Consider the following 51,981-nt stretch of genomic DNA (forward strand, 5'->3'; position numbering starts at 1 on the left):
GACACCAACCTGGACGACAGCTTCGACCTGGCCGCGCGCCTGTTCGCGCATCCGTTCCGGGCCACGAAGCTCAAGCAGCTCTCCGGCTTGGGGCTGGGCATCGCCGCGTCGCGCGGACAGCAGTTCGGCTCGGCGTCCACCACGGGCGAGGCGCCGCTGCGCACCATGGGGCAGCAGACGTTCTTCATCTTCCGGACGGGCACGGGAGCGGGGGAGACGGTGATTGCGCACGGTGAACACGTGCGGCTGTCGCCCCAGGGGTATCTCTACCTGGGCCCCGTCGGCGCGATGGCCGAGTACGTGTCGTCCACGCAGGAGGTGAACCTGGGAGCGCGGCACGCGCGGCTGCGCTTCGAGTCGTGGCAGGCCAGCGCGTCATACGTCCTCTTCGGGGGCAAGGCGTCCTATGACGGCGTCAAGCCCACGGACCCGCTGGGCGCGGAGGCGGGCGGCTGGGGCGCGGTGGAGTTGGGCGCGCGCTACGCCTCGCTCCATGTGGACCCGGATGCCTTCTCCATCTACGCGGACCCCACGCGCTCGGCCCGCAACGCGCGAGGGTGGGGCGCGGTCGCCAACTGGTACCTCAACAGCAACGTCCGTGTGGCCACGTCCTTCGACCACACGAGCTTCGATGGCGGCGCCGTGGACGGCGACCGCATCCCCGAGGATGTCGTCATGTCCCGCTTCCAGGTGAGCTGGTGAAAGGCCCCGCAATGCGCTTCCCTCTCCGGCTGTCCCTGCTCGTCCTGTTCGCCCTGGGTGGTTGTTCGAAGTCCGGGAGCGAGTCCGCTGCCCCGAGCACCGTCACGCTGCTCAACGTCTCGTATGACCCGACGCGGGAGCTGTACGCGGACGTCAACGCCGCCTTCGCGAAGCATTGGGAGACGACTCACGGACAGAAGGTCTCCATCAAGCAATCCCATGGCGGCTCCGGCAAGCAGGCGCGGGCCGTCATCGACGGGCTCGACGCGGACGTCGTCACGCTGGCGCTGGCCTACGACGTGGACATGCTCCACGACAAGGCGTCGCTCATCCCGGAGGGCTGGCAGACGCGGCTGGCGAACAACAGCGCGCCGTACACGTCCACCATCGTCTTCGTGGTGCGCAAGGGAAACCCCAAGGGCATCAAGGACTGGGACGACCTGGTCCGAGAGGGCGTCGCCGTCATCACCCCCAATCCGAAGACGTCCGGCGGCGCGCGCTGGAACTACCTGGCCGCGTGGGGCCATGCCCTGCGCAAGCCCGGTGGCACCGAGGAGTCCGCGCGGGCCTTCGTGGCCGCGCTGTTCCGCAACGTGCCCGTGTTGGACTCGGGAGCCCGGGGCGCCACCACGACCTTCGCGGAGCGTGGACTGGGCGACGTGCTCATCGCCTGGGAGAACGAGGCCTTCCTGCTGACGGACGAGGTGGGCAAGGAGCGCTTCGAAATCATCGTCCCGTCGACGAGCATCCTCGCCGAGCCTCCCGTGGCGGTGGTCGACCGCAACGTGGACAAGCGCGGCACCCGCGCGGTGGCGGAGGCGTATCTCCAGTTCCTCTACTCGGAAGAGGGGCAGCGGCTCGCGGCGAAGCACCACTACCGTCCCCGCTCGGAGGAGGTGGCGTTGAAGCAGGGGGCGCGGTTCCCCAAGGTGACGCTCTTCACCATCGACGAGGTCTTCGGTGGCTGGCGCAAGGCGCAGGCGGCCCACTTCGATGACGGGGGCGTGTTCGACCGCATCTACGTCCCCCAGGCGCATTGAGCCATGGGCTCGCTCACTCGCCGCCATGTCCTGCCCGGCTTCAAGCTGTCGCTGGGCTTCACCTGGGCCTATGTCGGGCTGCTCGTCCTCATTCCGCTGTCCAGCCTGTTCCTCAAGACCTTCTCGCTGACGTGGCTCCAGTTCTGGGAGACGGTGACGGCGCCCCGGGCGCTCGCCGCATACCGGCTCAGCTTCGGCGCGTCGCTGTCGGCGGCGCTGGCGAACGTCGTCTTCGGGCTCCTGGTGGCCTGGGTGCTCGTGCGCTACCGCTTCCCGGGCCGCTCGCTGGTGGAGTCGCTGGTGGACCTTCCCTTCGCGCTGCCCACCGCGGTGGCGGGGCTGACGCTCACCACGCTGTTCTCCGCGAAGGGCTGGTACGGCCAGTACCTGGAGGCGTGGGGCTTCAAGGTGGCCTACACCTCCGTGGGCGTGGCCGTGGCGCTGACCTTCATCGGCCTGCCCTTCGTGGTGCGCACGGTGCAACCCGTGCTGGAGGACATCGACGTGGATGTGGAGGAGGCGGCGGCCACCCTGGGCGCGACGCCGTGGCAGACCTTCGCGCGGGTGTTGTTCCCGGCCATCTTCCCCGCGCTGCTCAGCGGCTTCACGCTGGCCTTCGCGCGGGCGCTGGGGGAGTACGGCTCCGTCGTGTTCATCTCCGGCAACATGCCGCTGCGCACGGAGATTGTTCCGTTGCTCATCGTCACCAAGCTGGAGCAGTACGACTACGCGGGCGCCACGGCCATCGCCGTCGTCATGCTGATGGCGTCGTTCCTCCTGCTGCTCGTCGTCAACGTGCTCCAGCGCTGGAGTCATCGCCGGCTGGAAGCCAGGGCGGGGGCGTGACGGACATGTTCGCTCCGACGATACATCTGCCCCGACGCAAGACGCGGACGCTGGAGGGCTCACCGTGGGTCCGGTGGACGCTCATCACCGTGGCGCTGGGCTTCCTGGCCGTCTTCCTCGTCGTTCCCCTGGTCGCCGTCTTCACCTTCGCGTTCCAGAAGGGATGGGAGGCGTACCTGGCCGCCATCACCGAGCCGGAGGCGCGCTCCGCCATCGTCCTGACGTTGACGGCGGCGGCCATCGCGGTGCCGCTCAACCTCGTCTTCGGCCTGGCGGCGGCGTGGCTCCTGGCGCGGTTCCGCTTCCGGGGGCGCGCGTTGCTGCTGACGCTCATCGACCTGCCGTTCAGTGTGTCCCCCGTCATCGCCGGGCTCATCTTCGTGCTGCTCTTCGGACGACAGGGCTGGCTGGGCCCGTTCCTGTCCGAGCATGACTTGCACGTCATCTTCGCCGTGCCGGGAATCGTGCTGGCCACGGTGTTCATCACCTTGCCCTTCGTCGTGCGGGAGGTGCTGCCGGTGATGCAGACGCAGGGCAGCGACGAGGAGGAGGCGGCGCTCACGCTGGGGGCGAGCGGCTGGCGCACCTTCCTTCGCGTCACGCTGCCGAAGGTGAAGTGGGGTGTGCTCTACGGCGTCATCCTCTGCAACGCGCGGGCGATGGGGGAGTTCGGAGCCGTGTCGGTGGTGTCCGGGCACGTGCGCGGCGTCACCACCACGCTGCCGCTGCACGCGGAGATTCTCTACAACGAGTACGACTTCGCGGGAGCGTTCGCCGTGGCGTCGTTGCTCACGCTGCTCGCGCTCGTGACGCTGGTGCTGAAGAAGTACGTGGAGTGGAGGAGTGAGGCGTCATGAGCATCATCGTCGAGCAGCTCACCCGGCGGTTCTCCCCGGGCGGCAGTCCCGCCGTCTCGGACGTCTCGTTCCACGCGCCCGCGGGCGCAATCACTTCCCTGCTGGGGCCGTCCGGCGCCGGCAAGTCCACGCTCCTGCGCCTCATCTGCGGGCTGGAAATCCCGGACGTCGGTCGCGTCCTCATCGACGGCGTGGACTGTACGTCGCTGCCCGTGCAGCAGCGCAACGTCGGTGTCGTCTTCCAGAGCTACGCCCTGTTCCGGCACATGACGGTGCGCGAGAACATCGCCTTCGGACTCAACGTGCGGAAGCTTCCTCGCGCGGAGGTGGAGGCGCGCGTGGACGAGATGCTGCGCCTGGTCCAGTTGGAGGCGCTCGGCGAGCGCCATCCAGGGCAGCTCTCCGGCGGTCAGCGCCAGCGGGTGGCCTTCGCGCGCGCGCTGGCCATCCGCCCCCGGGTGTTGCTGCTGGACGAGCCCTTCGGCGCGCTCGACACGCGGGTACGCGAGGAGCTGCGCGAGTGGCTCCATCAACTCCATACGCGCACCGGTCTGACGACGCTGCTGGTGACGCATGACCAGCAGGAGGCCTTGGAGATTTCGCAGCACGTGGTGGTGATGAGTGATGGGCGCGTGGCGCAGGCGGGCTCGCCGGAGGACATCTATGACCGGCCCGCGTCACCCTTCGTCGCGTCGTTCATCGGCGGGGCGAGCGTCCTGCGCGGTCGCGTCCTGGAGGGCAGGGCATCGCTGGGCTCGCTGGCGCTGACCGTGCCCGCCGCCGCGCGTGAAGGGGAGGCGGTGCACGCCTTCGTCCGGCCCCACGACATCAAGCTGGCCCGCTCCGTCTCCACGGAGGGCGTCACGCCCTTCACGGGCAGGGTGCAGCGCTTCAAGCCCGTGGGCGGCTTCGTGAAGGTGCTCCTGCGCATGCCCTCCGGGGACGAGGTCACCGTGCAGGTGCCTCGCTCGGAGTTCGACGCGCTCGGCGTCGTGGAAGGGGACGCGGTGCGCGCCGATGTGCTCACCGCCTCCGTGTTCGTGGGGGACTACGCCATCTGAACAAGGAGGCCTTGCCTCAGTGGGCCTCGATGACAGGTCGCGCGTAGGGGCTGTGCGCGGCGAGCCCCTCCGGAATCACCACGGGCTCGCGGGGGCCCACCTTCCACGGAGGCCGCGCCTCGCCCCGGCGCTGGGCGCGGATGCAGCGCCACAGCTCGTTGGCGTAGGGCAGGACGATGGTGGCGCCGATGCCGAGCAGGATGTTGCGCAGGTAGCCCGCCGGCAGTCGCTGTTTCTTCAGCGCGAAGCGCCACCGCCCCTTGCGTCCGCCGATGCCCCAGATGGCCAGGAACTGGTCCCAGTGCAGGCAGACGATGGAGGACACGGCCATGAAGGGCAGCACCTCCAGGAAGCTGTGCGTGTGCTGCTCGCGCGGCTCCACGTCCCGCTGGTGGTTGATGGCGTAGGCCACGTCCGCGAAGGCCGTCGCCTCGTGCACCAGCGAGTGCCCCAGCATGACGGAGAGGGTGAGCGGGTTGATCTCCATCAACAGCCCCATCATCACCGGCACGCCCACCTCGGTCATCATCAGGCAGTGGATGAGCGACTCGCCCGCGCCGCTGGTGTGCTCGATGTCCGTGCGCTTGTGCCACACCCAGTCCACCACGCCTGGCACCAGCCACGCGGGAAGCATGAAGTACAGCAGCACCCGTTGCGTCGCTGACGCCGCGTCGGTGGCTCCGGAGGGAATGCGCAGCCGGGGCCTGCGCAGATAGCCGCGCGCGGCCTTGGCCAGCTTGAACCGCCAGCTCCGGTGCCCCCAGGGCGTGGTGATTTCCCGGAACATCGCCGCCGTGCCGCGCATGACGCCTCCCGCTTCGGCGCCCCTCGGGGCGCCACTGGATGGACGTGTCAGAAGCTAGGCACCGCCCGCGCGCCCACCACCGAGCAACGGCCGGACAGGAGGGCGCCAGCAGGCCATGGCGAATCCATCGAGACAATGCGGAAATGCTAGGATTTCGTGAAATAGAGGTCTCAACCCATTCCAGGAGGAATGCATGGCAGGACGGACCGAGGCGTGGTGGGTGGTTGCGGGGCTGGTGCTGGCGGGCTGTGGCAGCGAGGTGGCGGTGGAGCCCGAGGCGGTACCGCTGGAGAGTCAGGCGCAGAAGGAGCAGGCGTACGACCCGGGGCCGGGTTGGAGCCTGGCGTGGCAGGACGACTTCGGCGGCACGGGCCTGAACGCGGCCAACTGGAACGTGCTGACGAGCAACCACGACCCCGTCACGAACAACTGCAACTTCGGCACGGGAGAGCTGGAGTTCCCGCGCGCGCAGAACGTCACGGTGAGCGGGGGCAAGCTCATCCTCACCGCGGAGCGGACGTCGGATGGGCCGTATGATTCGCGCTGCGCGGGCTACGGGCCGCGCTCGTTCTACTCGGGGCGCATCCACACCAAGGGCAAGGTGGAGCGGCGCTACGGCAAGCTCGTCGCGAGCATCAAGGTGCCGTCCGGGTACGGCATGTGGCCGGCGTTCTGGACGCTGGGCGCGAACATCTCCAACGTCGGTTGGCCGGCGAGCGGTGAAATCGACATCCTGGAGTGGCACTCCAACGAGCCGTCGTGGATGAAGGTGGCCACGCACTCGTCCAACGGGGTGCAGCACTGGGGCTCCGGAGCGAACCGGGGCTACAGCGTCGCGGACGCCTTCCACGTCTACGAGGTGGAGTGGACGGCGGACCGGATGATCTTCCGTCTGGACAACCAGGTCCGTGCGAACGCGGACTTCTTCCACAACGACCCGGCGTTCCAGCAGAACCACTACGTCCTGCTGAACCTGGCGCTGGGCGGGAACTGGTATGGCAACACCTCGCCGGCTTCCATCGACCTGCCCTCCGGGCAGCGCAAGACGATGGAGGTGGAGTGGGTGCGCTGGTACCAGGCGGGCGGCTCCAGTGGCCCCTCGCTGGCCAATCCCAGCTTCGAGGCGAACATGAGCGGCTGGTCGACCTGGAGCCCCAACGGCACCGAGGCCGCGGACTTCAGCGAGACGCACAACGGTGGCCGCACGGGCAGCTACCACCTGACGCACTGGACCAACGCGACGCCCTTCGAGGTGTGGACGTACCAGTCCGTGTCGGGGCTCGCGTCGGGCAACTACAAGGTCCGCGCGTGGGTGAGGAAGGCCGGTGGGTTCGACCTGGCGCGCATCCAGGCGAAGACGTGCGCCTCCTGCGGACCGGTCTTCACGGACCTGGGCACGTATGGCGCGTGGACGCTGGTGGAGACGCCCGCCATCAACGTCACGGGGGGCTACCTGGAGCTGGGCTTCCACACCCGGGCGACCACGGGCAACGGCGCCAACTTCATCCACATGGATGACGTGGAGCTGGTGCGCCTCTAGCGGAACGGGCCCCCGGTGGTGGAGCGCGAGTCTGGCTCCACCACCGAGGGTGTTTCCGGGACCGAGCATTTTCGAGTCCGCTTTCGGAAGGGAAACATGAGGCGTGAAGAGACGATGCCGGGCGGCCCGAGGGCATGCGTGTTCGCGGTCCTGATGTGCGGGTTGTGGGTCCTGGGCTGTAAGGAGCCTCTTTCGCGAGAGGTCACCGTGCCCGGGGTGGGCACGGTGAAGGCCGCGGAGGGGCTTCCCCGGAATCAAACCGTCTCCGCGGGACGTCTCCATTCGCTGGTGCTGCGGCCGGATGGAACGGCGTGGAGCTGGGGCTCGAATACCTTCGGACAGCTTGGTGACGGCACCCTGCGGACCCGAGCCGTGCCCGCGCGCGTCTGGGGATTGTCCTCGGTGAGCATCGTCTCGGCGGGAGACCTGCATTCGCTCGCGCTGAAGGCGGACGGCACGGTGTGGGCGTGGGGAAACAACGAGCGGGGGCAGTTGGGGCTCGGTGACACCGTGGCGCGACGGGCTCCCGTGCGCGTGCCGGGGCTCACGGACGTGGTCCGGATTGTCGCGGGCTTCTCCCACTCGCTCGCGCTGAAGGCGGACGGCACCGTGTGGGCCTGGGGCAACAACGCGACGGGACAGCTCGGTGACGGCACCACCACGCAGCGGTTGCTGCCCGTGCCCGTGTCGGGACTGCTCGGGGTGTCCGAGATTGGCGCGGGCAACTCGCACTCACTGGCACTCAAGGCGAACGGGACGGCCTGGACCTGGGGCGCGAACTCGGACGGGCAACTGGGCGATGGTGGCTCCGCCCAGCGGCTTGTTCCCGGCCTCGTCTCCTCCCTGGCGTCGGTGGTGGCCGTCGTGGGCGGGGGCTCGCATTCACTGGCGCTGAAGGTCGATGGGACGGTGTGGGCCTGGGGGCAGAACACCTTCGGCCAGCTCGGCGATGGGAGCACGACACGGCGCTCCTTGCCCGTGCGCGTCCCCAGTCTCACGAACGTGACGGCGGTGGCGGGCGGCGGACAGCACTCGCTGGTGTTGAAGGCCGACGGCACGGCGTGGGGTTGGGGCGGCAATGGCCGGGGGCAGGTGGGGGATTTGTCGATGACGCAGCGGCTGTCGCCAGTGCGGGTGCATTCGCTGACGGGTGTGCTCGGCGTTGCCGCCGGAGGAGGGCAGCACTCCGTGGCGATGCTGGTCGATGGCACTGTCAGCACCTGGGGCAACAACATCGATGGTCAGTTGGGGGATGGCTCACGAATCCTCAGCACGGCGCCCGCCTGGACGGCTGGAATGGTCACTCGCGTGGAGCTCGCAGCGGGGAGGAGTCACTCGTTGGCGCTGAAGCCGGATGGCACCCTGTGGGTCTGGGGCGCCAATGCCTTGGGGCAACTGGGTGACGACACGCTGACCGCCCAGGCCGCACCGGTCCAGGTGTATGTGCATGGCGGGGTTCAGTCGGTCGCGGCGGGAGGGGATTTCTCCCTCTGCTTGAGTCTCTGGGGCGGTGTCTTTGCCTGGGGCGACAACGCCCACGGGCAAGCGGCGAATGGGCGGAGCTCCCCGCAAGTCTATCCTCAAGAGGTGATGGGGCTGTGGGACGTCGTGAGCATCTCAGCGGGTGACTCGCATGCGCTCGTGGTGAAGGCGGATGGGACGGTGTGGTCCTGGGGCTCCAATGCGTCCGGGCAACTGGGCGATGGCGGCACGACTTCTCGCTTTGAGCCTGTCCAGGTCCCAGGGCTCACCGGTGTCGTCGCGGTGTCCGGTGGCAAGGCCCATTCCCTGGCGCTCAAGCGGGACGGCACCGTGTGGGCATGGGGGAGCAACACGCAGGGACAGCTCGGCGATGGCACGACGACGCAGCGCCTGCTCCCCGTGGCCGTGCAGGGACTGACGGGGGTGGTCTCCCTCTCCTCCAAATCCATGCACTCGCTGGCCCTGCGGATGGATGGCACCGTCTGGGCCTGGGGCTCGAACGAGGTGGGGCAACTCGGAGATGGCACCACCACCTCTCGCCTGGTGCCCACGCGCGTCACGGGTCTCTCGGATGTGGTCGCCATCAGCGCGGGCGTCGCGCAGTCCGCCGCGACACAGGTGGACGGCACCGTCTGGACGTGGGGCTCCAATGTCGCCGGCCAGCTCGGGAATGGCTCGACGACGCAACGTCTGGTGCCCGGGCTCGTCGTGGGCCTGTCGAACGTCACGTCACTCGCCTCGGGAGAGGCTCACTTCCTCGCGGTCAGGGACGACAACACCTTGTGGGCCTGGGGTTCGGCCTCCTCGGGGCAGGTGGGCGACGGCGTCTCCGCCATGCATCCGACGCCCACGCGAACGGTGTTCGGTCCGACGAAGGTCGCCATCGCGAGCCGGCGGCACTCGCTGGCGATGAGCGGCGACGGCAAGGTGTGGAGTTGGGGCGCCAATACGCCCTCTGGACTCCTGGGAGATGGCACGACGGTTTCGAGCGTGTGGCCTGTCGCCGTCAGCGGACTTTCGAATGTGCTGAGCCTGGATGTGGGGCTCCAGCACTCGCTGGCGCTCCGCGCGGGTGGCACCGTCTGGGCTTGGGGCAACAACGGTTCGGGACAACTGGGGCAGGGGCCGGGTGGTGCGCCCGTGCACCTCACACCCGTCGCGATTCCTGGGCTGGCGGGCGTGGTGGCTGTCGCCGCGGGGGAGGCCCACTCCTTCGCATTGAAGGTGGATGGCACTGTCTGGGCATGGGGGGACAACACGAACGGATGGCTTGGCGATGGGACGTCCTTGAACGTGCGGCACTCGCCCGTGTTGGTGGCCAACCTCTCCGACGTCGTGGCCATCTCCGCCCGGAAGAACCATGCCCTGGCGCTCGAGGCGGACGGCACCGTCTGGAGTTGGGGCGTCAATTCCCACGGACAGTTGGGAGATGGCACGACCACGAACCGCCGGACTCCCGTGCAGGTGGCCGGCCTGACGGATGTGATTGCCATCGACACCGGAGATGACTTCTCGCTGGCCAGGACCATGAATGGCGTGGTGTGGGCGTGGGGAAGGAACGATGAGGGGCAACTGGGAGATACCGGGGGGGATGACCCGCTTCCCTCCTCGGTGTCCTGGACAAGAGGCTCCATCGCCATGGCGGCGGGGGCTCGCCATGTCCTCGCCCTGAGCGTGACGGGTTCCGTGCTGGCCTGGGGTGGCAATGATGCGGGGCAGGTGGGTGATGGGACGAATGTCTCGCGGCGCTGGCCGGAGGTCGTGCAAGGACTCACTCCGGCGGTGTCAGTGATTGCGGGAGACCGCCACTCCCTGGTGGTGCTGGAGGACCGCCAGCTCTGGGGCTGGGGGAGCGACGCCGACGGACAACTGGGCACTGGAGCGGTGTCGTACCGGAGCTTGCCCGTGAACGTCTGGTGATGCCGTCGTGATGAAGGTGGCCGGGGGCGCCGTGCGCTCCCGGCCATCTGTCGGGAATCGTATGGTTCAATCGCCTTGCGATGCAATCAATGTCATACACGACAGAGGCATGATGGTGTTGACATGTCGCGATATGCCCCGCATAAGGTTGGCTGCAATTGCAGCCCTACCCAGTGGAGCGGCCCATGGGTGCGACATATGCGAATCCCCTGGAGTTGGACGGACGAGAGCTTCGCCCCACGCGGCTCCTCCTCACCGGGGGAACGGGCTTCCTGGGAAGCCACTTCCTCCTCTGGCGGTTGAGGACAGGCGGGCGGCTCTTCGTACTGGTTCGTGGCACGTCGCCGGAGCACGCGCGCGAACGACTCCTGGAGTCACTTTCAGAGGCCGCGGCTTCGTATGACGTCCCCGTTCCGCTCGAGGCCGTCGAAAAGAATGTCATCTGCCTGGTCGGTGACATCACCCTCCCGCTGTGTGGCCTCTCTCCCGAGGACCTGGAGCGGCTGGAGGAGGCGCGACTGGAGGAGGTGTGGCATTCCGCGGCCAGCCTCGCGTATGAGAACCGCCACCGCGACAAAATCCATGCACACAATTGCATTGGGACCAGAAACATCCTGGAGGTCGCGCGGAAGGTAGGGGCCGGGAGGTTTGTCTATGTCTCCACCGCCTACACCGCGGGCACCCGGCGTGGAGTGATTCCCGAGCAACTGCATCCGGAACCCACGGGTGGTGCCTCGGATTTCAACAACTACTACGAGGAGAGCAAGGCGCAGGCGGAGCGCGAGGTGTCTCGTGCCTGTGAGGCCGCCGGTCGCGCCTACAGCATCGTCCGCCCCTCGGTCATCATCGGCCCCAGCGCGAGCCGACGCAGCGGGGGGACGCGGTTCGGAATCTATGGTTTCGTGCGGGAGCTTTACCGGCTGCGCCGGGAGCTGGCGCAAGTCACGGACCCGTTGCGGCTGCTGGGGCATGAGGGCGCGGGCGTCAACATGGTGCCCGTGGACCATGTGGTGCTGGACATGCTCCGGCTGAGCGCCACCGGGTTCGAGGGCGGGCCGGTGCATCACCTGGTGGGCCCGGTGGAGCTTCCGGCGGTGGGAATGGTCGACCGGATGTCCCATGCGCTCCGGCTTTCCATCCTCAGCTTCACCACCCACCGTGAGACGGAGGCATCGCCCATTGAGCAGCTCTTCGATTTGCGTGGGGCCTTCTACGCCAGCTACGGGCTGAACCCGAAGCGGTTCGCCCGCGCCCTTCCTCCACATCCGCCGCTCACCCTCGCCGACCTGGATGTCTACCTGTCGAGCTACCTCGCGGAGCTGGCGCGGGAGAGAGAGGGGCAGGTGTTCACACCGGTGCAGGTGCGTGCGCCGGATGGGGCGGAGGTGTGTGCCTTCACGCGAGGCGACCCCACGCACCCCGTGCTGGTCCTCTGCAACGCCTATGCGATGCCCGAGGAGTTCCTGGCGCCGCTCGCACAGCGGCTGGCCGAGAAATGGCGGGTGGTGACGTGGAACACCCGCTGGCTGCCCACTCCGACGCCGGACTTCAATCCCTCCCGCTGTGACTCCAGCGTCCATGTGGCGGACCTGGTCGCCGTGCTGGACAGGCTGGGAATCTCCCGGGTGGAGACGGTGGTGGGCTGGAGCAGTGGCGCGCAGGTGGCGCTCCGCGCGCTGGCCGAGCACCCCGAGCGCTTCGCGAGCGGCGTGCTGCTCAACGGGACGGTGTCGCTTCCGGCGACTCCGGACCACCCGATGACGTCCTTCGAGAAGAACCTCCGCCAGCTCTTCCCCCAGATTGCCGTCAACCCTCGGGTGGCGGAGCGCTACTGCAAGCTGATTTTCGGAGGCGCCCCCGGAGCCGAGGCACCGCACAGCGAGGACCGGAAGGTGGTGGCCAGCGTCCTCACCTCCACGGACCCCCACCTGCTCTACATGACCAGCGTGCCGTTCCGCACGCCGTCCAGTCTGTTCCGGTACGCGAACATGGTCTGCGCGCTCTTCCGCGAGCGGGAGGACGCCTGGACGTCCTCCGTGAAGCAGCCCGTGCTCGTCTTTGGAGGTGGCGCGGATGCCATCTCGCACCCGGACCAGGTGGCGCTCCTGGCCTCCCGGCTCGTCGGCGCGAGGACGGTGCTCCAGCCGGACGCGGACCACTTCTCCCATTTCTATGACGAAGGGATCGCCGCCATGATTGAGGACTTCGCCCAGCACGCGCCCTCCGCGGCGCTTCCCGTGCAGCCCGCCGAGGATGGTTTCGCGCGCACCCTGGAGCGGCTCATCCACCTCTCCAATGCGGACACCTCCAATCCCTTTCGGGAGCTGGTCTGGGAGAAGTCGCTGCCCGAGGACCAGCCCTGGATGAGTCCGGAGCTGCTCTCCGTCCATGGCACGCCCTGGGCCGAGAAGCTGACGCCCGAACAGCTCCTGCGGCTCAGCAAATGGGAGTGCATCAACTTCTTCAGCCTGAACGTGACGGGCATCCGCGAGCTGCTCACGGAGATGATCAGCCGGATCCACACCCCGGGCTACGAGGTGTCCTCCGAATACCTCCACCACCTGGTGCTCGAGGAGAATGAGCACATGTGGTACTTCTCGCGGTTCTGCCTGACGTACGGCGGAAAGATATACAAGGACCGCCGCATCCGTTACGACACCTTCCCCGAGACGGACATCAAGGAGTTCCTGGCCTTCGCCACGGTGCTGGTGTTCGAGGAGATTGTCGACGGCTACAACAGCCACATGGCGAAGGACGCGCGTCTGCCTCCCTTCGTGCGTGAAATCAACCGGCTGCACCACTCGGATGAGACACGCCACATCAGCTACGGGCGGTTGAACATCGAGCGGCTCCACCAGGGGCTGCGGGCGAAGCATGGGGTCGAGCGGCTTCGGGACGTGGAGCGCGCGCTCAAGCGCTTCATGCTCACGTCGATGCAGAAGCTCTACAATCCGGACATCTACAAGGACGTGGGCCTGCCCGAGCCGCTGAAGGTTCGCAACGAGCTTTTGGCCCATCCCGAGCGCGTGGCCTTCAACGAGCGCATCCTCTCGAAGACCACGAGGTTCATGGTGAAGAAGGAGATCTTCACCGACGACCGTCTGTCCTGACCTGTCTGGGAGAGACACGCATGACGCCCCGTCACCTCTGCGGTTTGCTGGAAGAAGCCGAGCGCCATCATGGCGACCGCCTGTTCTTGTCCGACGAACGGGTCTCCTTCACCTATGCGCAGCTCGGCACGGCCACCCGGCGCCTGGGTGGCTGGCTTTCGCGCCAGGGCTTCCGGCGTGGAGACAGGGCCGTCATCCTCACCCGCAACCGCGCGGAGGTGGCCCTGGCCGCGTTCGCGACGGCGCGGCTGGGAGGCATCTTCGCGGTGCTGCATGGTGCGATTCGCGAGCCGGGCTTGCGGAGGATCCTGGAGCAGGTGACGCCCGCGGTGGCCTTCCTGGATGAGTCCACCGCGCACCTCGCGCCAGCCTTCGCCGACGTGCCCATCGTCTGGGTGGGAGAGGGCTCGGGGCCCGTCTCGGCACCTCGGTTGTCGCGAATCGTGGACAGCGAGCCGGTGGAGTGTCCGCCCTTCGCGGGTGTGGACGTGGATCCAGTCTGCCTCATCTACACGTCCGGCTCCACGGGAGCGCCGCGAGGCGTGACGCTCAGCCACGACAACATCCTCTTCGTGGTGGACGCCATCCAGGCGCGGCTCCAGTACCGCACCGAGGACGTGGTGGGCGTCTTCCTGCCGCTCTCCTTCGACTACGGCCTGTATCAGGTGTTCCTCGCCGCGCAGGTGGGGGCGGGCGTGTTCGTCGGGAGCGCGGAGCTGGCCGGGCCGGCGCTGGTCACCACGCTGGAGCGACAGCGAGTCACGGTGCTGCCCGGTGTGCCCACGTTGTTCGCCGCGTTGCTCAAGCTGCTCGGTCGGAGTGGGGCGGGCGCGCTCCGCTTGAGGGCGCTCACCAACACGGGGGCGCATCTGCCGGCCAGCCACGTGGAGCAGCTCCGGCGTCAGCTGCCCGGGGTCTCGGTGTTCCCCATGTATGGGCTGACCGAGTGCAAGCGCGTCTCCATCCTGCTGCCCGAGGAGCTGGAGGCGCACCCGGGCTCGGTGGGACGCGCGTTGCCCGGCACGGAGGCGATGATTCTGGACGAGCGGGGCCAGGTGCTGCCGCCAGGAGAAGTGGGAGAGCTGGTCATCCAGGGGCGCCACGTCGCGCTCGGGTACTGGCGGGCGCCGGAGGAGACCGCGCTGCGCTATCGCACGCACCCGCGTGGACTGGGCCGCGTGCTGTACTCAGGTGACCTCTTCCGGATGGACGCGGAGGGCTTCCTCCAGTTCGTGGGGCGCCGGGACTTCCTCCTCAAGCGCCGCGGCTTCCGGATGCACCCGCTGGAAATCGAGGAGGTGGCCTGCGGGCTGCCCGGTGTCGCCGAGGCGGGCGTGGTGCAGGAGGCCCAGGCCGACCGGCTGCACCTGTTCGTCACGTCCACTCCTGGCGCGCCGCCACCGCGCGAGGCCGGGCTGCTCGACGCGCTCTCCAGTCGACTGGAGTCCTACAAAGTCCCGGACCAGGTGCACTGGGTGCCGGAGCTGCCGAGGACGGCCAACGGCAAGCTGGACCGGGCAGCCCTCGCGAGCTGGATTGTGGCGGGAGGACAGTCATGAGCGCGCCGATGAGTCCTCCGCTGCTGGCCCGGGCCGCGGCCTGGTTGGAGGCCTACGGCTCGCCGCTCTATGTCTATGATTTGGGGGACGTGGAGCGGCGCACGCGCGAGCTCTTGTCCGTCCTGCCCGAGGGCAGCCGGTTGTTGTTCTCGCTCAAGGCCAATCCGCTTCCGGTGATGGCGGAGGCGCTCTGCCGGCTCGGCTGCGACGCGGAGGTGTCTTCGCCCGGAGAGCTGGCGGTGGCGATGGCCGCCGGCTTTCCACCGGAGCGGGTGCTCTACTCCGGCCCGGGCAAGAGCACCGAGGAGGTGCGCGGGGCGCTCAGCGCTGGCGTGACGCGCTTCTCCGCCGAGTCGTGGACGGACCTGGAGCGCATCGACCGGGCCGCGCGCGCCGCTCGGCTTCGCGCCCGGGTCCTCCTGCGCGTCAACCCGGAGGCGCCTCCCGTGGCGCGGCTGGCGATGAGTGGCGTGAGCAGCCAGTTCGGGCTCGACGAGGCGGAGTGGCGCGAGGGTCGCGCGCGTGTGGCGGCGCTCGGCGGCGTCGAGCTGCTGGGCGTGCACGTCTACCAGGGAACTCAGCTCGCGGACGTGCCGGCGCTGCTCTCCGCGCTGCGGGTGGCGCTCGAGGTGGGAGAGTCGCTCTCCCATGCGTTCGAGCTTCCCTTCCAGGTGTTGGACCTGGGCGGAGGTTTCCCCTGGCCCTTCGCCACGTCCGGCGTGGGGCCCGAACTGGAGTCCCTGCGCGAGCCGCTCGCCCGGCTGGCCTCGGAGCGGAAGAGGACCGCGTCGGCCGCGCTGTGGTTCGAGTCGGGCCGCAGGCTCTGCGGCTCCTCGGGCACGCTGTGGTCCACGGTGATGGATGTGAAGCGCTCGAAGGGCAAGCAGTACGTCGTCCTCGACAGCGGCATCCACCACCTGGGGGGCATGTCGGGCCTGGGGCGGGTTCCGCTGGTCGGCATCGGCGTCGTCCAGGCCGGAGCGGAGGCCGGGTCTGGGGTGCTCGAGGAGGTCAACGTGGTGGGGCCGTTGTGCACGCCGCTGGACTGCTTCGCTCGCAACGTCAGGCTCCCGCCGCTTCGGGTGGGCGACCGGGTCTTCGTGCCCAACGTCGGGGCCTATGGCGCCACGGCGAGCCTCACGGGGTTCTTGAGCCGACCGCCGCCGCTGGAGCTGGTCCATCGGGACGGCGAGGTCATCGCGGTGCACCGGCTGCGCTGGGGGCACGAGCTCCACACGCGTCTGCCCATCCAGGGGTCGCTTTCGTCGGAGGAGACACGATGAATACGGACGAGGTGAGGACCAGACTCATCGAGGTGATTCGCGAGTTCCTTCCCCGCGTGGCTCCGGACGAGCCGGTGGAGATGGCGCGCCCCTGCAACGAGATGGGGCTCGACTCGATGAACGCCATCAACCTGATGCTCGCGCTCGAAGGAGCCTTCGAGATTTCCTTCCCGGACGCGCTCCTCACCGCGGAGACATTCCACTCTCCCGCGAGCCTGGAGACCATCGTCCATCGACTGCGCGGCGCCGCGCGGTGAGTTCGCTCCGCGCCGTCCCGGAGAAGGTGGACCCGGTGCCGCCGGTGAAGGAGGCGGCCCCCTCCTCACCGGCGCGCCCGGCCGTGGCGCGCGAGCAGCGGGTCTCCGCCGCCGTCCAGCGCTGGCGCAAGCGCGAGGAGCTGGACGCGAGAATCCAGGCGGCCAAGGCGCTGGGCAAGGAACTCCGCGCTCGTTCGTGGGAGACCCCGCCCACGCCTCACCAACGCGAGGCGGAGGAGCACCGCGCCAGCGTCGGCCGGACGCTGCTCCAGCTGGGCGTCTGGATTTCCGGTGCCCTGTGGTTGCTGGTGCGAATCGCCGCGGACGTACTCCGCCGCCGGGACTCCATCCAGTCCCGGGGCCAGCACCTGCGGCGGCTGATTGAGCGAGCGGGCGGGACGTGGATCAAACTGGGCCAGCAGATGGCCATCCGCGTGGACCTGCTCCCGTATCCGGTGGCGCAGGAGCTGGAGAAGATGCTCGACGCCGCGCCGCCGATTCCCTTCTCCGAGGTGCGGCAGCTCGTGGAGCGCTCCCTCCAGCGGCCGATAGCGGAGGTGTTCTCCGAACTGGGCGCGGAGCCCGTGGGCTCGGGCTCCGTCGCCTGTGTCTATCGAGGGGTGCTGCGTGGCGGTGAGGAGGTCGCCGTGAAGGTCCGCCGGCCCGGGGTCGGCTCGCTCTTCGCCGCGGACATGCGCGCGCTGGGGTGGATTCTCGGCCTGGCGGAGCTGTGGTTCGTTCCTCCTGGCTACTCGCGCCAGCTGCTCCACGAGCTCAGCACCATGCTCTATGAGGAGCTCGATTTCGTCCGGGAGGCTCGCTACACGGAGCTGTTCCAGGACCGGATGGACAAGCTGGGCCAGCGCTTCGTCCGCTCGCCCCGCGTGTACGGAGACCTGTCCAACCACGAGGTCCTCGTCACCGAGTTCGTCTCCGGCGTCTGGCTCAAGGACCTCATCTCCACGGCCGAGCGCAAGGACGAGTCGGGCCTGGCGTCGCTGGCCACGCTGGGAATCGTGCCCCGCAAGGTGGCCCGCAGGCTGCTCAAGATTGCCCGCCTCTGTGCGCAGGAGGGGCTCTTCTTCCACGCGGACCTCCACCCGGCCAATGTCATGGTCCAACCGGACAGCCGGCTGGTGCTCATCGACTTCGGCTCCTGTGGTGCCTTCACCGCGCGCGAGCGCCGCGTGTGGCGAGAAATCGCGGACGCCCAGGCGAACGAGGACGTGGGGCGGATGGTGTCTGCCGTGCTCGCGCTGCTCGAGCCGCTGCCCGCGGTGGACGTGGAGGAGTTCTCCCGCAAGCTGGAGAGCATCTTCTGGCAGGACCTCTACGCGAACAAGAGCCGCACCTCGCGCTGGTGGGAGCGCACCTCCGCCAACCTCTGGATTGGGTTCTTCAAGCTGGCCCAGGAGTACAGGGTCCCGATGAACCTCAACACCTTGCGGATGATTCGCTCCACCATGCTCTCCGACAGTCTGGCGGCCCGGCTGGAACCCCGCATAGACCATTACCGGGAGTACCGCCGGTACGAGGTCCAGCTCGGGCGCCGGATGCGACAGCGATTGAACCGGAAACTGGACAGTCTGTCCGAGGACCGCTCGTTCATCCGCTACGAACAGGTCTACGACGCAGCTGTGGCTGGCTTCTACCGTCTCCAACGCTTCCTCGACTCCTCGACCTATCGGTTCGCGGTGACGGAGCGGACCTTCTCTTTCGCTGTGTCCCAGGCATTGCGCGCGGGGAGCTGGTTGTTGTTGGGAGCGTTGGCGGTTCGCGTGGGCGCGGCGGTGGTGGCGGTCGTCAGGCGAGGGGAGCGTGCGGGCGAGGCCTTCACCACGGAGGTGCTCTCAGGTCATGCCTGGAGCCAGCTGCTGCTCAGCCCGCTGTTCCTGGGGGCCGTGCTGGTCGCGGTGGCGGTGACACTGCGGGGCATCAGCTTCCGACTGTCGGACAAGGACCGCGAAGCGGGCTCACGCACCGCGCTTTGAAAGGAGAACACGGAATGACAATCGAAACCCTGAACAGCATCAGCTCCATTCCCGTCGTCATCGACATGGGCAAGCAGCGGCGCAAGAAGCTCAAGGCCCTCAAGCGAGGCCAGGGCGCGCTGATGCTCGAGGTGGGCGAAGCCTTGAACGAGGTCCGGGAGAGGCTGGGGGAGGAGGTCCTCGGCAAGCATCTCGTGCCGGTGGTCCTCATCTACCAGCGGCAGCCCAAGAAGAAGCGGCGCGGCGGGCTGTCGCTGCCATTCGTCCCGCCCTTCATGCCGTGAAACCCCCGCAGTGGACTCGAGGAGACGAGACGATGAGCATTCAAGGCAAGGATGTGACCACCGAGACGCAAGTCCGGGTGGATGGCCACAGCGGGCAGGTGATGGCCACGGAAGTGGTCATCGAGCGCGACCTCTCGGTGGGCAAGAGGAAGCGCAAGACGAGCAAGGGGCTGAAGAACCTGGACAAGGCGCACGACAACGTGAGTCGTGCGATGGAGAACCTGTCCGCGTCCGTCTCGGATGGGTTGAAGACCTACCGCCGGGAGCAGAAGGCCTCGGCGGAGCGGAAGAAGGACGGCGCCCTGCGGGACTTGATGAAGAACTCCGGCAAGGCGATGAGCGACTCCCTGAAGACCTTGAGCAAGGTGCCGCGCGACCTCACCCGGACGATTGACAGCAAGCGCAATCGCAAGCAGGTGCGGGCCATCGCGAAGTTCATCGCGGGGCCCCTGGGACGCTAGCGCGGCCCTCGTAGGGGACTACACCTGCCGCGCGGACTGAAGCCCCGCGGCGGGGTGGGCGCTCACCCGGGCTTCCGTCTGGTGGAGGAAGTCCCGGACCACGGCCACCGTCTTGTGCGGGTCTTCTTCCATGGGCACATGCCCCAGTCCTTCCATCATCACCAGGCGGGACTGGGGGATGCGCGCGTGGAACCGCCGCGCGTACTTGGGGAGGATCCACTCATCGCGACTGCCCCAGAGGATGAGCGTGGGGACCTTGATTTCAGACAGCCGCTCCTCGAGCGACGGGTCTGAGTCCTTCTGGGCGAAGCGCCGGCGGGTGGCCTCCCGATTGCCCTCGCGCAGGAGGACGTCCACGTAGAGGTCCACCGTCTCCGGCGTCACCTTCCTCGGGTCGCCATAGGTGCTCTTCACGGTGCGCTTCACCATGAAGCGCGGAGTCGTCCAGCGCACCACGCGGCTCAGCACGGGCGTCTCGTAGAGCCGGAGGGAGAACGGAATCGGCTCTTCGCGCCGCAGGCCGAAGGCGTCCACCAGGATGAGTCGCTCCACGCGTTCGGGGTGGACCACGGTGTAGCGCCAGGCCAGACCGCCGCCCATGGAGTTGCCGCCCAGCGTGAAGCGCTCGAGCCCCAGCGCGCTGACGAAGGCGTCCAGCCAGGAGACCTCCGCCAGGGGCGTGTAGCGGTTCTTCGGGTCCGGTCCGGTGAGGCCCTGCCCGGGCAGGTCCACGGTGATGACCCGGTACTCGCGCGTCAGCGAGTCCATCCAGCCTTCCCAGGTGTGCAGCGACGCGTTGGAGCCGTGGAGCAGCACGAGGAGGGGGCCTTTGCCCTGGTCCCGGTAGTGTGTCCGCAGGCCATCGACGTCGATGAACCGCGATGGCGAGCGTGCACGCCGTGTCTCGACTTCGCTCGCGGGACGGTCTCGTCGAACAGCCAACGCGAGGGCCGCGCCCCCCGCGATACCCAGACCGATCGCCCACTTCGCCGCGCGATTCATGAAGCCTCCGTGCGCGCCCGGACTCGTCACGAGTCCGGCCATGCGCGCGCGGAAGCTAGGTCCCTGGTCTCAGCCGCAGAAGTCGTCGGCGGCCTGTCTGCCCATCCGGGCAAGCATCTCCGCCGCGGTGGGGATGTCGCGAATCAAGCCCGTGGCTCGTCCGACGGGGCCGTGTCCGACGCTGTCGCCACACACACGGTCAGGGCGCCATGAAACTTCATTCGCTCCTCGGTGGCGGCGGCCAGCGGGTCGTCCTCGCGGCGGGACGCGCGCTCCTCCAGTTGCTGCTGGAGGGCACGGATGGTGTCGCCCGGCGGTCAGTTCAACCCACGTGGGATGTTGAACACGGTGGAGCGGTCCGTCTCGTCACCCATCAGACGAACCGCCCTCGCCACGGAGGCCGCGTTGTGGGCCAGCGACTCCTGGCAGGTCCAGGGGAGAGAGCTCCCTCACGCGCGGAAGTTGGAGCCGTTTTCCCAGACGCAAGAGAATCTCGGTGGCTTGCGTGTCCATCGCCTCGAGGATGTCCGCCGCGCGGGGGATGTCGCGAATCAGTCCCGCCACTTGCCCGCATGGGCTGTGGCCAATGGTGTAGTCATTGGCGGCCATGGCGGCGTTGTATTTCTCGCGTTCTTCATCGGCCACGAGCAGGAGCTCGTCTTCATTGCCGGACCAGCGCTCGGTCATCGTGTTCGTGAGGGCCCGGAAGGTGTACCCGGGCGGCCAGGTGATGTCGCGCAGGATGTCGAAGACGTTGGAGCGGTCGGTGTCATCTCCGGTCAATTCGATGGCCCTCGCCTGGGAGTTCTCGTTCACGAGGGCCTCCTGGCTGGCCCACAACCGGGAGCCCACCAGCGCGCCGTCGGCGCCCAGCGCGAGGACCGCCGCCAGCCCGCGCCCGTCGCCGATGCCTCCCGCCGCGAGCAGGAGTGTGTCGGGCGCGCGCCTGGCCAGGATGTCGGCGACCTCCGGGACCAACGTAATCGTCGCGCGGTTGGTCATCCCATGGCCTCCCGCCTCGCTGCTCTGGGCGACGATGACATCCGCGCCCGCCTCGAGCGCCTCGTCGAGCTGGGACAGTCGCTGAATCTGGCAAATCAGTGCCGCGCCCGAGGCCTTGATTTTCGCGGCGTAGGGGCGCGGGTCACCGAAGGACAACATGAAGGCGATGGGCTTGTAGGCCAGCGCCGCGTCGAGGAGCTCGGGTGTCTGGTCGAGCGACCAGGTGATGAGGCCTCCGCCGATGGTGGCGCCGCCGACGAGCGATTGCTGTTGGGCCATCCAGGCCATGTCGCCATAGCCACCGCCCAGCAGGCCCAGACCTCCCGCGCGGCTGACCGCGCCCGCGAGGGCGCCACCGGCCACCAGCGCCATGGGCGCGCACGCAATGGGATACTTCAACTGGAAGCGTTCAGTGAAGCGGGTCTTCATCGGTGCTCCTGGGGAGTGAGCCGTGAAGTTGATAAGCCATTCCCGTCGGAACAGACAAAGGCGCGGACCGGTGTCTGTTGGTTGGCGAATAGACGACGCGAGGCCCGCACCGCGCGGCAATGTCACATCATGCCGCGCTGGAACGCGCTACAGCATCCACCGCCACGACAGTCCGGCGAGCGTGGTGTAGCCCACCACGGAGCGCTCGATGCGCCCCTCGGGCGACAGGAAGAACACCGTGGGAAACATGTTCACCCGCCACGCCTGCTGAAGTGAGTCGTCACCCATGAGCACCGGGTAGTCCACCGCGTGCTCGCGCGTGAAACGCCGCACGGCCTCCTCGTCCTCGTAGGCCAGCGCGACGGAGACGACATGCGCGGAGTCTCCCGCGAGCCGACGCAGCTGGGAGAGGTTGGAGGACTCCGCGCCGCACACGCCGCACCAGGGCGCCCAGAAGGCGAGCACCACGGGCTTGCCGCGCAGTGACGCCAGCGACACCGTCTCTCCGTCCAGGGTGCGCAGCGTGAAGTCCGGCGCTGGCGCACCCGAGCCTGGAAGGTTGCGCGTCTGCCAGGTCGCCACCGCCGTGAAGACGAGCGCGAGGAGCACCAGGTCGACGCCCCACCGCACCCACCAGCGCTGGCGCGCTCGCGCCCAGGCGGCCCGTACGTTTCCCAGCGCTCCGCCTTGCATCCACGTCCTCCACACCGTGCCGCGCGGGCGCCAGGGCCCTCGCGGCACGGAAATCATCCTGCCACCGTCAGGGCCCTTCCGGGGTGGAGGGGCCCTGACGCGGCTCACCTCACGTCAGGAGGGACTGTGCTGCTCATCGGGCTCCCAGGGCGTGGTCCTCACGCTCTCCCCGTCGCCGCGGTGCGCGCGTCCCAGGGCCTTGCTCACCGCGTGGCCCGCGCGCTCCAGGGCCCGGTCCACCGCCCCGGCGAAGCTCGCGTCCACGGCCTCCGCCGCGAGCTGGCCGCCCTGCTCGAGCTGGACAGTCACCTTGGCCACCTTGTCCACGCCACCGCGTGGGCCGTTGATGTCCTCCAAGCGCACCATGACCTCACGAACCCTGTCGGACAGTCTCCCCATCGCGAAGCGCGCGCGGCGCTCCACGTGGTGACGCAGGGTGTCGGTGAGGGTGAAGTGTCGGGCTCGGATTTCGATTCGCATCCTCGGCTCCTTCTGGCCCACCATGGGCCTGTCTCCTATGTGCAGGCGCGGGAGTTTCGGCGCCAATAGGAAAAGCCCCGGAACCCCTTCGAAAAAACGAAGGGTTCCAGGGCGGAATGAGGAGGGACCCGGGGCTGTTGGGCCTTTACGGTCCGCCGCTCTTCGCCGCGGCTGGAGGCGTCTTCGCGGGCGGAGCCACCGGCTTGCTCGCCTCCCCGGCCTCGGGCGTCGCGGGCGCGGCCACGGCCGTCGCGGGCTTGTTCTTCGGCGGCATGGGCACCAGCGGCTTCTCCGGGTCCATCTTCGCGCCGATGCGCACCTGCTGCTCCACCATGCGGGACCAGAGCGAGGCCTTGGTGCTGACCAGCGCGTTGGACTCGAGCACCAGCGTGCGGGTGTCCTGGGCCCGGCGGTAGATGCGCGGCCCCACGTCCGGCTGCGCGGGGTCCGAGTCGCTCACCTGCACCTGCTCCTGCACGCCGACGCCCGCCTCGCTGAAGGACAGCGTGGACGTCAGCTCGAACTTGCGGATGAGCTGGTTGGGCAGCTTGAAGGTCGCCTCGCGCGCCAGCGGGAACCACGCGGCGCCCAGGCACATGCGCTCCGGGCTGGACACCGACTCCGTGAAGAAGCGGTTGCGCCGCAGCGGCATGATGCGCGCGTACCGGCGGCACACGTCGGTGCCATCCGTGGTGCACGCGTCGCCCTCCGCGACGAGGATGTCCGCGCCGCCCACGCGCTCCAGGCGCAGCTTCGCGTTCTTCGGCATGGAGCGCAGCGAGCCCAGCGCCTCCACGCGGAAGCCCTGCTCCGTCGTCTCCACCAGCGCCACCGGCCCGAGGGCCTCGCCGTTGGTGAAGCGCCGCGTAATCACCCACGCCAGCCGCTGGCCGGCCTTGAGCGTCTCCAGCACCAGGTCCTCTTCGGTGAGCTTCGCCGCCGGGGGCAGGGGCAGGGCGTCCGGGCCGGCCTCCACGCAGTCGTCGGCGGTGGGGTCCTGCCACCACACGGGCGCGCCCGCGCAGTCCACCGCGGGTTGGGGCGCCGCGCTGGTGTCCTTGTCATAGCCGTGCAGCAGCAGGGCGAACCAGATGTCCGGCGTGGGGAAGGAGCGCGCGTTGGGGCCCGCCTCGGCGAAGCACATCGCCGGCTTGGGCGCGCTGGCGCAGCCGGCCAGCAGGGACAGGGCGACACCGCAGACCTGAAGCGTTCGTTTCATGGGTTCTCAGGCCTCGGCGAACCGGAGGTCCCAGTCGCCTTCCGGGGTGAGGGCCACGTGCAGCTTGGGGGGCACCGCGCCACCCACCAGGTGCTGCAACAGCTCGCGGGAGAGCACGGGCATCAGCGAGCCCTGGAGGATCTGCTCCATGTTGCGCGCTCCCATCTCCGACTCCGTGCACCGGCGCGCCAGCTCGTCCAGCAGCTCCGGCGCCAGCGTCGTCTCCACGTCGTGGGCCTCGCGCAGCCGGCCCACCAGCTTGTTCAACTTCATCTCCGCGATCTGCCGCATGACGTCGCGCTGCACGGGGCCGAAGGGCACCACCGTCATGCGCGCCAGCAGGGCGGGCTTGAAGTGCTGGCTGAGGGTGGGGCGGATGGCCGTCATCACCTGCTCAGAGGAGGGCTCCAGGCCGTCCTCGAACATCTTCATCACCCGGTCCGAGCCCAGGTTGCTGGTGAGGATGATGACGGTGTTCTTGAAGTCCACCGCGCGGCCCTCGCCGTCCGTCAGCATCCCCTTGTCGAACACCTGGTAGAAGAGGTTCATCACCTCCAGGTCGGCCTTCTCGCACTCGTCCAGCAGCACGACGGAGTAGGGCCGCTGCCGCACGGCCTCCGTGAGCAGGCCGCCCTCGCCATAGCCCACGTAGCCCGGAGGCGAGCCGATGAGCCGGCTCACCGTGTGCTTCTCCTGGAACTCGCTCATGTTGAGCGTCGTCATGAAGCGCTCGCCGCCGTAGAGCGACTCGGCCAGCGCCAGCGCCGTCTCCGTCTTGCCCACGCCGCTGGGCCCCACGAAGAGCATCACGCCAATCGGTGCGTCCGGATTGCGGATGCCCGCCTGGGAGATGCGGATGATTTCGCCCACCTTCTTGAGCGCCGCCTCCTGTCCACGCACGCGGGTGCGCAGCCGGTCCTCCAGGTTCAGCACGGCCTCCAGCATGTCACCGCGCATCTTCCCCACCGGCACGCCCGTCCAACCCGCGACGACGCGCGCGACGATGTCCGCGTCCACGTCCGAGTGCACCAGCGGAAACTCGCCGCGCGCCGCCGCGAGCGACTTCGCCGCCGCGTCCACCGCTTCCTTGAGCGCCGCGGGCTCGGCGCCCGGGGCTGGTTCTCTCAGCGCCTTGCGAGCGTCCATCAGCGCGACGACGGCAGCGCGCTCCGTCTCCCATCTCGCGTGAAGCGAGGCCCGCGAGTCCTGGGTGGCGCGCAGCTTCGCCTCCGCTTCAGCCAGTGCCTCCCGCGCGTCCTCGCCACCTTCACCGTCGGCCAGATCCCGCTTGAGCGCGTCGCGCTCGCGCTCCAGGCCGGAGATCTCCTGCTCCAGCGCCACCAGCTCCTCGGGTCGCGTGGACAGTTCAATCTTCACGCGGGCAGCCGAGGTGTCGAGCAGGTCCACCGCCTTGTCCGGGAGCTGCCGGCCGGAGATGTACCGGCTGGACAGCCGCACCGCCGCGGTGACGGCCTCGTCGCGGATGGTGACGCCGTGGGACGCCTCGTACGTGGGCCGCAGGCCGCGCAGCATCAGCTCCGCGTCCGCCTCGCTGGGCTCATCCACCTTCACCGGCTGGAAGCGCCGCTCCAGCGCCGCGTCCTTCTCGAAGTACTTCTTGTACTCGGCCCACGTCGTCGCGGCGATGGTGCGCAGCTCGCCCCGCGCCAGCGCGGGCTTGAGCAGGTTGGCCGCGTCGCTGCCGCCCTGTGAGCCACCGGCGCCGATGATGGTGTGCGCCTCGTCGATGAACAGGATGATGGGCGTGGGGGACGCCTTCACCTCGGCGATGACGGCCTTGAGCCGATTCTCGAACTCACCGCGCACGCCCGCGCCCGCTTGCAAGAGGCCCAGGTCCAGGCCGAGCAGGTCCACGTTGCGCAGCGCCTCCGGCACCTCGCCTCGCACAATCGCCCAGGCCATGCCCTCCACGAGCGCCGTCTTGCCCACGCCCGGCTCGCCCACGAGGATGGGATTGTTCTTCCGGCGCCGGGAGAGGATGTCGACCATCTGCCGGATTTCGCGGTGACGGCCGAAGATGGGGTCGATCTTCCCCTCGCGCACGCGACCGGTGAAGGACGTGGCGAAGCGCTTGAGCGCCTCGTCACCACGGCTTCCAGAAGCGCTCGCCGAGCCGCCGCTGGAGCCGCTCGCCGCGCCGTCGGAGGTGACGACCTCCACGTTCTCCGGCGAGGGCTGGAGCAGCACGTCCAGCGAGCCGAGCAGCTCGTCGCGGGAGATGGCATCCAGCTCCGGGAAGATTTCAGCGGTGTAGCGCGAGCGCCGGGTGATGAACTGGACGAACAGGTGGCCCGAGCGCAGCCGCGTCGCGCCGTGCTCCACGGAGGCCAGGAGCCATGCCTCCTCGAACCACTGGAAGAGCGTCTCGGAGAAGACGGGCCGCCCGGCGTTGCCGGCGCGCAGGCCCTGCAGCGCGCGCTCCATGCTGGTGGTCAGGTGCCGCTTGTCCACGCCGAAGTGGTGGAGCAGGCGCGCCACGTCCGAGTCCTCCGGCTCCAGCATCTGCGCCAGCATGTGCTCGGGGACGATTTCGTAGAAACGTCCCGCACTCGCGCGCGCCACCGCCGCTTCCAACAGGCGGGTGGAGGTGGGCGTCAGGCGACGGACAAGCGCTTTCGGATCGACGCGAATGGGAGCCCCCAAGCTGTGACGACGGTGGTCGAAGGGTATACCGGGCGGCTCTCACGCCGTAAATCCCCGCACCCCGGGGCCGCCCATCTTGTGACTGTCTCATCTCACGACAGGAACACTCAGGTGTGTCTGCTGGCTGGAGCCCAGCCAGGTGTCGCGGCCGAGCTGGCTCGGCTCCTTGCGCGAAAGCCGGAACTGCTGGCGGACGCCCTCGGTGAGACCGAGCTCCAAATCGTATTCCAGCGGGTCCCTGACGAAGAGCGACACCACCTCCCGCACGAGGGGGAGCAGGTCTCCATCCGGCATCAGCCGCTTGTACGCGCGCGGCGGCAGCGGGCTGATGTGCAGCTGAATCTTCCCCGTCCGGTCGAACGCCTTGCCCCCCAGCAGCATGTTGCGGCCGAGCTGGTGGTTGGCCCGCCCCAACTGCACCCGGGCGTCGATGTCCACCCAGCGGCCCACGAACTGCCGCACCGACACCCGCGCGCCCTCCAGGTCCTCGTTGAGCACGTCCTGGAGCGCCACCTCCAGTTGCTCCGCGGTGCGAGAGCGGCTGGCGAGCAGCGGGGCGATGCGCAGGAGGCGCCAGGTCGGCAGGCCGCCCTTGCGGGGTTGCTCGTACGTGTCGAAGCCGCCCAGCGCGAGCAGCCGGCGGGACCACTGGTCCGTAAAGGACGTGTCCGTCTCGCTGGTGATGCGGTACTTCGACTCGATTCGATACAGCAGCGACAGGAGCCGGTGGTGGAACAGGTCCAGGAACTCGCGCCGCACGGGCGCGTCCGGGTCCTCCTGCGCGACTTCCTCGGCGATGTAGTGGGGAAGGGGGCTCACCGCGCCCGTCAGGCCCAGAAAGCGCGTCACCACCTCGAACAGCGGACGGCTCGAGTACGGGTCCTCCGGCCGCACCGGCACCTGCCGCAGCGTCACCTCGCTGACGTCGCCGGAAGGAAACCCCAGCGACGGGTCATGCCGGAAGCGGATCATCTCCTCGTTGACGGGGCCGGACCCGCCCACGCGCACCGCGTCCTTGGTGAGCCGCTCCAGGAAGGCCACCAGCGGGAAGAAGCCCACCCGGGGCGCCGCCTCGGCCAGCTTCCGGGCCGCTTCTACAAGAGCGTCTGGGAGCCGTTCCTCGGAAGCCACATGTACTCCGTCTGCGAGGGGTGGAGGCGGATGCTCAGCTCGTTGAAGGAGTTGATGGTGACGTGGGACGCGAGCAGCTCCTCCAGCACGCAGCCGAAGAGGAACGAGTCCCCCACGCCCATGAAGTTCTCCTCGTCCAGGTCCACCCGGGTGCGGTGGCCTCGCAGCGGCGCGCCCTCCAGGAAGCGCGTGACGGGTTTGGTCTCCACCGCGCGGATGGAGTTGATGCGCAGGCGGCTGGCGCGCGCGGCCAGGTTGTCCGTGAGCGAATGGAAGTTGTACAGGTCCATCAGCCGCCGCAGCGCCGCCGCGTCCGCCAGCGAGTGCTGGTTGATGGCCAGATGCGACAGGAGCCGCCAGTGCAGCTCCGTGCCCAGCGGCGCGCGCGCCGGCCGGCTCACCGGGGAGATGTTCTTGAACTTCGCCTGCGTGGGGCTGGCGGACGTGGACTCCGTCAAGTCACCCACCTGGAGCCGCGACGGCAACATGCGGTTGGTGCACGTCAGGTCGATGGAGAGCGCCTCCTCGGCCCCGAGCACCGGCGCCACGTCGCGCGGGGTCTCCAGGGTGATGTACATGTCGATGCCTTCGTCCAGCGGCGAGTGCGTGCGCCGCAGCCGGTAGAAGGACTGCTCCGCGTCGCCGCCCGCCGTGTGGCTGAACTCGAAGAAGGGCCGGTAGCCGCGCCGCTCGTTGCGGCCCGCCTGGAGGCCCGTCACCGAGTCCACCGAGTACACCTCCGCGTGGTTCGCCGGCAGGTCCGCCGCGCGCAGCAGGTGCTCTCGGTCCAGGGCGTTGTGCAGGACGGGGTTGGCGGTGGCGGGGAAGAGGTTGACGACCGGCGCGCAGTGCAGCCGGAACATCTCCCGGTGGATGCGCGCGTCCAGGGGCGGCGGCCGCTCCAGGTGGAAGGCAATCTCGAACCGGTCCTCGCGCACGTGCGTCGCCGCCGCGTCCAGGTTCTTCACGTCGAAGAACAGGAACTTCTCCGGCAGCGTCAGGTACTCCTGCAACAGCCGGTAGCCCTCGCTCGCGCGCGGCCACGGCAGGAGCCGGAAGTCGCGCTGGAAGCCCACCGCCTGGATGGCGCCCGCGGGCAGTTTGATTCCGTCGCCCTGCGAGGACGCGCCGCGCACGCGCACCTGTCCGCAGTAGCGGAGCAGGCACAGCAGCACCACGGCGGAGGCGGAGTGTTCCCCGTGGATGAACAAGCGCAGGCCCTGCTGACGAAACACCTCGGCGCGGCCCTGCTCCGTCGTCTGGAAGGACAGCCGCAGCACCGGAGACGTAATCGACGAGCGGTCCAACAGCGCGTCGGTGAGCTGCACCGGCAGCAGGTCCACGTCCGTCGTGGTGCGGAACACGCAGCGGGTGCCGTCGATGGGCTGCGAGGCGACCTCCGCCCCGGCGGGCAGCCTGGAGCGGCCGCGCAGCGCGCGCAGGTGCGGGGAGAACTCGACGATGGACGCGGCGGGCAGGGGGCGCAGGTAGTGCGGCAGCAGGAGCTCCGTCAGCCCATGCACCAGCTCCGGCACGTCGTCGTCCACACGCTCGCGGATGCGCGCCGTCAGGAAGGCGAAGCCCTCCAGGAGCCGCTCCACGTCCGGGTCCGCGCCGCGCTCCACCAGCAGGCCCGCCAGCGACGGGTTGGCCAGCCCGAAGGCCCTCCCCATCTCCCGCAGGTACGTCAGCTCGCTCAGGTAGTACTTGCTGAACATCCTCGCCCTCCGCCCAACACCTCGCGGTTCACCACAGGTCCACGCGCCCGCCCGGCTTTACCTGCGTGTGGAAGCGCACCGTGCCTTTTCGCGTGCGTGTCGCGAGCTGCGCGGTGATGTCGAAGCGCAGCGCCGTCGGATCATCCGGGTCCGGCGTGTGCGTCACCACCACGCTCTTCAGCCTCGGCTCGAAGTCCTGGATGGCCGTGCGGATGGACTGCGCCATTCGCGGCACCGCCGACGAATACGTGTGGACGATGTCGTTCAAGTCCAGGATGCCAAAGGCCGGCGCCGCCACGGACTCACCCTTGCGCGTGTTGAGCAACGCGCGAAGGTGCTCCGCGATGGACTCCACCACTTCGCCCGGTGGGGCGAGCGCGCCGTTGCCTTCGGCGATGCGTGACAACAAACCTCGGGAGCCCATGCGTGTCTTTTATCGAGGCCACCCCCGGCCGCCCGCGTCGACTGCGCCACGGACGACCGGTGGAGGAGGACGCATCAGCGCTGGGTGTCCCAGGTGTCCTCGTGCGTCTGGCCGCCGTTGGTGTACGTCCAGTTGATGGTGTGGAAGACGAAGTTGATCTCCTCCATCGGCGGGCTGTTCGAACCGGACGGGATGAACGCGTCGGGGACGAACTGCTTGATGCTGTTGATGCGCGCCTTCTTGATGGACGTCGTGTAGAACTGCTCGGTGGTGCCGTCGCCCGTGGGGTTGGGGCGGAAGAACTTGAACGTCGCCTCGATGACGGTGTTCTCGCACAGCGCCTTCATGAGCAGCGGCGAGGCCTTGTCGATGCGCTTGCGCAGGGTGATGCCCTCGTACTGGCGGCGGCCCACGGCCAGGCCGGAGCCCGACTCGCGCGCGGTGAACACCTTCTGCTCGTAGTAGACGGCCTCGATGGCGCCCTCGCGGCCGAGGCTCGTCTGGGTGCTCTCACCCTGGATGTCCTGCCCGTTCGCCTTCAGGTACACAAAAACTGATTCAGCCATGGAACGAACCTCTTTGCTGTGCGCGCGGAGGCGCGCGGGTGACCCAGGCTCGCTTCAAGCCTGGGAGTGGAGCCCTCAGAATAGCTGATCTCAACGACACTGGGTGAAGCGGGTCCATCACTCCTTGTCCAACTTACCCACCAAGGACAGGGTGAACGACGCACCCATGTACTTGAAGTGGGGACGCACCTGCAGGCCGCAGCGGTACCAGCCCGGCTGACCTTCCACGTCCTCCACCACGACGCGCGCGGCCTTCAGCGGACGGCGCGAGCGCACCGCGGGCGCCGGGTCATCCATGTCGGAGATGTACTGGCTGAGCCAGTGATTCAGCTCACGCTCCAGGTCGGCCTTCTCCTTCCAGCTGCCAATCTGTTCGCGCTGCAGCACTTTGATGTAGTGCGCGAGGCGCGTCATGATGAACATGTACGGGAGCTGCGTACCCAGACGGTAGTTGGTCTCCGCCGCCTTGCCCTCCGGGGTGTTGCCGAAGAACTTGGGCTTCTGGGTGGAGTTGGCGCTGAAGAACGCCGCGTTGTCGGAGTCCTTGCGGAAGACGAGGCCGATGAAGCCCTCCTCGGACAACTCGTACTCACGCCGCTCGGTGAGCATGACCTCGGTGGGAACCTTGGTCTGGATCTCCCCCATGGCCTCGTACTGGTGCAGGGGCAGGTTCTCCACCGCGCCGCCGGACTGGGGTCCGATGATGTTCGGGCTCCAGCGGAACTTGGCGAAGGAGTCCGCCACGCGCGACGTCAGCGCGACGGAGGCATGGCCCCACAGGTACTTCTCGTGGCTGCCGACGACGTCCTCGGTGAAGTTGAAAGCCTTCACCGGCACCGTCTTCTCGCCATAAGGCAGACGCAACAGGAAGCGCGGCAGCGCCAGGCCCACGTAGCGCGCGTCCTCGCTCTCGCGGAACGAGTGCCAGCGCGCGTACTGCGGACCCTCGAACAGGGACTTGAGGTCCTTGAGGTCCGGCAGCTTCAGGAAGCTGGGCTCACCGAAGGTCTCCGGCGCGGCATTCGCGATGAAGGGCGCGTGGGCCATGGCGGCCACCGACGCGCACTTGCGCAAGAGCTCCATGTCGCCCGGGCCCACGCCGAAGTCGTAGTTGGCGGAGATGATGCCGTAGGGCTTGCCGCCGAAGACGCCGTACTCGTTGGAGTACACCAGCTTGTACAGGCCGCTCTTGACGACTTCGGGCGCGTCCTCGAAGTCCTTCTGCAGGTCTTCCTTGGAGACGTTGAGCATCTCCACGCGGGTGTTCTCGCGGAAGTCCACGCGGTCGACGAGGAACTTCAGCGAACGCCAGGACGACTCCAGCTTCTGGAACTCGGAGGCGTGGAGGATTTCGTTCACCTGCGACGACAGGCGCTTGTCGATTTCGGCGATCATCGCGTCGACGAGCGCCTTGTCCACGCGCTCCTCGGAGCGGTTGGGCGCGAGCATCTCCGTGATGAAGGCCTGCACGCCGCGCTTGGCGACGTCGTAGCCCTCGTCCTTGGGCTTGAGCTTCGCCTCGGAGAGGATTTCGTCGAGCAGGGACAGCGAGGCATCGGCGCCGGCAACCGGCGACTTCTGGGTCAGGGTCTCGGTAGGCATGGTGTCTTCTGTTCCCCGTAAACGGTTACTTGGACTTTTCCTCGAGCCCCAGTTCCTTGATGAGCGCCTTGCGGCCCTCTTCGTCGGCCAGGAGTGCCTGAAGCTTCTTGCGGAACGCGGGAAGGTTGCCCAGGGGCCCCTTGAGGGCGTTGAGCGCGCTGCGCAGCTCCAGGAGCTTCTTCAGCTCGGGAACCTGATTGACGACGCTCTCGGGCGTGAAGTCCGACAGGTTCTTGAACTGGAGCGAGACACTCATGCTCGCGCCCGCCTCGTTGGACAGCTTGTCCGCGGCGGTGAGGGTGACCTTGAGATTCTGCTGGGCCATCACCTCGTTGAAGTTGCCCTTGTCCACGTTGATGGGCGCGCGCTGCTCCAGAGGCCGGTCATCCGCCTGGCCCGTGAAGTCCCCCATCATCAGGACCTTCAGCGGCAGCTCCACCTGCTCCTGGGCATTTCCGGTGGCGGGCTTGTAGACGATGTTGACGCGCTCGGTAGGGGCGACGGAACTCTCTTTGCTCATCTGCGGCTCTCTCCTTGAGACCTACGTAGAAATGCGCGGGCGTCGCATGGGGGGAGGCTTCGCCGCGGAACAACCTGGTGACGTCAGGGGCCGACGACGCGGAGCGCGGCGGAAGAATCCAACCGAGCGAGACGACGATAGCGGTTTCGAACTTTTGCTGCCAACCGTCCCCCCTCCTTTTCCTCGACGGTGCGGGTGGCGAGCCAACCCTCGAGACAGGCCGCCGCCAACGAAGGCTCCCACACGTCCAACGCATGAGCTGAAACCTCGTCGTCGAGCGCGTCAAAAAGCGCGCGCGCCAGCGGCAGTTGTCCGGCTTGCGCACACAAGCGCGCCAGGGTGAGGCGGGCGACGAAACGCGCGCGGCCCGTGCCGGCGGCGGCCACATCCGCCTGGAGTCCGGCGACCAGCTCCTGCACGCGGCCCTCGGCCAAGAGCGCCTGGGTCTCCTCTTCGCCGAGCGGCTGGGCGTGGGGAGAGTCCGCGTCGGGTGACAGCGGGGGCAGGGAGATGGCTGTCGTCTGGGGGCGGGCCGGGGACGCCGCGGTGGCGCGGGGGGCGGCTTGAAGGACCTCCGCGCGCAACCAGGCGCGGGTGGCCTCGTCGGTGAGGGGCGAGCCGTCGGCCGCGAGCAACTCCTCCACGCCCGGCATGCGGCGCAGTTGCACGCGCAGCTCCCGCACCAGCGCGGCGTGGGCGGCGGTGTGGGTTTCGCCCAGTCCCTTGAGCGCGGCGGCACTGAAGCGGTGCGGGCTCAATGAGAAGCGGTGCTGGACGACGGCGGCCTCGGCCTCGTCGAGCAGCTCGCTCCAGCGCTGGTTGGCCTCCAGCGTCTCCAGCTTGGTGCGCAGCGAGTCCGGTAGCGGCTGGAGCGTCGTGCGGCCGTTGGCGCCCGGGACGGGAGGACGCGCCAGGTGCAGCCAGACACCGGTCCGCAAGAGCCGGTAGGAGACGGGGTCCGCGTGGCTCGCGTGTCGCAGCGCGCCTGCGGCGCTCAGGAGCGCGGCGCCGACGTTGCGCAGGAAGTCGGTGACGGCCTCGGTGCTGGAGAGGTCCGGCTGCACGGGAAGGGTGGGCAGCGGCGGCACGACGATGTTGTTTGAAGCGGACGGGCCCTGCGGGGTCGTCGCGCCACGTGGCGCCACCGAAGGCTGAGCACCGTTCTGGGAGGACGTGGGGCGCGGCGGCTGAGCGGCCTTCGGGGATGCGTGCCGCTCGCTCGTGGGCGCCTCGTTCCTCGGGGCCGTGTGAGTGTTCACCGGTGACGAGGCTTCGGCGTTCGCGGGAGTGGAGGCGGGGTTCGAGGCCGGCTCCAGGCTCGTCGCGCCCGTCGCGTCGTTCACGGTCTCGGCAAGGGCGGAGTCTTGCGGAGGCGCCGCGGGGAGGGGCTCGGGCAGGCCGGCGCGCAGCCGCGCGATGGCGTCCTGAATCGGGCCGAAGGCGGGTGCCTGGTCCGCGAAGCGCTCACGCGACAGGGTGGACAGGCGCTTGATGGCGAAGGCCAGCGCGTCGAGCGACTCGGCGCTCACGCTGGCCTGGTCGAGGGAGGGCAAGAGCTTGCCCAGTCGCTCCACGAACCAGCCCACGGCGTTGGCGCGCGCGCGCAGCCGCTTCATCTCTGGAAAGAGGTCGGGCCAGAAGCGCTCCGTCACCTCCGCGAGCAGGGCCGCGCCGGTGGCGGCGCCGTCCATGCCCCGGGTGACGTAGAGGCCGTAGGCCAGATACGAGGCGAGCCAGAGGTCCTTGGTGGTGCCCTTGAGCAGCTCGTCGGCGCCGCGCACGACTTCGTCCCAGCGCACGGCGTTGCTGGCGGGGGACTCCAGCTTCGCCACCTCGGCGGTGATGGCCTCGTAGGCCGGCTCATGCTTCGCCTGCATGCCGGCGGGCGCGGTGCCGGGCACGGGCTCCAGCCAGGGACGGGCGCGCTCACGGAGCTCTTCGAGGGTGGGAGGCATGGTGCGGGGCTTCGGGTGCTTTCAGCGCGACAGCGCGCGCAGGAGCTGGTCGAGGGTGGTGGAGGGGGAGTCGATGACCTGACGCGCGGAGGCCGTCAGGCCCTTGCGCGCGTTGTCGATGGCGGCGGGGCGCTCGGTGCGCAGCGGCCACACCTGGGCGCCGGGGCGGCCGGGCTGGGCGAGCGCGAGGAAGACGGAGGGCGACGCGGAGCCCAGGCTCAAGAGCAGCCGGGGCTTGTCTCCCTCGGACCAGAAGAAGGACGGCGGCTGGTGGGGCCAGCGCAGGAGGCGCGAGGACAGCTCCAGCCACGCCACCGGGCCCACGCGCGCCGTCAACGGACAGTCCAGCACCACGCCCGCGGCGGACTGCTCGCGTCCGCGCTCACCGATGCAGGCGGTGAGGAAGGTGTGCAGCGCGTAGTACTGCCCCCCGGTGGGCGAGCCCTCCGTCACGGGGCCCAGGAGGTCGGCGAGGTGGTGCTCGGCGAGGACGCTGTCGCGCAGCCGCTCGGCCACGCTGAAGTCGCCCGGGCCCGGGACGGGCAGCGCCGTGGTGCGCTCGGTGAGCTGCGGCACGTCCAGCTCCGCCGCCGCGCGGGCCAGGGCTCCGGCCGCGCGAAGGAAGGGCTGATAGGCCTCGGGCGTCAGCGCGAAGCGGGGCGCGGTGCTGGCCGAAGGGACTTCAGTGAAGACGGCCAGCGGAAACGCGCGGCCCACGCTGTCCACGCTGGGCGCCATCAGCCCCACCAGCGCCTGCTTCTGGCCGGGCGCGGTGAAGACGAAGTGAGCGGGATCCGAGGGCAGGTCCATCCGTGCCTTGCGCGCGCGCTCCACGCCGGCCTCCATCCACGCGTAGAGGTGGAGGGCGAGTGGCGTGGAGGCGTTGAACCGGACGAACTCCGCCTGGCGTGGCGTCTTTCCCAACAAGCCGATGCGAGGAGGTTGCTGCACCGCCATCAGGGGGCTCCGCCCGCGGCCACGGCCTCCGGCGCACAGCCCTTGCCAGTGAGCGAGATGCCCATGGGCACCTTCATGCCGGAGTCCCGGAAGATGCCCATCAGCTTGGACGTGTTGCCCGCCAGCCCGAAGAAGGGGTTGGTGGTGCGCTCCGGCCGGAAGTCGATGGAGACCTGCGCGCCATCGATTTCATCGATGTCCCACGTCGCCGTGAAGTAGCGCCCATCCGGGCTGGGTTCGATCTTCTTCACGCGCTCGAGCAGCCGGAACAGGCCCCAGTCACCCTCCTCGTCCTGCACCGATTCGGTGGCCCCATCCACGCTCTGCACGACGAGGCGTGCGCCGAGCTTGCCGGCCTGGCCGGGCCAGATCATCGGCTTCCACAGCGTGTCGGGACCGTTGCGGTACACCTCGTCGGTGCCGTCGAGCGTGAAGATGATGGAGGAGATGCGCGACGCGGCGCCGTCAGGGGAGACGCCGGGGCGGATGCGCACCTGGAAGCGCACCAGCGGGTCCACCATGCCCGCCGATTCACCGCCCGGGAACAGGGTGGCCGCGAGGGCCTGCGTCTTCTCCAGGAAGGAGAGCAGCTCCGGCCGATAGTGCGTGCTGGCGGCGGAGGTGAAGTCCCACTTGCGGCCCGTGGCGACGAGCTGCTCGCTGAGCTGCTCCTTGATGAACTTGCGCAGCACCCCGGTGTCGGGTCGCAGGAACTCCGCGACCTCGAGTAGCGGCGCGTCCTTCTGTGAGCCGGGGGTGAACGGGTACATGTCCTTGAAGGCCCGGTTGAAGGGGAGGGCCACCTGCTCGCACCACAGCTTGCTCTTGTCCTGAGCCTGGCCCTGGGCGATGACGACGATGGTGTCCTTGAAGGGCGGCAACAGCAGGCGCTCGAAGATGGCGATGTTGTCCGTCTGCTTGCGGATGAGCATCTCCACGTAGCTGCGCGCGGCGTTGCTCTTCTTGGTCAGCTCCGCGCCCTCTCCCGGCTTGTCCTTCGACGCGAGCATCGCGGTGTGCACGGTGACGAGCTGCTCCTCGTATTCAACGAGCGCCGTCAGCGTCTCCTCGCCGTCGTCCGTCTTGTAGCGCTCCGTGGCGAACCGGATGATGGAGGCGAACTCACGTGCCACGTCCCGGGCCAGGATCTCCTCTTCGCCGGAGGGGGCGAGCGGGTTGAGCTTCTCCCGGTTCTTCTCGATGACGGCGTCGTCACCGGAGCCGAAGATCTTCTGTACGGACGCCGTCAGCTTGTTCGTGCTCGTGGCTTCGACCTTGGGGACGCGTCGCTCCAACTGGACGTTGTTGACGATGGAGTTGAACAGCCGGCTGTAGGGCTTGGGTGTGCCGCGCGTCAGGTTGGTGAGCAGGTCCTCCAACTGGACGTTGTCCTTGGGCTCGGACACCTTGATGGCGTTGAGGAAGTCCTTCCACTCCTGGATGTAGCTGGAGAAGTAGAGCGAGCGCAGTGCCCGCCGCGACGCCTCCACGTCCATGTTGACGTCCCGGTCCAACACCCACGCGTCCTGGTCCGAGAACGCCGAGTCGAGCTGCTGCTTCACTTCGTTCTCGTAGGCGTTGCGGGTGAAGGCGCCGCGCACCGCCATGTTGGAGCTGAACTGCGGCACCGAGCCCATCAACTGCTCCAGCGTGACGTCTCCGTACTGCGTGCGAGTGGTCTCCACGATGCGCGCCAGCTCCAGCTTCTCCAGGGGCACCCGGATGAGCGCGCGGCGCGCGCCCACGATGATGGCGCGCTCCCGGGGGAAGGCGATGCGCTCCGCGCTCGCGGGCTTCTGGTCATCCGGCAGGGCCTGCTCGGCCCCCAGCATCTTGATGAACGTGGTGGCGTGGGTGGCGACCGTCCCTTCGTCCAGCGCGCTGCCACGCACGCCCGCCCAGTGGTCGACAATCTGGCGCACCAGCCACCGGCGCTGCGTCTCGTCCAGCTCCGGCTCCTTCGGGTCCCTGGGCGTCGTCACCAGCAGGTACATCTTCAGGTCATCGACGTACTGCTTGAACTCGGCGGAGCGGCGCGCGTGCTCCCTCGGGTCCCTGAGCGCCAGCATGTCCGGGCTGCGCGCGAAGCCCTCCAGCCGTTGCTGGATGAGCTCGAACTGCTTGCCCAGCAGCACGCGGCGCAAGGCGGTGTTGTAGAACTGGCGCGCCTGCGGAAGCAGCTTGTGGCCCTGGTAGAGGCCGAAGCGCATCCACACCGGTGCGCCTTCCTCCTCGTGCCGGGTCAGCTCCTCCAGGCGCTTGCTGAGCGGCAGCAGGTCCTCCACGCGGCGCACGTCGTCGCGCGGGTCCAGGTTCACATCGGTGATGGCCTTGGTGACGGCCTCCGCCAGGAAGCGGTTCTGGAAATAGGAGAGGGTGGGCATGGACAGCAGCAGCGCCGTGGCCGCCAACGCCGCGCCCGCCAGCACCATGCTCTGCCGGCGCACCCGCGCTTCCTCCAGCGAGCTGCGCACCGCCACCTGCTGGTCCTGGAACATCACCTTCGTGAAGACGTCCCAGAGGAAGTAGCTGCGCCCCTCGGTGGACGCGCCGTCTATCTGTGGCCGGCCGTTGCTGGTGCCGAACAGCTCACCCGCGGACGGGGACACCTTGTCCACCGCGCGCACGTCCTGCGTGCCGCTGTTGAAGTACAGGCCGCGGAAGACGGGCGTGTCCTGGAACACGTTCTCCAGGAAGAGCGGCTGGAGGAACTCGGCCAGGTTCTTCCGGAGCGCGTCGAAGCGCTGCGGGAAGCCGTAGATGTTCTCGCGCGTCTCCAGCCGGCGCTCCTGGCCCAGCCGCCGCAGCGAGCGCTGCTCCAGCACGGAGAGCATCTCGTCGAAGCGCTCGCGGAACAGGTCCGTGCTGGCGTCCTTCTGGTGCTCCAGCGGCACGGTGAAGCCCCAGACCTGCCCGCGCTCCACGCGGGACAAATCGGAGAACATCTCCACGAAGCCCGGCAGCAGGTCGCACTTGGTGACCATCACGTAGACGGGCACCAGCATCTTCAGCCGGCCGGTGATTTCGTCCAGGCGCTCGCGGATGGTCTGACCCATCTCGCCCACCGCCTGCGGGTCCGCCGTCATCAGCTCGCTGACGCTGATGGCGACGATGAGGCCGTTGATGGGGCGGCTGGGGCGGTGCTTCACCACCGTGTCCAGGAAGGCCATCCACTCGGGGCGGTCCTCCTCCGCGCTGGTATAGCGGCCCGCCGTGTCGAGGATGACGGCCTCGTTGGTGAGCCACCAGTCGCAGTTGCGCGTGCCACCCACGCCGCGCACGCCACCGCGCGCGGAGAGGTAGGGGAACTTCAGGCCGGAGTTGCGAAGCGCGGTGCTCTTGCCCGCGCCCGGAGGGCCGACGATGAGGTACCAGGGCAGCACCGCCAGCGCGTCCTTGCCGCCGCGCGCCAGCTTGGACGCCTTGAGCGCGCCCACCGCCTTGGTGAACTCGTCCTGCATCGCCTTGATTTCGGGCTGCAGGTCCGGCCGCACCGTGGCGGCCTGCTCTTCGCCTTGAGCCGCGAGCGCGCCTTCCAGCTTCTTGGCGGCGCGCCGCGCGCGGATGCGCTTGACCACCCACACCACGCCCATGGCCAAGAGGCCCGCGAGCGCGGCGACGATGGCGGCCTGGGGAGGAGTGAGGCCCAGGTAGCTCATCAGCGCGAACATGGGCGCGCCGATGCCCAGCAGCGGTAGCAGGTAGGCCATCATTGCGTGCCTCCCGGGTTGGCGGTGGCGCCCGTTTGCGGCGGAGCCAGCGTGCCGGCGACGTTCTTGGCGGCGTGAAGCTCGATGCGGCTCGACAGCTCGTCCACCTTGTCCTTCAGGAAGAACTGCAGCACGCCGTAGAAGAGCACCGCCACCGCCAGCGAGCCCGCGGACAGGGCCAGCACGGGCGTCTTCCTTCGCTTGGAGAGCAGCGAGTCGGTGGGGCGCTCACCGTGCGGCGACAGCACGTCGAAGTCGAAGGGGCGCGCGCGCTCCAGGTCCTTCTTCACCGTGTCGATGAGCGTCATCAACTCCAACTCGCCGCCGCGGATGCGGTAGCGCCCCTGGAAGCCGAAGAGCATGCACAGGTAATAGACCTGGAGGACCTCGGCGCGGTGCGGGTCCTTGCGCACCAGGTCCAACCTGGCGAAGAAGCCGTCGCCCGCGATGTTCTCGTTGAAGTAGTGGAGCTGCAGCGGGTTGGTCATCCAGAACTGCCGGTACTCCTCCGGCCGGCTGAGGACGACCTCGTCGATGAGCGCCACCATGGCGTAGGCCATGTCCTGGGCGTCCTGGTGACTGAAGCCGAGCACCGCGGCGCGCCGCAAGAGTTCGTCCACCACCCCGCGCAGGCGGTGATAGAGCGTCTCCGGCGGAGGAATGGCCGCCGCCTCCGAGCCGCGCAGGTGGATGGCGGCGTCGAAACAGTCCTTCGTGGCTTCCGTCACTCGGTCCATGGAAATCCCTGCGCGTCAGCGATTGGCGGTGGGGACCGCGAGCAGCTCCACGGTCGTTCGGGCCGCGTCGAACGGCTGCGGCAGATAGAGCGCGAGGTTGTGGTCTCGCATCACGTTCTTCCAATAGCCGTCATTCATCGAGAGGCTGAAGTACACGGTGCCCGGCTGCACCGGGACCTCCGGCGGCGGGCGGTACGTGACGGCCAGCGGCACGCCCGGCGCGGCGGCTCGGACGAGGCCAGGGATGTCGTCCCAGCAGGCCACCTTGGTGAGCTTGGGGAACTGCTCGGCGACGACGCGCTCGGGCAAATCGCTCCTCACCGCCAGGAGGAAGGCGCCGCAGCGCTCCAGCCGCTCGTCCTCCAGCTTGCCGCGGAACATTCCGTCCGTGCCCGCGGAGAGGTCCACCGTGAGGCACTGCTCCAGCGCCACCGCGCGCATCAGCTCCGACAGGCGGCGGAACAGCTCCTCGAACGTCGCGCGCAGGTTCGTGAACTGGAAGGACGGCAGCGTGGTGGGGTCCGCGCTGGAGGAGAAGGTGCAGAGCTGGCCCGCGCACTGCACCAGCGTCAGATACATATCCCGGGGCCGCAGGTTGCCCGCGTCCAGCGCGTGCTGCAGGAAGGGGATGGTGCCGTTGAGGGCGTTGAGCTCCAGGAAGAGCGTCACGTCGCCCGCGGTGAACTCCAGCGCGGACGCGTCCCGGTGGCGGCGGCGCGAGGCGAGCTGGCGCTGCTTGGAGACCATCAGCCGCAGGAGCGTGCGCAACTCGCCCATGACGAACGGCGACGCGTCGATGCGCAAGGAGGGCGGGACGTAGGCGTCGACCACGGCCAGGCTGCCGGACTTGTCGCGCGTCAGCTCGAACAGCTTGATGGCCTCGAAGTCGTCACGCGGCTCGGTGCCGAAGAGCAGCCGCACGTTGCGCTGGCCGAAGCCCACCTGGGAGATGGACGTGGACGCCGTCAGGTCGCTGATGGGCCGCGTGACGGGCGTGTAACGCGGACTGCCGCCAATGCGCTCCCCGCTGCCGTAGCTCTCCACGCCGCTGCGCTCGCGCGGCACGCCCAGGTACACGTCCAGGGTGCGCTGCGCGGGAGGGAAGTAGCCCTCGGCGGGACGCGCGGAGGGGGCCTCGGCGTCTCCGGACTCGAAGGACACCGTCAGCCCGTCCGGCAGCACCCCGACGAAGTTCGACAGCTGCACCTGGCCGGCGCGCAGGCCCTCCAAATCCAGCTCCATGGCCACCACGCCCCAGGGATAGGGCTCCAGGGCCCCCAGCCGGTTCTCCAGGAGCTGCTCGTGATACAGGTCCTGTTGCTGGAGGTGGTGCGGGCTCATGAACATGCCCTCGGACCACACGACGCGCTGCGCGGACTTCATGCGCCTCTCCGGGGCGACTCTCGGTCGCCGGATTCGGGGTTGTTGTGTTGCTCCGGCGCCACGCTGAGGGGCCGGAACATCAAGTCGATTTGATAACCCTGGAGCCGGTAGCGGAAGACCTCGTCGTCCTCCTTCGGCGGCCCCTGGTCTCCGGCGGGACGCTCCACGCAGCGCGACTCCGGCACCACGGGCAATGTCGCCACCGCGCGCCAGGAGTAACCCAGTGGCTGTCGGAACAGGCCCATGGCGAGCACGAAGCGCGCCTTCGGGTCCCTCTGAATCCAGCGCTTCTCCTGCTTGCCGGGCGCCACGACGACTTCGGCCACCTGCAGCAGGTCCTCCTTCAGCAGCGCCTCGGGCTTGCCCCACAAGTCACGGAAGCCCGCGCGCTCCAGCTTCACGCTGTCCTTGAGCTGGACAATCTGGACCACGGTGGGCAACGAGCGCCCTTTGGAATCCGGATTGAGTTGCTCGGCCGCGTCCACCACCACCTGGAACGGAGGCGGTGTCTCGCAGGCGAAGGGCACGCGTTTCGCGCAGCCCGCTCCCACGCTCAAGGCCAGCGCCTGCGCGGCGACCACACCCCACCGAAGGCACCGGCCGGCCACCCCCGCCGCACCGGCGCCAGTGTGTCCTAGCGCCAAATTCCACATTCCTTTTGAGGGCCCGGCACCGTCTTCGGTTCCGTGCGAAGCGTAAAGTGCCAGACACAGTGGACCGGTTTCAAGCCACCCCCCTGGGTCCGCCTGAAACGATTTAGTTTTCGGAGATTTTGGAGCCCTTGATGATGACGTCGCCGCTGCCGGTGACTTCAATCTTGGCGCCCTTGATGACGACGTCCCCGTTCTTCTTCACCTGCAACGTGGCGGAGCCGACCTTGAGGGTGAACTGCTCCTCGGCGACCAGGGAGATCTCCTTGGCCTGCAGGACGTAGGCGTCCTTGGTGGCGTGGTTGGATTTGCCACCGACGCTGACGATGAGGTCCTTGTCCACCTTCAACATCCGCGACTTGCCAATCTCTTCCGACAGGTCTCCGCCCACCTGCGTGGAGCGGGCGCCCTTGACGGACTCGGACTTCTTGGCGCCGACGACCTCCACCTTGGCGCCGCCCACCTGCTCGGATTTGACGCCGCCCACCAGCTCGTTGAAGGCGGCGCCCACGCTGATGGCGAGCGCTCCGCCCACGGTGAGCATCTTCCCCAGGCCCACCGTCTCCGCCGACGCCATGCTGACCGCCAGGCTCTGGCTGCCGCTGACGCCGATGGACTGGTCGCCCTTGATGGACTCGGTGTGGTTGCCGGCCACGGTGGTGGAGCGGTTGCCGGTGACGGCCAGCGACTGGTTGCCGCTGATGGTGCTGTCGTCGTCCTTCTTCACCTGGAGGGACTGGTTGCCCTCGATGACGCGCGCGCGGTCCTTCTTCACCAGCAACGTCTCGTTGCCTCGGACCTCCTGCGTCTTGTCGTTCTCCACGACGACGTTGAAGTCCTTCTGCGCGTGCAGATAGACGAGCTCCGAGCCAGCCGCGTCCTCGAAGCGCAGCTCGTTGGAGCCGTCGCCGCCGGGGCTGGAGCTGGAGCGCAGGGTGCTCTGCGTCTTGCTGCCGGGCAGGTCGATGGGCGGCGGATTCTGGCCGTTGTAGACGCTGCCGGTGACGAGGGGGCGGTCCGGGTCTCCCTCCAGGAACTCCACCACCACTTCATGACCGATGCGCGGCAGGTACAGCGCGCCCCAACCCGGGCCGGCCCAGGCCTGGCTGACGCGAATCCAGCAGGAGCTCTTGTCGTTGGCCTTGCCCTCGCGGTCCCAGTGGAACTGGACCTTGATGCGGCCATGCTCGTCGGTGTGGATCTCCTCGCCCGCGGGCCCGACGACGCGCGCCGTCTGCGCGCCGGGGATGACGGGGCGGGGCGTCACGCGCGCGGGCCGGTAGGGGATGTCCGCGGGCTGGCAGAGGAACTCGTTGCGGTAGCCCTCGCGCGAGCGCAGCGTGGACTGGTCGATGCTCACCGCCTCCGACTGATGGCCGGTGTGTCGCACGGAGATGGGCAGGTACTTGCGATTGACGGCCGTGTCGGGGTGCTCGGCCAGCTCGAAGACGTGACCGGGGCAGACGCGTCGGGAGTAGCTGGCGCCCGTCACCGTCTGGGTGCGCGCGCGCAACTCCTCCAGGCGCACCTGGGCCAGGTTGCGGCCAGGGCCCGGCTCCTCGTAGCGGCCAGGGTAGTCGTAGATCTCCAGCGCCGTCTCGCCGTCGTCGGACTCCGCCTCCGCGCCCAGCATCTGGGCGGGGCGCAGGAAGTTGTAGTCACGCAATGCGACGACGCCGGGCTGGACCTCCGTGCGGGCCACCAGCTCGTGCACGTACTCCTGCGAGGCAATCATGTGCGAGCGCTCGCGGAAGACGAGCTTGGACTCGCCCTGCATGGGCGGATTGGCCGACGAGCCATCGCCCAGCACCATCATGTGTGAGCTTTCGGCGTGCTCGAAGAAGTAGAAGATGCCTTCCTCCTCGAGCAGCCGCGAGACGAAATCCAGGTCCGACTCGCGGTACTGCACGCAGTAGTCGCGCACGGGGTAGGAGCCGGTGAGGGCCAGGCGGTGCTCCACCTTGGACTCGTCCAGGACCTTGTGGACGATCTGCGGGACGGTCATCTCCTGGAAGATGCGGCTCTTGCGGCGGTGGCGCAGCGTCCACAGGCGCGGGACGACGGTGACGCGGTAGCGGCGGCGCTCGGGGCCGCTGCCTTCATCCCAGCGGGTCATCCGCGAGACGACGCCCTGGAAGAAGCGGGCGGTGCCGTCACCGAGCATCACCGTCAGGCGCGCGTCCTTGCCGAGCAGCAGCTTCTCCTCCACCTCGAGGTCGGGCCGGACGGCGAGGGCGACCTCGACGGTGTAGGGCTGGGAGAGCGTCTCCTCGGCCTCGAAGCCGAGCACCGCCAGCTCCGCGGCCGTGAAGGAACCTGCCTCGAACTCGAACTCGGCCTGGTTCGCGAGCAACGCGGCGTTCGCGATCATCAGAGTGCCCCCGGCGCCAGACCCCGCGCGAGCCGCGGGGAGGTGAGTGATGCGCCAGCATGCCACGAATTGACCGGGCGTGAATCCCTGGCCCGAGATTTCAGTGGCAGCGTTGTCACGGGGCTCTCGCGCCGGAGGACCCGATGGGTGCGGGCTGGAGAGAGCGCGGGGACATCTGGTGTAGAGTGGACGCGGGGGGCCGGCTTGAATCGTGGGACGGCTCCGGGGTACCCACACGCCCATTCATCCGGGAGAATCATGAGACGAAGCAGGCTGCTGCGAGGCGTCCTCGCGTTCGCGTTCGTGCTGACGTCCGCGAGCGCCGGGGCCCAGGACGACGCGCCCCCCGCTCCCACTGAGTCGCCCCTGAGAGGCTTCGACCTGGAGCGGCTGGAGCTGAATCCTGGCGCGGAAGGCTCGCTGCTCGTGGGTCTGGGTGAGCTGCTCCCGATGGGTGACTTCCGGGCGACGGTGGCGATGCAGTACGCCCACGAGCCGCTGGTCTACATGAACACCGGAAAGAAGCTCGCCGTCGTGGGCAGCCGCGCGACGGCGCACCTGGCCGCGGCCTATGCGCCGTTGAGCTGGTTGCAGGTGGGGTTGCAGGTCCCACTGGTGGCGTTTCAGGGTGGCAACAGCACCGGGTTGGCGGGTGCGGGCATTCCGGAGCCGCGCGCGCAGACGCTCTCCACGCCGTCGTTGAGCGCCCGGGTGGGGCTCTTGACGCAGGAGGCGTCGGGCATCCTGGACCTCGCGGCGGAGCTGGGGGTGGGCGTGCCCCTGGGCAGCGCGGAGGGCTTCTCGAGGGATGACGGCTCGGTGCGGCTGTCGCCGAGGCTGATGGTGGGGCGGCACTTCGGCCGCATCCGCGCGGGCCTGGAGGTCGGCTACGTCCAGCGGGACAAGATGCTGCTGACCGAGCGCACGGGGGACCTGGAGGACGAGGTGGGGCAGGAGATGCGCCTGGGCGCGGCGCTGTCCACGACGGGGCGGCGGCTGCGCTGGGAGCTGAACGTGCGCGCGATGCTGCCGCTGACGAATCAGCCCGGCGCGGTGGAGTTGTTGCCGGGCGCGCGTTACCTGGCGAGTCCGTCGCTGGAGTTGTTCGCCCTGGCGGGCATGGGTGTGGGCTCGGCCCCGGGGACGCCGTTGTTCCGGCTGATGGTGGGTGGCTCGTTCGGCAAGGTGGTGCCGACGCGCGGGCCCGGTGAGTCGTCGGTGCGGTGTGAGCCGGGGTTGGTGCGGACGCTGAAGGACCCCATCCAGGAGTGCCCCGACTCCGATGAGGACGGGGACGGCATCATCAACAGCGTGGACCGCTGTCCGCTGGTGCCCGGAGACGCGGCGCGCGGTGGCTGCTCGGCGCAGGACACGGATGGGGACGGCATCGAGGACATGCTCGACGAGTGCCCGGACAAGAATGGCCCGCCCGCGCGCAATGGCTGCCCTGTCGAGGACCGGGACAAGGACGAGGTCGAGGACAGCAAGGACAGCTGCCCGGATGACCCGGGACCGGAGGACAACCGCGGCTGCCCGGTGCGTGACTTCGACAAGGACGGCATCGAGAACGACAGCGACGAGTGTCCCAACGAGCCGGGCCCGGCGGAGCGCAAGGGCTGCCCGGAGATGGACTCGGACAAGGACGGCGTGCCCAACCGGCTGGACAGCTGCGTGAAGGACGTGGGCGCGGCGAACAACCTGGGCTGCCCGGCGAACGTGCCGCCGCTGGTGGAGATCAAGGCGGGCCACCTGGAGCTGATGGAGAAGATCTACTTCGAGGCCTCGGGGGTGGTCATCCAGAGCCGCTCGCTGGAGCAGCTCAACTGGGTGGCGCGCATCGTCAAGGAGCACCCGGAGTTGCCCATGGTCGTGGTGGGCGCGCATACGGATCTGCGCTCGCCGCTGGATGCCAGCCGGCGCTTGTCGCAGGCCCGCGCGGACGCGGTGCGCCAGTACCTCATCAGCAAGGGGGCTCCGGCGGACCGGTTGATGGCGGTGGGCTTCGGGAAGACCAAGCCGAAGGTGACCCCGGAGAACACGTATCAGGACCGCGAAGAGAACCGCCGCATCGAGTTCAAGTTCGTCGACCCGCAGGAGTCGCGAGGAGCGGCTCCTGCGGACGGAGCCGTGAAGCCAGGGGAGGTGCGGCCATGAGAACGCTGCTGACGCGAGTGCTGCTGTGGGGCGTGCTGTTGATGTGTGGCACGGCGAGCGCGGAGCTGGACAGGTTCGGGTTGGGTGGGGCCACTGGTATGGCCAACGACAAGAACTTCGGGACCACACCATCAGCACAGCACCTGCCCAACAGCCACAAGGCGCTCACCCAGGATGCTGCACAGGGGACGACCGTCCTTCGGTTCACGGGGACCTTCACGGGGCTCGCCAACAACGGCCTCCTGATGATCATCCAGTCCACGGGCCTGAGCCCCGCGCCCGCGCGGGGAACGACAACACCCATCGACCTGTCGGGTGCTGGGACGCCCACCGTGGGCCAGTGGGAACTGGCGGAGATCCAGTCCTTCAACTCGAACTCGGTCACCCTCACGAGGCCGCTGGCGAACAGCTACAAGTCGCCTGGCGCGCAGATGCTCACCGTGCCTCGTTACCGGAACGTCACCGTCCAGGCGGGCGCCACCGTCACGGCGGCCCCTTGGGATGGGAGCTCGGGTGGTGTCCTGGCGTTCCTTGCCAGTGGGACCCTCACCAACGATGGGATCATCGACGCGTCGAAGCTGGGGTTTCGCGGGGGCACGTTCACCCGAGATCCGACGACGGATTGTTCCGGCGCAGCGGCGGGCAAGCTGGGGGTCAGCGGTGAGGATGTCGCTCCGGCACAAGCTCAGTCCGTGGACAACTCCACCAATGGCGGAGGTGGAGGCTCCTGCAACTCGGGTGGTGGTGGTGGCGGGGGCAACGGCGGACCTGGAGGTATCGGTGGACTGGCGGGCACTACTCTCGCGGGGGGCAAGGGCGGCGTCGCGCTCAGTGGTTCGGTCTTGAGTTGGCTGACGTTCGGCGGAGGCGGTGGCAGTGGTCATACCCGCAGCGCCGCCCCCGCAACAACGGGAGGCGCCGGTGGCAAGGGAGGCGGCATCATCTTCATCCGCGCCGCCTCACTTTTGGGAATTGGGACCATCCTGGCGAACGGTGAGAATGGGGTTCCGACCTCGGGAGTAGACGTGGGGCATGGTGGCGGAGCCGGAGGAACCCTGCACCTGCGCTTCACGGGAAGCGCCACGTGCGGCGCGGACAAGGTGAATGCGGGAGGCGGTACGGGGGAGGACAGCGCCGCGAACTCGGGGCCCGGCGGTGGCGGTGGTGGTGGTCGCGTGTTCTTCCAGGCACAGGGACCCGTGGCCTGTTCCCCCCTCGCAGCCGCTGGCGTGGCGGGACTGCAGGCCGGTGTCATCCATCACGGCGCCATGCCCACCTCCAGCACGGTGATGAACTACAGGGGCTCCGTCACGGTCCTGGACCTGGCTTTCATCGATGGGATTCAGCCGCCGACCTTCGTGAGTCCTCCCGCGACTGATGCATGGACAAACAACCCGCTGTTGCGGGGAACCACGCAGCAGGGGCTGTCGGAGGTCCTCTTCTACACGGTGAGCGGGACGGCGACTCCCTTCACGTATGCGCTTCTGGACCGGACCACCTCGGACAGTCTCAAGGCCTTTGTCTTTCCGTATGCGCCCCCGAGCAGCAATGGCGCGCCCTTTCGTCTGGCCGCGCAAGCCGGATATCTGGGGGCCTACAGCGACATAGGTCCCGAGCTGAAGTTCACCTTCGACAACGTGCCACCGGTGACGACGCTCACTCCCGTCAGTGTGCCCTTGGTGTCCAGATTCGCGAGCGCCACGTTCAACCTGACCTCGACGGAGTCTGGCGGCACCTTCGAATGCGCCTTGGACAATCTCGCGGTCGTGGGTGATGGCATCCTGGAGTCGTGTGGTGCCTCGAAGACCTTCAACAGCCTCACGACAGGCGATTACCGAGTCACGGCGGTCGCGATTGATCGGGCTGGTAACAGGGACCCGTCTCCGAAGAGCTACACGTGGAGGGTGGACCTCACCCAGCCGGATACGCTCATCACGGGTGGCCCCGTGGCGAGTCCCCCCGGCAATCCCACGAACTCGAGGGTGGCTCAATTCACCTTCTCCGGAGGTGTCACGTACCAGTGTTCGCTGGACGGAGTCCTCCCAGCCGTGGCTTGTGGTCCGAGTCAGACGTACACGGAGGCGAACCTGGGAGAGGGTCCGCACACGCTGTCCGTCACTGCCTATAGCGAGTCGGGTGTCGCTGACCCGACTCCCGCGACACGCGCGTGGGTCATCGACACCGTGGCGCCCGACACGTCGTTCTTCAACCCGCCCGTGTCACCGAGCAATGCGTCCAGTGTGACCCTCGAGTACCGAAGTCCAGACGCCACGGCGAAGTTCGAGTGCTCCACCAACGGCGTCACGTTCACGGCGTGCGCTGGAACGGGGTCTGGCACTCGCACCTTCAGCGGGTTGATCTCCGGGACCTCCCAGCAGTTCCATGTTCGCGCCGTGGATCCTGCGGGGAACATCGACCCTTCGCCCGTCAGTCATACGTGGCTCGTGGACCTGGATGCTCCCGCGACCATCATCATCAACACCCCCGGCGCGGGGCTGGGAAAAGAGTCCCGCCCCACGATTGGTGGAACGACGGAAGCCGGAGCCCGGGTGGTCGTCACCGTGACGCCGTCGGGTCCGGGCACGGCCCAGACCTTGAACGCGGTTGCGGGGCCCTCCGGGTCCTGGAGTGTGATTCCCGCCGTGCTCGTGGATGGGAGCTACACGCTGAGCGCCGAGGCGACCGATGCGGCGGGGAACTCGCGACAGTCCTCGTCTGTGAGCATCACCGTGGACACGCTGCCGCCTTCGCGGCCCGTGCTCGCGGCCAGCATCCAGGGCAGGTACTTCACGACGATGCCCATCAGCCTGAGCGGCACGCTGGAGTCGGCGGTGGGGCTCGCACCCAACACCACGGTCACTGTCTATGTGGATGACTCCGTGACGCTCGGCCCCACCCCGGTGGATGCCCAGGGTGGGTGGAGCGTGTCGTTCACTCCGTCGCCGCTGCAGGATGGTTTCCACTGGGTCCGGGCCATGACGAGGGATGCGGCAGGCAACGTCAGCTCGTTCTCCGAAACGAGCACCTTCCATGTCGATTTGAGTCCTCCGGTGGTGCCCATCATCAACAACCCGGGTCCCTTCCTCACCACGCTCTATCCGCTCTTGAGTGGCACCGCGGAAGTAGGGACCTCGTTGCAGGTCTATTTCGGACCGTCGCCCGACCCCGTCACGGTGAGCGTGGGCCCTGACGGTCGGTGGACCTATCTGCGCACCACTCCGCTGAACGAAGGTCCATACACGGCGGTGTTCGTCCGCTCGACGGACGTAGCGGAGCGCGTCACGGATTCAGCCTCGGTCTCGTTCATCGTGGATGTCACGAAGCCGGAGACGACCATCCTCCTCTCTCCGCCGGTTCGTGACGGTGCCACCACGGTGCTCTTCCGCCTCGCACGGCCGGAGCCCCTGACCTACGAGTGCCGACGGAGCACGGGGGGAGTCATGGCCAGTACGTTCACCCCATGCCCTCCGGCTCCCCCAGGGCCAGGGATTGATGCGAGCTACATCCAGCTCGCCAATCTGGTGGACGGGTCGAACACGCTGATGGTCAGGGCGGTGGATGAGGCAGGCAATCGGGATGACTCGCCTGCGGTCTATACCTGGAGCATCAGCACGGGCGCGATCTCCACCGAAATCGTCACCGGCCCCGGTGGACCGGATGCGCCCATCAGCCAGAGGAACGCTGACTTCTTGTTGTACTCGAACAAGGGAGTGGTGGACTTCGAGTGCAAGCTTGAGAGGCTCGTCAATCCTGTCCCGGGTCTGAACTTCAGTCCCTGTCCGAGGAATCCAACGGACGCCTATGACATCGCGCGGTACGAGAACCTGCCAGACAATACGTACACGCTCGTGGTTCGCGCCGTCTTCGCGGGGGCGCCAGATCCCCTCCCCGTGTCGTGGACTTGGGAGGTCGATGGCACGGCTCCAACAATGGCTCCGCGCATCACCGCTCCCCGCGCGAACCATCCCACGAATCAGCGTCGCCCGAGCATCCAGGGAGAGACGCCCGAGCCGGGGACCATCACCCTCTACAGAGATGGTGCGTTCTGGGGAAACACGGTCGCTACGGGCGGCGCATGGATCTTCAATCCGCCAAGCGACCTGGGCAGCGGTCAATACCAGATCACAGCCACGCTCACCGACCTGGCGAAGAACGTCGGGCCTGCCTCCGTGACCTACACGCTCATCGTGGATGTGGAGCCTCCCGTGGTGACGATTGTGTCGAGCCCTCCCGTGTTGACCAACGTGTCCAGCTTCAGCTTCACCTTCAGCTTCTTGCCGGCGGAGGAGCTGGAGAGCTACGAATGCGCGCTCGACACGCCAGTGTTCACGCCCTGTCCGAATCCGTACTCCCGCGCAGCGACAGGTGAGGGTGAGCACAAGCTCACGGTCCGAGGAAAGGACCTCGCTGGCAATTTCACGGAACAGCTTGTGTATGCGTCGCACACCTGGGTCGTCGACACGCTGGCGCCGAACAGCACCATCGCGACGAAGCCGAAAGAACTCTCCAATTCAACGGAGGCCGTGTTCACGTTCACCTCCTCGGAAGACGACGTGGAGTACTTCTGCAAGCTGGGTGCGGCGGAGTTCGTGAGCTGCAATCCGACCGAGTACCGACTGACGGATCTGGGTCGGCGGGACGTGGAGGCGCAGGAGTACGTCCTGCAGGTCAAGACAGTGGATCGGGCGCGCAACGAGGACCCGACTCCCGACATCTTCCGCTGGACGGTGGACCTGAAGCGGCCTGGGGTGCCCTCGCTATCCGTTCCCCGGGCGAACGACATCCTGTCGGTGCGGACGCCCACCTTCCAGGGGGATGCGGAGGCGGAGTCGACGGTCTCCATCCTGGTGGATGAGGTGGAGATCGGCACGGTGCAAACGGACGCGAGCGGTGATTGGCGCTTCGTTCCGCGCAACGAACTGGACTACGGCAGCCATACGGTGACGCTGGTCTCGAAGGACAAGGCTGGGAACGAGTCGGAGCGGTCCTCCGTGGTCAACTTCGTGCTGGACCCGTCGTTGGAGATCGACGCCCGAGGCGGAGGCTTGAGCTGTGCCTCGGCGGGCGGGGGAGGGGGCGTGTCGCTCGTCCTCCTGGCCCTGGGGGGGCTGGCCCTGCGGCTGGGCCGGCGTCGTCGGGTGAGCTGAGGCCCCTGGGCGGGCGGGGGAGCCCCGTGCGGGGTGTTCTCCCGTCAGCCCTGGGTGGAATGCGGGCTTGCGTCGGCCGGGGAGTTCGGCTACTTGTCGCCTCGCTACAGCGGTTCTGCGCGATTAGCTCAGCTGGATAGAGCGTTGGCCTCCGGAGCCAAAGGCCACAGGTTCGAATCCTGTATCGCGCGCAGAGGAACGTGCCCGGGATACTTGGGGTTTTTCCCCGAGCATCCCGGGCGCTGACTCCCGCTCCGGCACCTCCACCC

36 protein-coding genes and 1 tRNA gene (1 of these 37 cut by a window edge) are annotated in these 51,981 nt (G+C 68.4%); 17 read left to right on the forward strand and 20 right to left on the reverse strand.

What is annotated here, in order from left to right:
- The 5 genes in view from G4D83_RS42735 to G4D83_RS42755 are tightly spaced (at most 11 nt apart) and all read left to right on the forward strand, a layout consistent with a single transcriptional unit that may run on beyond the window.
- Positions 1-702: the 3' portion of an OprO/OprP family phosphate-selective porin gene (locus tag G4D83_RS42735; protein WP_163870716.1), read on the forward strand. It extends 609 nt beyond the left edge of the window; the window shows 702 of its 1,311 coding nt (coding positions 610-1,311); its start codon lies off the left edge, out of view; the stop codon is at positions 700-702.
- Between the two features lie 11 nt (positions 703-713).
- The gene (locus G4D83_RS42740) at positions 714-1,742 is read left to right on the forward strand and encodes a sulfate ABC transporter substrate-binding protein (RefSeq protein ID WP_240357131.1); all 1,029 of its coding nucleotides are present in this window, start codon (positions 714-716) and stop codon (positions 1,740-1,742) included.
- Between the two features lie 3 nt (positions 1,743-1,745).
- The gene (gene cysT, locus G4D83_RS42745; RefSeq protein WP_163870717.1) at positions 1,746-2,588 is read left to right on the forward strand and encodes a sulfate ABC transporter permease subunit CysT; all 843 of its coding nucleotides are present in this window, start codon (positions 1,746-1,748) and stop codon (positions 2,586-2,588) included.
- Between the two features lie 5 nt (positions 2,589-2,593).
- On the forward strand, positions 2,594-3,445 hold the full coding sequence (gene cysW, locus G4D83_RS42750; protein WP_163870748.1) for a sulfate ABC transporter permease subunit CysW: 852 nt from the start codon (positions 2,594-2,596) through the stop codon (positions 3,443-3,445).
- The gene (locus G4D83_RS42755; RefSeq protein ID WP_163870718.1) at positions 3,442-4,506 is read left to right on the forward strand and encodes a sulfate/molybdate ABC transporter ATP-binding protein; all 1,065 of its coding nucleotides are present in this window, start codon (positions 3,442-3,444) and stop codon (positions 4,504-4,506) included. The genes cysW and G4D83_RS42755 overlap by 4 nt, the downstream gene beginning before the upstream one ends.
- Before the next feature lie 16 nt (positions 4,507-4,522).
- Here the strand turns inward: G4D83_RS42755 and G4D83_RS42760 are convergent, their stop codons facing one another.
- Complete coding sequence (locus G4D83_RS42760) at positions 4,523-5,311, reverse strand: hypothetical protein (protein WP_176437314.1); 789 nt, start codon at positions 5,309-5,311, stop codon at positions 4,523-4,525.
- A gap of 193 nt (positions 5,312-5,504) precedes the next feature.
- Between G4D83_RS42760 and G4D83_RS42765 the strand changes: the two genes are divergently transcribed.
- The 9 genes from G4D83_RS42765 to G4D83_RS42805 all read left to right on the forward strand — a co-directional run bounded on the left by G4D83_RS42765 (position 5,505) and on the right by G4D83_RS42805 (position 19,198).
- Positions 5,505-6,851 (forward strand): glycoside hydrolase family 16 protein, encoded by a 1,347-nt coding sequence (locus G4D83_RS42765; RefSeq protein ID WP_163870719.1) that lies wholly within the window; start codon positions 5,505-5,507, stop codon positions 6,849-6,851.
- A gap of 96 nt (positions 6,852-6,947) precedes the next feature.
- On the forward strand, positions 6,948-10,253 hold the full coding sequence (locus G4D83_RS42770) for an RCC1 domain-containing protein (RefSeq protein ID WP_163870720.1): 3,306 nt from the start codon (positions 6,948-6,950) through the stop codon (positions 10,251-10,253).
- 185 nt (positions 10,254-10,438) lie between these two features.
- Positions 10,439-13,363, forward strand: a complete 2,925-nt coding sequence (locus tag G4D83_RS42775) for an alpha/beta fold hydrolase (RefSeq protein WP_163870721.1) — start codon at positions 10,439-10,441, stop codon at positions 13,361-13,363.
- 20 nt (positions 13,364-13,383) lie between these two features.
- On the forward strand, positions 13,384-14,922 hold the full coding sequence (locus tag G4D83_RS42780) for a class I adenylate-forming enzyme family protein (RefSeq protein WP_163870722.1): 1,539 nt from the start codon (positions 13,384-13,386) through the stop codon (positions 14,920-14,922).
- Positions 14,919-16,205 (forward strand): type III PLP-dependent enzyme domain-containing protein, encoded by a 1,287-nt coding sequence (locus G4D83_RS42785; protein ID WP_163870723.1) that lies wholly within the window; start codon positions 14,919-14,921, stop codon positions 16,203-16,205. The genes G4D83_RS42780 and G4D83_RS42785 overlap by 4 nt, the downstream gene beginning before the upstream one ends.
- Complete coding sequence (locus G4D83_RS42790) at positions 16,202-16,462, forward strand: phosphopantetheine-binding protein (RefSeq protein WP_163870724.1); 261 nt, start codon at positions 16,202-16,204, stop codon at positions 16,460-16,462. The genes G4D83_RS42785 and G4D83_RS42790 overlap by 4 nt, the downstream gene beginning before the upstream one ends.
- On the forward strand, positions 16,459-18,453 hold the full coding sequence (locus tag G4D83_RS42795) for an ABC1 kinase family protein (RefSeq protein WP_163870725.1): 1,995 nt from the start codon (positions 16,459-16,461) through the stop codon (positions 18,451-18,453). The genes G4D83_RS42790 and G4D83_RS42795 overlap by 4 nt, the downstream gene beginning before the upstream one ends.
- A 14-nt stretch (positions 18,454-18,467) precedes the next feature.
- Positions 18,468-18,737 (forward strand): DUF6200 domain-containing protein, encoded by a 270-nt coding sequence (locus G4D83_RS42800; RefSeq protein ID WP_163870726.1) that lies wholly within the window; start codon positions 18,468-18,470, stop codon positions 18,735-18,737.
- A gap of 32 nt (positions 18,738-18,769) precedes the next feature.
- On the forward strand, positions 18,770-19,198 hold the full coding sequence (locus tag G4D83_RS42805) for a DUF6312 domain-containing protein (protein ID WP_163870727.1): 429 nt from the start codon (positions 18,770-18,772) through the stop codon (positions 19,196-19,198).
- Between the two features lie 18 nt (positions 19,199-19,216).
- Here the strand turns inward: G4D83_RS42805 and G4D83_RS42810 are convergent, their stop codons facing one another.
- The 19 genes from G4D83_RS42810 to G4D83_RS42900 form a co-directional block, all read right to left on the reverse strand.
- On the reverse strand, positions 19,217-20,200 hold the full coding sequence (locus G4D83_RS42810; RefSeq protein WP_163870728.1) for an alpha/beta fold hydrolase: 984 nt from the start codon (positions 20,198-20,200) through the stop codon (positions 19,217-19,219).
- Between the two features lie 366 nt (positions 20,201-20,566).
- Positions 20,567-21,631 carry an NAD(P)H-dependent flavin oxidoreductase gene (locus G4D83_RS42815; protein WP_163870729.1) on the reverse strand — a complete coding sequence of 355 codons (1,065 nt, stop codon included), beginning with the start codon at positions 21,629-21,631 and terminating at the stop codon, positions 20,567-20,569.
- Positions 21,632-21,778: 147 nt separating this feature from the next.
- The gene (locus G4D83_RS42820) at positions 21,779-22,324 is read right to left on the reverse strand and encodes a TlpA disulfide reductase family protein (RefSeq protein WP_163870730.1); all 546 of its coding nucleotides are present in this window, start codon (positions 22,322-22,324) and stop codon (positions 21,779-21,781) included.
- Between the two features lie 114 nt (positions 22,325-22,438).
- Complete coding sequence (locus G4D83_RS42825; RefSeq protein ID WP_240357132.1) at positions 22,439-22,828, reverse strand: HPF/RaiA family ribosome-associated protein; 390 nt, start codon at positions 22,826-22,828, stop codon at positions 22,439-22,441.
- A gap of 121 nt (positions 22,829-22,949) precedes the next feature.
- The gene (locus tag G4D83_RS42830; RefSeq protein ID WP_163870731.1) at positions 22,950-24,023 is read right to left on the reverse strand and encodes a hypothetical protein; all 1,074 of its coding nucleotides are present in this window, start codon (positions 24,021-24,023) and stop codon (positions 22,950-22,952) included.
- Between the two features lie 6 nt (positions 24,024-24,029).
- Entirely contained in the window at positions 24,030-26,687 is a 2,658-nt protein-coding gene (tssH, locus tag G4D83_RS42835; RefSeq protein ID WP_163870732.1) for a type VI secretion system ATPase TssH, read from the reverse strand.
- A gap of 87 nt (positions 26,688-26,774) precedes the next feature.
- Positions 26,775-27,818 carry a type VI secretion system baseplate subunit TssG gene (gene tssG, locus G4D83_RS42840; RefSeq protein ID WP_176436361.1) on the reverse strand — a complete coding sequence of 348 codons (1,044 nt, stop codon included), beginning with the start codon at positions 27,816-27,818 and terminating at the stop codon, positions 26,775-26,777.
- Positions 27,782-29,536, reverse strand: coding sequence for a type VI secretion system baseplate subunit TssF (gene tssF / locus G4D83_RS42845; RefSeq protein WP_163870733.1), 1,755 nt, complete (start codon positions 29,534-29,536; stop codon positions 27,782-27,784). The genes tssG and tssF overlap by 37 nt, the downstream gene beginning before the upstream one ends.
- 28 nt (positions 29,537-29,564) lie before the next feature.
- The gene (tssE, locus tag G4D83_RS42850; protein ID WP_163870734.1) at positions 29,565-29,960 is read right to left on the reverse strand and encodes a type VI secretion system baseplate subunit TssE; all 396 of its coding nucleotides are present in this window, start codon (positions 29,958-29,960) and stop codon (positions 29,565-29,567) included.
- Positions 29,961-30,034: 74 nt separating this feature from the next.
- Positions 30,035-30,526, reverse strand: a complete 492-nt coding sequence (gene tssD / locus G4D83_RS42855; protein WP_163870735.1) for a type VI secretion system tube protein TssD — start codon at positions 30,524-30,526, stop codon at positions 30,035-30,037.
- A 117-nt stretch (positions 30,527-30,643) separates the two neighbouring features.
- The gene (tssC, locus tag G4D83_RS42860) at positions 30,644-32,128 is read right to left on the reverse strand and encodes a type VI secretion system contractile sheath large subunit (RefSeq protein WP_163870736.1); all 1,485 of its coding nucleotides are present in this window, start codon (positions 32,126-32,128) and stop codon (positions 30,644-30,646) included.
- 25 nt (positions 32,129-32,153) lie between these two features.
- Positions 32,154-32,648, reverse strand: a complete 495-nt coding sequence (tssB, locus tag G4D83_RS42865; protein WP_163870737.1) for a type VI secretion system contractile sheath small subunit — start codon at positions 32,646-32,648, stop codon at positions 32,154-32,156.
- Positions 32,649-32,731: 83 nt separating this feature from the next.
- Positions 32,732-34,603, reverse strand: a complete 1,872-nt coding sequence (gene tssA, locus G4D83_RS42870; RefSeq protein ID WP_163870738.1) for a type VI secretion system protein TssA — start codon at positions 34,601-34,603, stop codon at positions 32,732-32,734.
- A gap of 21 nt (positions 34,604-34,624) precedes the next feature.
- Positions 34,625-35,560, reverse strand: coding sequence for a type VI secretion system-associated protein TagF (tagF, locus tag G4D83_RS42875; protein WP_163870739.1), 936 nt, complete (start codon positions 35,558-35,560; stop codon positions 34,625-34,627).
- A complete protein-coding gene (gene tssM / locus G4D83_RS42880; RefSeq protein ID WP_163870740.1) occupies positions 35,560-39,273 on the reverse strand; it encodes a type VI secretion system membrane subunit TssM in 3,714 nt (1,237 codons plus the stop codon). The genes tagF and tssM overlap by 1 nt, the downstream gene beginning before the upstream one ends.
- Complete coding sequence (locus tag G4D83_RS42885) at positions 39,270-40,007, reverse strand: DotU family type IV/VI secretion system protein (RefSeq protein WP_163870741.1); 738 nt, start codon at positions 40,005-40,007, stop codon at positions 39,270-39,272. The genes tssM and G4D83_RS42885 overlap by 4 nt, the downstream gene beginning before the upstream one ends.
- Before the next feature lie 15 nt (positions 40,008-40,022).
- A complete protein-coding gene (gene tssK / locus G4D83_RS42890; protein ID WP_163870742.1) occupies positions 40,023-41,390 on the reverse strand; it encodes a type VI secretion system baseplate subunit TssK in 1,368 nt (455 codons plus the stop codon).
- The gene (tssJ, locus tag G4D83_RS42895; protein ID WP_255203841.1) at positions 41,387-41,947 is read right to left on the reverse strand and encodes a type VI secretion system lipoprotein TssJ; all 561 of its coding nucleotides are present in this window, start codon (positions 41,945-41,947) and stop codon (positions 41,387-41,389) included. The genes tssK and tssJ overlap by 4 nt, the downstream gene beginning before the upstream one ends.
- Before the next feature lie 199 nt (positions 41,948-42,146).
- Entirely contained in the window at positions 42,147-44,411 is a 2,265-nt protein-coding gene (locus tag G4D83_RS42900; RefSeq protein ID WP_163870744.1) for a type VI secretion system Vgr family protein, read from the reverse strand.
- A 258-nt stretch (positions 44,412-44,669) separates the two neighbouring features.
- On the opposite strand from G4D83_RS42900, the gene G4D83_RS42905 reads away from it, so the two are divergent.
- The 3 genes from G4D83_RS42905 (at position 44,670) to G4D83_RS42915 (ending at position 51,903) form a co-directional block, all read left to right on the forward strand.
- Positions 44,670-46,565 carry an OmpA family protein gene (locus G4D83_RS42905; RefSeq protein WP_163870745.1) on the forward strand — a complete coding sequence of 632 codons (1,896 nt, stop codon included), beginning with the start codon at positions 44,670-44,672 and terminating at the stop codon, positions 46,563-46,565.
- Entirely contained in the window at positions 46,562-51,712 is a 5,151-nt protein-coding gene (agmC, locus tag G4D83_RS42910) for an adventurous gliding motility protein AgmC (protein WP_163870746.1), read from the forward strand. Before G4D83_RS42905 ends, agmC begins: the two co-directional genes overlap by 4 nt.
- Before the next feature lie 117 nt (positions 51,713-51,829).
- A tRNA-Arg gene (locus G4D83_RS42915) sits at positions 51,830-51,903 on the forward strand.
- The last annotated feature ends 78 nt before the right edge of the window (positions 51,904-51,981 follow it).

It is taken from the genome of Myxococcus eversor (assembly GCF_010894455.1).
Taxonomy (GTDB): Bacteria; Myxococcota; Myxococcia; order Myxococcales; family Myxococcaceae; genus Myxococcus; species Myxococcus eversor.

Coding starts and splice junctions, on each gene's coding strand:
- G4D83_RS42740 (WP_240357131.1), top strand. CDS start 714: ATGCGCTTCCCTCTCCGGCTGTCCCTGCTCGTCCTGTTCGCCCTGGGT.
- cysT (WP_163870717.1), top strand. CDS start 1,746: ATGGGCTCGCTCACTCGCCGCCATGTCCTGCCCGGCTTCAAGCTGTCG.
- cysW (WP_163870748.1), top strand. CDS start 2,594: ATGTTCGCTCCGACGATACATCTGCCCCGACGCAAGACGCGGACGCTG.
- G4D83_RS42755 (WP_163870718.1), top strand. CDS start 3,442: ATGAGCATCATCGTCGAGCAGCTCACCCGGCGGTTCTCCCCGGGCGGC.
- G4D83_RS42760 (WP_176437314.1), bottom strand. CDS start 5,311: ATGCGCGGCACGGCGGCGATGTTCCGGGAAATCACCACGCCCTGGGGG.
- G4D83_RS42765 (WP_163870719.1), top strand. CDS start 5,505: ATGGCAGGACGGACCGAGGCGTGGTGGGTGGTTGCGGGGCTGGTGCTG.
- G4D83_RS42770 (WP_163870720.1), top strand. CDS start 6,948: ATGAGGCGTGAAGAGACGATGCCGGGCGGCCCGAGGGCATGCGTGTTC.
- G4D83_RS42775 (WP_163870721.1), top strand. CDS start 10,439: ATGGGTGCGACATATGCGAATCCCCTGGAGTTGGACGGACGAGAGCTT.
- G4D83_RS42780 (WP_163870722.1), top strand. CDS start 13,384: ATGACGCCCCGTCACCTCTGCGGTTTGCTGGAAGAAGCCGAGCGCCAT.
- G4D83_RS42785 (WP_163870723.1), top strand. CDS start 14,919: ATGAGCGCGCCGATGAGTCCTCCGCTGCTGGCCCGGGCCGCGGCCTGG.
- G4D83_RS42790 (WP_163870724.1), top strand. CDS start 16,202: ATGAATACGGACGAGGTGAGGACCAGACTCATCGAGGTGATTCGCGAG.
- G4D83_RS42800 (WP_163870726.1), top strand. CDS start 18,468: ATGACAATCGAAACCCTGAACAGCATCAGCTCCATTCCCGTCGTCATC.
- G4D83_RS42805 (WP_163870727.1), top strand. CDS start 18,770: ATGAGCATTCAAGGCAAGGATGTGACCACCGAGACGCAAGTCCGGGTG.
- G4D83_RS42810 (WP_163870728.1), bottom strand. CDS start 20,200: ATGAATCGCGCGGCGAAGTGGGCGATCGGTCTGGGTATCGCGGGGGGC.
- G4D83_RS42815 (WP_163870729.1), bottom strand. CDS start 21,631: ATGAAGACCCGCTTCACTGAACGCTTCCAGTTGAAGTATCCCATTGCG.
- G4D83_RS42820 (WP_163870730.1), bottom strand. CDS start 22,324: ATGCAAGGCGGAGCGCTGGGAAACGTACGGGCCGCCTGGGCGCGAGCG.
- G4D83_RS42825 (WP_240357132.1), bottom strand. CDS start 22,828: ATGGTGGGCCAGAAGGAGCCGAGGATGCGAATCGAAATCCGAGCCCGA.
- G4D83_RS42830 (WP_163870731.1), bottom strand. CDS start 24,023: ATGAAACGAACGCTTCAGGTCTGCGGTGTCGCCCTGTCCCTGCTGGCC.
- tssF (WP_163870733.1), bottom strand. CDS start 29,536: ATGTTCAGCAAGTACTACCTGAGCGAGCTGACGTACCTGCGGGAGATG.
- tssE (WP_163870734.1), bottom strand. CDS start 29,960: ATGGGCTCCCGAGGTTTGTTGTCACGCATCGCCGAAGGCAACGGCGCG.
- tssD (WP_163870735.1), bottom strand. CDS start 30,526: ATGGCTGAATCAGTTTTTGTGTACCTGAAGGCGAACGGGCAGGACATC.
- tssC (WP_163870736.1), bottom strand. CDS start 32,128: ATGCCTACCGAGACCCTGACCCAGAAGTCGCCGGTTGCCGGCGCCGAT.
- tssB (WP_163870737.1), bottom strand. CDS start 32,648: ATGAGCAAAGAGAGTTCCGTCGCCCCTACCGAGCGCGTCAACATCGTC.
- tssA (WP_163870738.1), bottom strand. CDS start 34,603: ATGCCTCCCACCCTCGAAGAGCTCCGTGAGCGCGCCCGTCCCTGGCTG.
- tagF (WP_163870739.1), bottom strand. CDS start 35,560: ATGGCGGTGCAGCAACCTCCTCGCATCGGCTTGTTGGGAAAGACGCCA.
- tssM (WP_163870740.1), bottom strand. CDS start 39,273: ATGATGGCCTACCTGCTACCGCTGCTGGGCATCGGCGCGCCCATGTTC.
- G4D83_RS42885 (WP_163870741.1), bottom strand. CDS start 40,007: ATGGACCGAGTGACGGAAGCCACGAAGGACTGTTTCGACGCCGCCATC.
- tssK (WP_163870742.1), bottom strand. CDS start 41,390: ATGAAGTCCGCGCAGCGCGTCGTGTGGTCCGAGGGCATGTTCATGAGC.
- G4D83_RS42900 (WP_163870744.1), bottom strand. CDS start 44,411: ATGATCGCGAACGCCGCGTTGCTCGCGAACCAGGCCGAGTTCGAGTTC.
- G4D83_RS42905 (WP_163870745.1), top strand. CDS start 44,670: ATGAGACGAAGCAGGCTGCTGCGAGGCGTCCTCGCGTTCGCGTTCGTG.
- agmC (WP_163870746.1), top strand. CDS start 46,562: ATGAGAACGCTGCTGACGCGAGTGCTGCTGTGGGGCGTGCTGTTGATG.